At 70.7% G+C, this 54092-nt stretch carries 58 protein-coding genes and 1 tRNA gene (1 of these 59 running past the window's edge); 24 read left to right on the forward strand and 35 right to left on the reverse strand.

Annotation, left to right across the window (positions count from 1 at the left end; translation table 11 throughout):
* The coding region (locus J5V16_RS14810) for a non-reducing end alpha-L-arabinofuranosidase family hydrolase (RefSeq protein WP_208497147.1) at nt 1-1015 on the forward strand (1015 nt) is incomplete at its 5' end.
* A 196-nt stretch (nt 1016-1211) separates the two neighbouring features.
* Here J5V16_RS14810 and J5V16_RS14815 read toward each other — a convergent pair.
* From J5V16_RS14815 to J5V16_RS14825, 3 genes are all read right to left on the reverse strand, one after another.
* Nucleotides 1212-1287, reverse strand: a tRNA-Ala gene (locus tag J5V16_RS14815).
* Nucleotides 1288-1458: 171 nt separating this feature from the next.
* Entirely contained in the window at nt 1459-2826 is a 1368-nt protein-coding gene (locus J5V16_RS14820; protein WP_208497149.1) for an amidase, read from the reverse strand.
* A gap of 52 nt (nt 2827-2878) precedes the next feature.
* On the reverse strand, nt 2879-4024 hold the full coding sequence (locus tag J5V16_RS14825) for a cystathionine gamma-synthase (protein WP_208497151.1): 1146 nt from the start codon (nt 4022-4024) through the stop codon (nt 2879-2881).
* 93 nt (nt 4025-4117) lie between these two features.
* On the opposite strand from J5V16_RS14825, the gene J5V16_RS14830 reads away from it, so the two are divergent.
* On the forward strand, nt 4118-4381 hold the full coding sequence (locus J5V16_RS14830) for a hypothetical protein (RefSeq protein ID WP_208497153.1): 264 nt from the start codon (nt 4118-4120) through the stop codon (nt 4379-4381).
* An 82-nt stretch (nt 4382-4463) separates the two neighbouring features.
* On the opposite strand, the gene J5V16_RS14835 is transcribed toward J5V16_RS14830, so the two are convergent.
* On the reverse strand, nt 4464-4850 hold the full coding sequence (locus J5V16_RS14835) for a VOC family protein (RefSeq protein WP_208497155.1): 387 nt from the start codon (nt 4848-4850) through the stop codon (nt 4464-4466).
* Nucleotides 4851-4915: 65 nt separating this feature from the next.
* Here J5V16_RS14835 and msrA point away from each other — a divergent pair, with 65 nt between their 5' ends.
* The 4 genes from msrA to J5V16_RS14855 all read left to right on the forward strand — a co-directional run bounded on the left by msrA (nt 4916) and on the right by J5V16_RS14855 (nt 10787).
* The gene (msrA, locus tag J5V16_RS14840; protein WP_208497158.1) at nt 4916-5515 is read left to right on the forward strand and encodes a peptide-methionine (S)-S-oxide reductase MsrA; all 600 of its coding nucleotides are present in this window, start codon (nt 4916-4918) and stop codon (nt 5513-5515) included.
* A gap of 193 nt (nt 5516-5708) precedes the next feature.
* The gene (locus J5V16_RS14845; RefSeq protein WP_208497160.1) at nt 5709-5945 is read left to right on the forward strand and encodes a hypothetical protein; all 237 of its coding nucleotides are present in this window, start codon (nt 5709-5711) and stop codon (nt 5943-5945) included.
* 28 nt (nt 5946-5973) lie between these two features.
* On the forward strand, nt 5974-9123 hold the full coding sequence (locus tag J5V16_RS14850; RefSeq protein WP_208497162.1) for a helix-turn-helix transcriptional regulator: 3150 nt from the start codon (nt 5974-5976) through the stop codon (nt 9121-9123).
* Between the two features lie 122 nt (nt 9124-9245).
* Nucleotides 9246-10787 (forward strand): multicopper oxidase family protein, encoded by a 1542-nt coding sequence (locus tag J5V16_RS14855; RefSeq protein WP_208497164.1) that lies wholly within the window; start codon nt 9246-9248, stop codon nt 10785-10787.
* Between the two features lie 99 nt (nt 10788-10886).
* On the opposite strand, the gene J5V16_RS14860 is transcribed toward J5V16_RS14855, so the two are convergent.
* The 4 genes from J5V16_RS14860 to larB form a co-directional block, all read right to left on the reverse strand.
* Nucleotides 10887-11261: a PH domain-containing protein gene (locus J5V16_RS14860; protein ID WP_208497166.1), complete on the reverse strand. Its 375-nt coding sequence runs from the start codon at nt 11259-11261 to the stop codon at nt 10887-10889.
* A gap of 122 nt (nt 11262-11383) precedes the next feature.
* Nucleotides 11384-11758, reverse strand: coding sequence for a PH domain-containing protein (locus J5V16_RS14865; RefSeq protein WP_208497168.1), 375 nt, complete (start codon nt 11756-11758; stop codon nt 11384-11386).
* A 40-nt stretch (nt 11759-11798) separates the two neighbouring features.
* Nucleotides 11799-13187 carry a nickel pincer cofactor biosynthesis protein LarC gene (larC, locus tag J5V16_RS14870; protein WP_307792975.1) on the reverse strand — a complete coding sequence of 463 codons (1389 nt, stop codon included), beginning with the start codon at nt 13185-13187 and terminating at the stop codon, nt 11799-11801.
* Nucleotides 13184-13873: a nickel pincer cofactor biosynthesis protein LarB gene (gene larB / locus J5V16_RS14875; RefSeq protein ID WP_307792976.1), complete on the reverse strand. Its 690-nt coding sequence runs from the start codon at nt 13871-13873 to the stop codon at nt 13184-13186. The genes larC and larB overlap by 4 nt, the downstream gene beginning before the upstream one ends.
* A gap of 146 nt (nt 13874-14019) precedes the next feature.
* On the opposite strand from larB, the gene J5V16_RS14880 reads away from it, so the two are divergent.
* The 3 genes from J5V16_RS14880 (at nt 14020) to J5V16_RS14890 (ending at nt 16884) form a co-directional block, all read left to right on the forward strand.
* Nucleotides 14020-14751, forward strand: coding sequence for a glycerophosphodiester phosphodiesterase (locus J5V16_RS14880; RefSeq protein WP_208497172.1), 732 nt, complete (start codon nt 14020-14022; stop codon nt 14749-14751).
* A 116-nt stretch (nt 14752-14867) separates the two neighbouring features.
* The gene (locus tag J5V16_RS14885; protein WP_208497174.1) at nt 14868-15269 is read left to right on the forward strand and encodes an ATP-binding protein; all 402 of its coding nucleotides are present in this window, start codon (nt 14868-14870) and stop codon (nt 15267-15269) included.
* A gap of 265 nt (nt 15270-15534) precedes the next feature.
* Nucleotides 15535-16884 carry a glycosyltransferase 87 family protein gene (locus J5V16_RS14890; protein ID WP_208497176.1) on the forward strand — a complete coding sequence of 450 codons (1350 nt, stop codon included), beginning with the start codon at nt 15535-15537 and terminating at the stop codon, nt 16882-16884.
* Nucleotides 16885-16921: 37 nt separating this feature from the next.
* Here the strand turns inward: J5V16_RS14890 and dnaB are convergent, their stop codons facing one another.
* Nucleotides 16922-18379 carry a replicative DNA helicase gene (gene dnaB / locus J5V16_RS14895; protein WP_208497414.1) on the reverse strand — a complete coding sequence of 486 codons (1458 nt, stop codon included), beginning with the start codon at nt 18377-18379 and terminating at the stop codon, nt 16922-16924.
* A gap of 322 nt (nt 18380-18701) precedes the next feature.
* Here dnaB and J5V16_RS14900 point away from each other — a divergent pair, with 322 nt between their 5' ends.
* The gene (locus J5V16_RS14900) at nt 18702-19091 is read left to right on the forward strand and encodes a hypothetical protein (protein ID WP_208497178.1); all 390 of its coding nucleotides are present in this window, start codon (nt 18702-18704) and stop codon (nt 19089-19091) included.
* A gap of 191 nt (nt 19092-19282) precedes the next feature.
* Here the strand turns inward: J5V16_RS14900 and rplI are convergent, their stop codons facing one another.
* The 4 genes from rplI to rpsF are packed head-to-tail and all read right to left on the reverse strand — an operon-like array spanning nt 19283 to nt 20894.
* Entirely contained in the window at nt 19283-19744 is a 462-nt protein-coding gene (rplI, locus tag J5V16_RS14905; protein WP_208497180.1) for a 50S ribosomal protein L9, read from the reverse strand.
* 14 nt (nt 19745-19758) lie between these two features.
* A complete protein-coding gene (gene rpsR, locus J5V16_RS14910) occupies nt 19759-20004 on the reverse strand; it encodes a 30S ribosomal protein S18 (RefSeq protein ID WP_030160643.1) in 246 nt (81 codons plus the stop codon).
* Between the two features lie 59 nt (nt 20005-20063).
* On the reverse strand, nt 20064-20564 hold the full coding sequence (locus tag J5V16_RS14915) for a single-stranded DNA-binding protein (protein WP_208497182.1): 501 nt from the start codon (nt 20562-20564) through the stop codon (nt 20064-20066).
* A gap of 39 nt (nt 20565-20603) precedes the next feature.
* A complete protein-coding gene (gene rpsF / locus J5V16_RS14920) occupies nt 20604-20894 on the reverse strand; it encodes a 30S ribosomal protein S6 (protein ID WP_208497184.1) in 291 nt (96 codons plus the stop codon).
* A gap of 281 nt (nt 20895-21175) precedes the next feature.
* Between rpsF and J5V16_RS14925 the strand changes: the two genes are divergently transcribed.
* Nucleotides 21176-22822 carry a fumarate hydratase gene (locus J5V16_RS14925; RefSeq protein ID WP_208497186.1) on the forward strand — a complete coding sequence of 549 codons (1647 nt, stop codon included), beginning with the start codon at nt 21176-21178 and terminating at the stop codon, nt 22820-22822.
* 118 nt (nt 22823-22940) lie between these two features.
* Nucleotides 22941-23924: a hypothetical protein gene (locus J5V16_RS14930; protein ID WP_208497188.1), complete on the forward strand. Its 984-nt coding sequence runs from the start codon at nt 22941-22943 to the stop codon at nt 23922-23924.
* A gap of 276 nt (nt 23925-24200) precedes the next feature.
* On the opposite strand, the gene J5V16_RS14935 is transcribed toward J5V16_RS14930, so the two are convergent.
* Nucleotides 24201-25565 carry a cystathionine beta-synthase gene (locus J5V16_RS14935; RefSeq protein ID WP_208497190.1) on the reverse strand — a complete coding sequence of 455 codons (1365 nt, stop codon included), beginning with the start codon at nt 25563-25565 and terminating at the stop codon, nt 24201-24203.
* A gap of 163 nt (nt 25566-25728) precedes the next feature.
* On the opposite strand from J5V16_RS14935, the gene gndA reads away from it, so the two are divergent.
* Nucleotides 25729-27159, forward strand: coding sequence for an NADP-dependent phosphogluconate dehydrogenase (gene gndA / locus J5V16_RS14940; protein WP_208497192.1), 1431 nt, complete (start codon nt 25729-25731; stop codon nt 27157-27159).
* A 59-nt stretch (nt 27160-27218) separates the two neighbouring features.
* Here gndA and J5V16_RS14945 read toward each other — a convergent pair whose 3' ends face one another.
* The 6 genes from J5V16_RS14945 to J5V16_RS14970 all read right to left on the reverse strand — a co-directional run bounded on the left by J5V16_RS14945 (nt 27219) and on the right by J5V16_RS14970 (nt 31095).
* Complete coding sequence (locus J5V16_RS14945; RefSeq protein WP_208497194.1) at nt 27219-27725, reverse strand: NUDIX domain-containing protein; 507 nt, start codon at nt 27723-27725, stop codon at nt 27219-27221.
* A gap of 4 nt (nt 27726-27729) precedes the next feature.
* Nucleotides 27730-28260, reverse strand: a complete 531-nt coding sequence (locus tag J5V16_RS14950; protein WP_307792978.1) for an NUDIX hydrolase — start codon at nt 28258-28260, stop codon at nt 27730-27732.
* Nucleotides 28257-28829, reverse strand: coding sequence for an NUDIX hydrolase (locus tag J5V16_RS14955; RefSeq protein WP_208497196.1), 573 nt, complete (start codon nt 28827-28829; stop codon nt 28257-28259). Before J5V16_RS14955 ends, J5V16_RS14950 begins: the two co-directional genes overlap by 4 nt.
* A gap of 47 nt (nt 28830-28876) precedes the next feature.
* Complete coding sequence (locus J5V16_RS14960; protein WP_208497198.1) at nt 28877-29431, reverse strand: helix-turn-helix transcriptional regulator; 555 nt, start codon at nt 29429-29431, stop codon at nt 28877-28879.
* A gap of 253 nt (nt 29432-29684) precedes the next feature.
* The gene (locus J5V16_RS14965) at nt 29685-30101 is read right to left on the reverse strand and encodes a DUF6220 domain-containing protein (protein WP_208497200.1); all 417 of its coding nucleotides are present in this window, start codon (nt 30099-30101) and stop codon (nt 29685-29687) included.
* Nucleotides 30094-31095: a carboxymuconolactone decarboxylase family protein gene (locus J5V16_RS14970; RefSeq protein ID WP_208497202.1), complete on the reverse strand. Its 1002-nt coding sequence runs from the start codon at nt 31093-31095 to the stop codon at nt 30094-30096. The genes J5V16_RS14965 and J5V16_RS14970 overlap by 8 nt, the downstream gene beginning before the upstream one ends.
* Before the next feature lie 217 nt (nt 31096-31312).
* Between J5V16_RS14970 and J5V16_RS14975 the strand changes: the two genes are divergently transcribed.
* Both J5V16_RS14975 and J5V16_RS14980 read left to right on the forward strand, forming a co-directional pair.
* A complete protein-coding gene (locus tag J5V16_RS14975; RefSeq protein WP_208497204.1) occupies nt 31313-32482 on the forward strand; it encodes a sensor histidine kinase in 1170 nt (389 codons plus the stop codon).
* A complete protein-coding gene (locus tag J5V16_RS14980; protein ID WP_208497206.1) occupies nt 32479-33141 on the forward strand; it encodes a response regulator in 663 nt (220 codons plus the stop codon). The genes J5V16_RS14975 and J5V16_RS14980 overlap by 4 nt, the downstream gene beginning before the upstream one ends.
* Here J5V16_RS14980 and J5V16_RS14985 read toward each other — a convergent pair whose 3' ends face one another.
* The 5 genes from J5V16_RS14985 to J5V16_RS15005 all read right to left on the reverse strand — a co-directional run bounded on the left by J5V16_RS14985 (nt 33142) and on the right by J5V16_RS15005 (nt 36570).
* Nucleotides 33142-34005, reverse strand: a complete 864-nt coding sequence (locus J5V16_RS14985; RefSeq protein WP_208497208.1) for a YihY/virulence factor BrkB family protein — start codon at nt 34003-34005, stop codon at nt 33142-33144.
* 55 nt (nt 34006-34060) lie between these two features.
* Nucleotides 34061-34492 (reverse strand): DUF7144 family membrane protein, encoded by a 432-nt coding sequence (locus J5V16_RS14990; RefSeq protein WP_208497210.1) that lies wholly within the window; start codon nt 34490-34492, stop codon nt 34061-34063.
* Between the two features lie 99 nt (nt 34493-34591).
* Nucleotides 34592-35182, reverse strand: a complete 591-nt coding sequence (locus J5V16_RS14995) for an anthranilate synthase component II (protein ID WP_208497212.1) — start codon at nt 35180-35182, stop codon at nt 34592-34594.
* A 42-nt stretch (nt 35183-35224) separates the two neighbouring features.
* The gene (locus J5V16_RS15000) at nt 35225-35512 is read right to left on the reverse strand and encodes a hypothetical protein (protein ID WP_208497214.1); all 288 of its coding nucleotides are present in this window, start codon (nt 35510-35512) and stop codon (nt 35225-35227) included.
* Nucleotides 35513-35514: 2 nt separating this feature from the next.
* Nucleotides 35515-36570 (reverse strand): class E sortase, encoded by a 1056-nt coding sequence (locus J5V16_RS15005; RefSeq protein ID WP_208497216.1) that lies wholly within the window; start codon nt 36568-36570, stop codon nt 35515-35517.
* Between the two features lie 229 nt (nt 36571-36799).
* Between J5V16_RS15005 and J5V16_RS15010 the strand changes: the two genes are divergently transcribed.
* On the forward strand, nt 36800-37063 hold the full coding sequence (locus tag J5V16_RS15010; protein ID WP_208497218.1) for a cell division protein CrgA: 264 nt from the start codon (nt 36800-36802) through the stop codon (nt 37061-37063).
* Nucleotides 37064-37195: 132 nt separating this feature from the next.
* On the opposite strand, the gene J5V16_RS15015 is transcribed toward J5V16_RS15010, so the two are convergent.
* Together J5V16_RS15015 and J5V16_RS15020 are read right to left on the reverse strand one after the other, a co-directional pair.
* A complete protein-coding gene (locus J5V16_RS15015) occupies nt 37196-38353 on the reverse strand; it encodes a thiolase family protein (RefSeq protein ID WP_208497220.1) in 1158 nt (385 codons plus the stop codon).
* Nucleotides 38346-38864 carry a YbhB/YbcL family Raf kinase inhibitor-like protein gene (locus tag J5V16_RS15020; protein ID WP_208497222.1) on the reverse strand — a complete coding sequence of 173 codons (519 nt, stop codon included), beginning with the start codon at nt 38862-38864 and terminating at the stop codon, nt 38346-38348. The genes J5V16_RS15015 and J5V16_RS15020 overlap by 8 nt, the downstream gene beginning before the upstream one ends.
* Before the next feature lie 302 nt (nt 38865-39166).
* Between J5V16_RS15020 and J5V16_RS15025 the strand changes: the two genes are divergently transcribed.
* Complete coding sequence (locus tag J5V16_RS15025; protein ID WP_208497224.1) at nt 39167-40342, forward strand: aminotransferase-like domain-containing protein; 1176 nt, start codon at nt 39167-39169, stop codon at nt 40340-40342.
* A 411-nt stretch (nt 40343-40753) separates the two neighbouring features.
* Here the strand turns inward: J5V16_RS15025 and J5V16_RS15030 are convergent, their stop codons facing one another.
* Nucleotides 40754-41125, reverse strand: coding sequence for a hypothetical protein (locus tag J5V16_RS15030; RefSeq protein WP_208497226.1), 372 nt, complete (start codon nt 41123-41125; stop codon nt 40754-40756).
* Between the two features lie 116 nt (nt 41126-41241).
* On the opposite strand from J5V16_RS15030, the gene J5V16_RS15035 reads away from it, so the two are divergent.
* Both J5V16_RS15035 and J5V16_RS15040 read left to right on the forward strand, forming a co-directional pair.
* Nucleotides 41242-41754, forward strand: coding sequence for a peptidylprolyl isomerase (locus J5V16_RS15035; RefSeq protein WP_208497228.1), 513 nt, complete (start codon nt 41242-41244; stop codon nt 41752-41754).
* Nucleotides 41755-41764: 10 nt separating this feature from the next.
* The gene (locus tag J5V16_RS15040; RefSeq protein ID WP_208497230.1) at nt 41765-42733 is read left to right on the forward strand and encodes a rhomboid family intramembrane serine protease; all 969 of its coding nucleotides are present in this window, start codon (nt 41765-41767) and stop codon (nt 42731-42733) included.
* 459 nt (nt 42734-43192) lie between these two features.
* Here the strand turns inward: J5V16_RS15040 and mobA are convergent, their stop codons facing one another.
* From mobA to J5V16_RS15055, 3 genes are all read right to left on the reverse strand, one after another.
* Entirely contained in the window at nt 43193-43807 is a 615-nt protein-coding gene (gene mobA / locus J5V16_RS15045; RefSeq protein WP_208497232.1) for a molybdenum cofactor guanylyltransferase, read from the reverse strand.
* Nucleotides 43808-43948: 141 nt separating this feature from the next.
* Nucleotides 43949-44929, reverse strand: coding sequence for a DUF4192 domain-containing protein (locus tag J5V16_RS15050; protein ID WP_208497234.1), 981 nt, complete (start codon nt 44927-44929; stop codon nt 43949-43951).
* A gap of 174 nt (nt 44930-45103) precedes the next feature.
* Nucleotides 45104-45508: a hypothetical protein gene (locus tag J5V16_RS15055; protein ID WP_208497236.1), complete on the reverse strand. Its 405-nt coding sequence runs from the start codon at nt 45506-45508 to the stop codon at nt 45104-45106.
* 133 nt (nt 45509-45641) lie between these two features.
* On the opposite strand from J5V16_RS15055, the gene J5V16_RS15060 reads away from it, so the two are divergent.
* The 4 genes from J5V16_RS15060 to J5V16_RS15075 all read left to right on the forward strand — a co-directional run bounded on the left by J5V16_RS15060 (nt 45642) and on the right by J5V16_RS15075 (nt 51175).
* Nucleotides 45642-46454, forward strand: a complete 813-nt coding sequence (locus tag J5V16_RS15060) for a helix-turn-helix domain-containing protein (RefSeq protein WP_208497238.1) — start codon at nt 45642-45644, stop codon at nt 46452-46454.
* 141 nt (nt 46455-46595) lie between these two features.
* Nucleotides 46596-50138, forward strand: coding sequence for a DNA polymerase III subunit alpha (gene dnaE / locus J5V16_RS15065; RefSeq protein WP_208497240.1), 3543 nt, complete (start codon nt 46596-46598; stop codon nt 50136-50138).
* A gap of 78 nt (nt 50139-50216) precedes the next feature.
* On the forward strand, nt 50217-50597 hold the full coding sequence (locus tag J5V16_RS15070; protein ID WP_208497242.1) for a hypothetical protein: 381 nt from the start codon (nt 50217-50219) through the stop codon (nt 50595-50597).
* A gap of 107 nt (nt 50598-50704) precedes the next feature.
* Complete coding sequence (locus J5V16_RS15075) at nt 50705-51175, forward strand: carboxymuconolactone decarboxylase family protein (protein WP_208497244.1); 471 nt, start codon at nt 50705-50707, stop codon at nt 51173-51175.
* A 153-nt stretch (nt 51176-51328) separates the two neighbouring features.
* On the opposite strand, the gene J5V16_RS15080 is transcribed toward J5V16_RS15075, so the two are convergent.
* From J5V16_RS15080 to J5V16_RS15090, 3 genes are all read right to left on the reverse strand, one after another.
* The gene (locus J5V16_RS15080; RefSeq protein WP_208497246.1) at nt 51329-51676 is read right to left on the reverse strand and encodes a DoxX family protein; all 348 of its coding nucleotides are present in this window, start codon (nt 51674-51676) and stop codon (nt 51329-51331) included.
* Between the two features lie 94 nt (nt 51677-51770).
* Nucleotides 51771-52433 carry a carboxylesterase family protein gene (locus J5V16_RS15085; RefSeq protein ID WP_208497248.1) on the reverse strand — a complete coding sequence of 221 codons (663 nt, stop codon included), beginning with the start codon at nt 52431-52433 and terminating at the stop codon, nt 51771-51773.
* Between the two features lie 92 nt (nt 52434-52525).
* Nucleotides 52526-53191, reverse strand: a complete 666-nt coding sequence (locus tag J5V16_RS15090; RefSeq protein ID WP_208497250.1) for a DUF998 domain-containing protein — start codon at nt 53189-53191, stop codon at nt 52526-52528.
* A 187-nt stretch (nt 53192-53378) separates the two neighbouring features.
* Between J5V16_RS15090 and J5V16_RS15095 the strand changes: the two genes are divergently transcribed.
* Nucleotides 53379-53939 carry an HD domain-containing protein gene (locus J5V16_RS15095; protein ID WP_208497252.1) on the forward strand — a complete coding sequence of 187 codons (561 nt, stop codon included), beginning with the start codon at nt 53379-53381 and terminating at the stop codon, nt 53937-53939.
* Between the two features lie 133 nt (nt 53940-54072).
* Here the strand turns inward: J5V16_RS15095 and J5V16_RS15100 are convergent, their stop codons facing one another.
* Nucleotides 54073-54092 carry the end of a GNAT family N-acetyltransferase gene (locus J5V16_RS15100; protein WP_208497254.1) on the reverse strand. 529 nt of this gene lie beyond the right edge of the window, so 20 of the gene's 549 nt are visible here — the last part of the coding sequence; the start codon falls outside the window, past its right edge — the gene reads right to left on this strand; the stop codon is at nt 54073-54075.

Consider the following 54092-nt stretch of genomic DNA (forward strand, 5'->3'; position numbering starts at 1 on the left):
CCAGAACGCGGCGACCAACGACGGCGCGGCCGTTGTGCAGTTCAGCGATTGGGGCGGGGCCAACCAGCAGTGGCAGCTCGTCCGCGTCGACGGCGGCGGCGCCGCCTGCGGCCTTCCGTCGACGTACGAATGGACATCGACGGGTCCGCTCGCGGAACCGAGGAACGGCTCTGTCGCGCTCAAGGACTTCACCGCGGTCCGCCACAACGGCCAGTACCTCGTCTACGGGTCGACGCACGACACGGGAGACAGCTGGGGCTCGATGGCCTTCAGCCCGTTCACGAACTGGTCCGACATGGCCACCACGGGCCAGAACCAGATGCCGTTCAACGCCGTCGCGCCGACGCTCTTCTTCCACGCCCCGAAGAACACCTGGGTGCTCGCCTACCAGTGGGGCTGGCCGTACTCCTTCTCCTACCGCACGTCGAGCGACCCCGCCAACGTCAACGCCTGGGGCCCGCATCAGGAGCTCTTCACGGGAACCCTGCCCGCCGGGGCCCCCATCGACCAGACGCTCATCGCGGATGACAGGAACATGTACATGTTCTTCGCCGACGACCTCGGCAACATCTACCGGGCCAGCATGCCGCTCGGGAACTTCCCGGGCTCCTTCGGCTCGAACTACACGAAGATCATGAGCGACACGGCGAAGAACCTGTTCGAGGCGGTCGAGGTCTACAAGGTCCAGGGCCAGAACCTGTACCTCATGATCGTCGAGGCAAGGGGTGCCAACGAGGACCGCTTCTTCCGCTCGTTCACGGCCACCAGCCTGGACGGCACGTGGACACCGCAGGCCGACACCGAGGGCAACCCGTTCGCGGGCAAGGTCAATAGCGGGGCCACGTGGACCGACGACATCAGCCACGGCGACCTGGTGCGCACCAACCCCGACCAGACCAAGACCATCGACCCCTGCAACCTGCAGTTCCTCTACCAGGGACGCGACCCGAACTCTGACGGCATGGACTACGGCCTCCTGCCCTACCGGCCGGGTGTGCTGACACTGCAGCGCTAGCGGCACGACGCAGGTCCGTCTCGGGTGCTCCCGAGGCAGCGGGCGGGCTCGGTGCGAGACCGAGCCCGCCAGGATCAGACTGCCGTCGGGCCTCGGCGACCACGAGGGGCGTTCAGGGACCGGGAACGGCGAAACGGCACCTGCCCGGAGGCTGATGCCGTTCTTCCTATGGGTCAGGGTTCAAGTAAGAACCCAGTGGTGGAGCTTAGGGGATTCGAACCCCTGACCTTTTCCATGCCATGGAAACGCGCTACCAACTGCGCCAAAGCCCCTTGATTGGCGTTCCAGAGGTCTTGGACCTTGGAACCGGCACTAGTTTACACAGTGTTCGGGGGCCGCCCCAGGGAGGGGCTGGAGACGGCGGTCACGTTGGTGAGCTGGGGGTTTGCTTCGGGGAAAGAGGGAGGCCCCCGCGCATCATGCGCGGGGGCCTCCCCGGTTGCTCAGTCCCAGCTGAGGCCGGGGGCATAGCGGCGGGGGCGGAGTTTGGCGATGAGTTGGGCCGCGACGTCGAAGAGGCGGCCGGTGGAGCCGGGCGGGCCGACGAGTTGGACGGTGGCGGGGGCGCCGTCGCTGCGCATGCCGACCGGAACGATCAGGGCCGGGAGGCCGGCGAGGCCGAACGGGGCCGTGAAGGCGGCGGTGCTGGCGAGGTGTGTGACGTTGGCGCGCAGGGTCTCCGCGGACCACTCCTTGGCGGCGGGAGGCGCCGCGGGGAGGCCGGGGGTGATGAGGAGGTCGTAGTCCTCGAGGTCGAACCAGTCCTCGAGGTGGCGGCGGACGCGGTTGCCGTCGCCGAGGACACCGCCGAAGAGGCCGCGCAGGTAGGTCTTCTCACCCACGGAGACGAGCCGCTTGGTGCGCCGCTGGAGCCCGTCGGGGCCGCATTTGAGGCTGCGGAGGTACGCCGCGCAGGTCCAGGCCCCGGAGGAGGCCGGGGTGAGGCGGGCGCCGAAGCGGGGCTTGGCGCGGAAGGTCTCGTGGCCGAGGTCGGTGAGGGAGCGCACGGCTTTGAGGAGCCACTTCGTGGCGTCGTCGTCGACGCGGGCGGGCAGCGGCGCGACGTTGGTCGCGGCGATGCGGAGCCGTCCGGGGTCGCCGGTGGAGCGCGGGTGGCGGTGCGTGAGGGCCGCGTACGCGAGGGCGGCGTCCTCGACGGTGGTGGCCATGACGCCGGTGTGGGCGCCGAGCCAGTGCTCGGGGTCGGTGTTGATGTCGGCGGGGACGTGCTCGGGGCTGTAGGCGACGATGCCGCACGCGGCGGCCGCGGTGCGCACGCCGCCGGCCGAGCCCGGCCCGTCGAGGCCGATGCCGATCGGCGCGGCGCCGGTGGCGACGGCGAGCGCGGTGCCGCCGCTGGGGCCGCCGACGCCGCGGTCGGGCCGCCACGGGTTGGCCGGGATGTTCCCGTCGTCGTCGGTGGCGGGCCAGAGCCCGAGCTCGGAGGAGCGGCCGAAGGCCACGATCACGGCACCGGCCCCGCGGATGCGCTGCACCGCTTGATGGTCGGTGTCGGCGATCGGGAGGACGGCGGCGTTGGAGCCGAGCCGGGGCGCGTGCCCGGTGACGGCGAGCTGCTCGCAGACCGCCACGGGGACGCCCGCGGCGGGCAGGGAGTCGCGGTTGTCGATCTCGTCGACGGCCGCGGCCTCGGCGAGGGACTCGATCTTGCGGACGCTGGTGAGGGCGCCTTCGGCCTCGCGGTGGTCCTCGATGCGGCGGAGGTGGTGGTCGACGACGATCGCGGCGTCGGCGTCGCCGCGCCGGACCGCCTTGGCTATCTGCTGCGCGGTGGTTCCCGACCAGCTCACTGCACGTTCCTCTTTCTCGCGGGGGATTTTCAGGGGTGCGGGTGCGGTCCTGCTATCCCAGGGCCTGGCGCAGGTCGGCCAGGAGGTCGTCGGCGTCCTCGATGCCGACGGACAGGCGCACGAGGTCCGCGGGGACCTCGAGGGCGCTGCCGGCGGCGGAGGCGTGGGTCATGCGTCCGGGGTGCTCGATGAGGGATTCGACGCCGCCGAGCGATTCGCCCAGCGTGAACACCTCGGTGCGGGAGCACAGGTCGACCGCGGCCTGCTCGCCGTCCTTGTGGCGGAAGGAGATCATGCCGCCGTAGCGCTTCATCTGCTTGCCCGCCACGTCGTGTCCGGGGTGGGTCGAGAGGCCCGGGTAGCGGACCTCGGCGACCTTCGCGTGCCCGGCGAGGAATTCGGCGAGCGTCTCGGCGTTGTCGCAGTGGCGGTCCATGCGCACCCCGAGGGTCTTGATGCCGCGCAGGGTGAGGAAGGCGTCGAAGGGTCCGGCGACGCCGCCCATCGAGTTGTGGTGGAAGGCGATCGCGTCCGCGATCTCGGCGTCCTGCACGACGATCGCGCCGCCGACGACGTCGGAGTGGCCGCCGATGTACTTGGTCGTGGAGTGCACGACGAGGTCGGCGCCGAGCGCGAGCGGCTGCTGCAGGTACGGGCTGGCGAAGGTGTTGTCGACGACGACGAGCGCGCCCGCGCGGTGCGCGAGGTCGGCCAGCCGCTCGATGTCGGCGATGTTGAGCAGCGGGTTGGTGGGCGTCTCGATCCACACCATCTTGGTGCGCTCGTTCATGGCCGCGGCGACCGCGTCGACGTCGGTGATGGGGGCGGCGGTGTACGCGACGCCCCAGCGCTTGGCGACCTTGTCGAAGAGGCGGTACGTGCCGCCGTAGGCGTCGTTCGGGATGACGACGTGGTCTCCGGGGGCCAGGAGGGCGCGGAGGATGGTGTCCTCGGCGGCGAGGCCGGACGCGAACGCGAAGCCGCGGCTGCCGCCTTCGATCGAGGCGAGGCAGGTCTCGAGGGCGGTGCGGGTCGGGTTGCCCGACCGGGAGTACTCGTAGCCGCCGCGCAGGCCGCCGACGCCGTCCTGCTTGTACGTGGAGGTCGCGTAGATGGGCGGGACGACCGCGCCGGTGAGCGGGTCGGGCTCCTGCCCGGCGTGGATGGCGCGTGTGGAGAACCCCATAGCCTCATGCATGGTCCCTACGCTAACCGACGCGAGTACCACTGCCTATGGATAGGCACGCTATCGTGCAGACAACACTTTCCCACTTCAGTTAAGGGGCGCCTCATGGGCTTCGACGAAGTACACAAGATGGACATCACCGGTGACGGCGTCGACGAGACGGTCGGCGTGCGCCGCAACGAAGACGGCTCGGTCGAGTACCACGTGGACATCGACGGCGACGGCACCGCGGACATGAAGGCCGTGGACGTCGACGGCGACGGCGTCATCGACCACGTGCTGCTCGACCACGACGGCGACGGCAAGTACGACGCGGCCGTGGTGGACGCGGACGGCGACGGCGAGCTCGACGCCGTGGCCGAGAAGTAGGAAACCCCGCTCTCCTCGGCAGGACTGCCCGTCAGACTTCGCGCCGCGGACGCCCTTTCGGCAAGGGCGTCCGCGGCGTCGCTCATTCCTCGCCGCGCTCGGCTTTGGAGCGCTCGACGCAGAACTCGTTGCCTTCGGGGTCGAGCATGGTGACCCAGCCGGTGCCGTCGGGCCGGCGGTGGTCCTCGTAGACGGTGGCGCCGAGGGCGAGCAGGCGCTCGACCTCCTCGTCGCGGGTGGTGTCGGGGGTGATGTCCAGGTGGAGGCGGTTCTTCACCGTCTTGCCCTCGGGGACGTTGATGAAGAGGAGCCCGGGGTGGCCGCCGCCGGGGCCGATGAAGTTCTCCTCGTCCTCGGGCGCGTTGGGGTATTTCGGATGCTCGGTGTAGCCGGTCACCTGCGCCCAGAACTGCGAGAGGGCGTACCCGTCGCGGGCGTCGAACGTGACCTGGTTGATTGATGAGACCATGCGCATACGCTAACGTCCCGCTGCGACGGCTGGCGATCGTTATTTCCCCGTGACAGACTTGCCGGATGAGCACGCACCCGATCCTGCGGCACCCCATCGAAGGATCGCCCGGCCCGGACGCCGAGACGGCCTATTTCGGCATGGGCTGCTTCTGGGGTGCCGAACGCCTGTTCTGGCGCGTCCCCGGGGTGTGGACGACCTCCGTCGGCTACATGGGCGGCAACACCCAGAAGCCCTCCTACGAGGAGGTCTGCACGGGCCTGACCGGCCACGCCGAGGTCGTCAAGGTCGTGTGGGAACCCGGCGCGGTCGCCTACGAGCAGCTCCTCAAGGTGTTCTGGGAGAACCACGACCCGACGCAGGGCATGCGGCAGGGCAACGACGTGGGCACCCAGTACCGGTCGGTCCTGTTCACCACCACGCCCGAGCAGCGCGACGCCGCCGAGGCCAGCAAAGAGGTGTTCGAGCCGATCGTGCGCGCGGCCGGGCTCGGCCCGATCACGACCGCGATCGTCCCGGCCGGGCAGTACTGGCTTGCCGAGGAGTACCACCAGCAGTACCTGCACCACGTTCCGAACGGCTACTGCAACCACGGCCCCACCGGCCTTTCGTGCCCCGTGGGCGTCGTCAAGGCCCAGGTCGAGGTCGAACCGCCGCGCGGGTAAGGCGCCCAGGGTATTCGCGGCGGGCCGGGTAAGGCCCCTCAGTCGAAAGTAAGGGACTGAGGGGGTGCCGGGCCGGAAACTAAGGCGGGTAAGGGGCCGCACGACGCGGACGCCTGATGCCCCCTGACCGCCCTCAGCCGGAGGATTGGTGTCAGGCCGGAAAAGCCGGCCGCCGACACCAAAGGAAGTTCAGATGAACGACTTCGACCTCCACTACCTCCACTACGCCCGCTCGGAAGAGCTGATCCAGCAGGCGGAGCACGAGCGCCAGGCGCGCGAGCTCGTCAAGGCCGCGAAGGCGACCCGCCGCGGCGGGACCCGCGTCCGGCACGACGGCCTCGCCGCCCGCGTCGCCAAGGCCCTCGGCCGCGGCGACCAGCGCGGCAGCACCGCTGAACGGGGCTCCGCGCACTTCCCCGCCGCGAAATGACAGGCGCGGAACGTCATAGGAGCGTGTCATGATTGCTGACATGCCGCGCCTGGGTTCCGACCTCCCCCTGTTCGCCCGCGACGCCGAACTCGCCTCGCTCCGCGAATCGCTCCACGCCGCCCGCGCCGGCCGCCCCGCCACCGTCCTCGTCTCCGGGGACGCGGGGGTCGGTAAGACCCGGCTCCTCCACGAATTCAACGACAACGCCGGTGACGGTGTCCGCACCGTCACCGGCCACTGCCTCGACACCGCCGACTCCGCCCTCCCCTACCTCCCCTTCGCCGAAATCGTCGGCACCCTCGCCCGCGACAACCCCGAACTCGTCGCGAACCACCCCGGCCTCGGCCCGCTCCTCCCCGGCCACCCCGTCCCCGCCGAAGGGGACCTCGGCCGCCTCGGCCTCTTCGAAGCCCTTCACGCCGCCCTCGCCGACCTCTCCGCGACCAAGCCGCTCGTCCTCACCCTCGAAGACCTCCACTGGGCCGACCGCTCCAGCCGCGACCTCCTCGCCTTCCTCACCTCCCGCCTCACCGGCCAGCGCGTCCTCATCGTCGGCACCTACCGGGCCGACGCCGTCCACCGCGGCCACCCCCTCCGCCCCCTCCTGGCCGAACTCGTGCGACTCCCCGCCGTGCAGCGCCTCCACCTCGACCCGTTCGACGCCCAGCACGCCGCCGACTTCGTGCGCGAGCTCAACACCGGGCTCGACGAGGAGACCGTCTCCAAGATCGCCGCCGCCTCCGAGGGCAACGCGTTCCTCGCCGAAGAGCTCGCGGCCGCCGAGACCCACACGGTCACCTTCGAACTCGCCGAAGTCCTCCTCGCCCGCCTCGAACGCCTCCCCGAGGCCGCCAAGCAGGTCGTCCAGCTCGCCTCCGTCATGGGCCGCCGCTTCACCTACCGCCGCCTCAACGCCGCCGCCTGGTCGATGCTCGACGAGCACGGCCTCGGCCACGAGCGCGAACTCGACCAGGCCCTGCGCGCCGCGATCTCGCACGGCATCATCGTGCAGAAGAGCGCGGACACGTACGCGTTCCGCCACGCCCTCCTCGGCGAGGCCGTCTACTCCGACCTCCTTCCGGGCGAACGCATCCGCTACCACCAGAAGATCGCCGAATCGCTCGCCGACGACCACGGGAAGGGCGCCGAGGCCGAACTCGCCCACCACGCCTTCGAATCCGGCGACCTCGCCTGCGCCCTCTCGGCGTCCGTGCGCGCCGCCGACGAGGCCGTCGAACTCGCCGCCCCCGCCGAAGCCCTCCTCCACCTCGAACGGGCCCTGGCGCTGTTCGGGAAGGTCCCCGCCGAGCGGCGGCCCGAGGGCATCACCGAGCTGCGCCTCACCATCCGCGCCGCCGGGAACGCCGAAGCCTCCGGCGAGATCAAACGCGCCCAGTCGTATTCGGCCGCCGCCGTGCGCATCGCCGACGCCTCCGGCGACCGCATCATGGGCGCCTCCACCCGCCGCAAGTACGCCCGCCACCTCCTCACGATCGAAGGCGACGAGCAGGAGGCGCACCGCATCGCCTGGGAGGCATGGCAACTGGTGAAGGACGACGAGCCGCGCGCCGTCAAGGCCTTCACCCAGGCCACCCTCGCCCGCACCCTCTCGAGCATGCGCCGCCACGACGACGCCCTCGACTGGGCGGCAAAGGCCATCGCCACGGCCGAGGCGGTCGAGCACGACCCCGACGACGCCCACTTCGCCGCCAAGGCCGACGCGATGCTCACCGAGAGCCTCGTCCTCTACCGCAACGGCGAACGCTCCCTGGAGGGCACGATCGCCCGCCAGAACGAGGCCCTCGCGCTGGTGCGCGGCAGGGGCTGGCACGAGATCGAGCTCCGCGGCCACTTCAACCAGGGCCTCGTGCTCGTGGAGGTCGCCCGGATCGCCGAGGCCGCCGCCCACTTCGACGAAGGCATGGCGCTCGCCCGCCGCACCGGCCACAAATGGAGCGGCTTCGGGCTCGAGACCGCTGTCCGCCAGGTCATCTGCAACTACATGCTCGGCCGCTGGGACGATGTGGACGCGAACGGCGAGATGGCCTCCAGCGTCCTGCCCGGCGTCGTCCTCACCCGCCTCGCCGCCGCGGTGCTCCTCGTCGACGTCGCGCGCGGCCGGTTCGAGACCGCCGACCGGCGGCTCGACTACCTCGCCAACCGCTGGCAGCTCGACGGCCAGGTCCTCGCCCTCGCCTCCATGTGCGGCGCCGAGCTCGACCGCTGGCGCGGCCGCCCCGAAGAGGCCCTGCGCCGCGTCGAGCGCGCGACCGAGCGGATGACCCGCATGCGCGGCTACTACCTCGCCGGCGTCTCCGTCTGCGCCGTCGGCGTCGGCGCGGCCGCCGACCTCGCCCAGCGCCTGCGCCGCGACGGCGACGCGACCGGCGCGAAAGTCGCCGTCACGGCCGGCGAGCGCCTCGCCGAGCGGGCCCGGTTCTTCCTCGAGCACGGCCGCCCGCTCTCAGGGACCCTCGGTCCCGAGGGCCGCGCCTGGGCCGCCCAGCTCGACGCCGAGGAGTCCCGCCTCTACGGCGACGGCGACCCGGCCCTATGGCGCGCCGCCGCCGAAGCGTTCGACTACCGCGACCCCGAGTCCGACGAAGCCAAAGCGGCGCAGGCGAAACGCCAGCACATCGCACCCGTCGCGGTCCTCGGGGAGCAGGAGCGGCTCGAACTCGCACTGCAGGACCCGATCGCGTCCGAGACGCTGGCGCTCATCGACGCCGCCCGCAGCGGCGACCTCGACCCGGCCGCCTGCGAACCCAACTGGGCCGAGCCCTACCGGCAGGCGTATGCCCGCTGGCGGCTGGCCGAGGCGCTCCTCGCCTCCCCGGGCGCCGAGGCCCGCGCCGAAGCGGCCGCGGTGCTCACCGAAGCCAAGAAGACCGCGATCCGGCTCGACGCCGGCCCGCTCTGCGACGAGCTGTGCGCGCTGGCCGAGCGGGCGCGGCTGACTTCGGCGGTGCCGACCTCGACGCCGCTGACCCCGCGGGAGCTGGCGGTGGTGCGGCAGGTGGCGCGCGGGCTGACGAACAAGCAGATCGGCGCGGAGCTGTACATCTCGGAGAAGACCGTGAGCGTGCACCTCTCGCGGGCGATGGCGAAGCTCGAGGTCGCAGGCCGCGCCGCGGCGGTGAACGCCGCCCACCTGCGCGGCTACCTCACCGAGGACTGACAGCCGGGTCAGGCACCGCTACTGGAGGTTGACGCCGCCTCCCGTTGTAGTCCCCGGGTGGTACGCGGATTGTCTTCTCCGGCCCGATGTAACCGGCGGGCCGCCGCACGAATATTGCAACCATGAAGCGGCGTAAAGCACTCAAGTGGACCCTCGTCGGCGTCGGCGGCGGCGTCGGGGCGATCGCCCTCGGCGGGGCCGGGACGGTCGGCTACCTCTGGAGCCGGTCCAAGCTCGAGACCGCCGGCGAGGTCGACTTCGACACCCCGCTGGCCATCCCCCCGCTCGCCGAGTCGACCGAGGACGCCTCCGGCGCCCGGGTCTTCAACCTCGACATCCAGTCCGGCACGGTCGCCTTCAAGGACGGCCGCGAGACCGAGACCTGGGGCATCAACGGCGCCTTCCTCGGCCCGACCATCCGCGCCAAGCGCGGCGAGGAGGTCGCCTTCGCGGTGCACAACGGCCTCGACGAGGGCACCTCGATCCACTGGCACGGCATGCACCTGCCCTCGGTCATGGACGGCGGCCCCCACCAGGAGGTCGAACCGGGCGGCATCTGGGCTCCCCAGTGGACGATGAACCAGCCGGCCGCGACCCTCTGGTACCACCCGCACCCGCACGGCCGCACCGGGAACCACGTCTACCGGGGCCTGGCCGGGATGTTCATCGTCGACGACGACGAGTCCGAGGGGCTCAACCTGCCCGCCGAGTACGGCGTGGACGACGTCCCGATGATCGTGCAGGACCGCAAGTTCAACGGCGACAACCAGTTCGACGACAAAGCCCCGTTCATGAGCATGCAGGGCGTGCTCGGCGACGAGATCATGGTCAACGGCACCCTCGGCCCCTACTTCGACGTCACGACCCGCCTGGTGCGCCTGCGCCTGCTCAACGGCTCCGTCTCGCGCCTCTACAACTTCGGTTTCAGCGACGACCGGCCGTTCCAGCTCATCGCCACCGACGGCGGGCTGCTGCCCGAGGCCTGGGAGACCGACCGGCTCCAGCTCTCACCGGGCGAGCGCGCCGAGATCGTGGTCGCCTTCGAGCCCGGCGAGTCCGTCGTGCTCCGCTCCCACCCGGCCGACGAGGGCTACGAAGGCCCGCTCGGGCGCCTCAACGGGGGCGAAGACCTGCTCGACATCTGCGAGTTCCGCGCCGCGGGCTCCCTCGCCGACACCACCGAGGTCCCGTCGGTCATGGGCACCGCTCCGGACCTCGCCGACGCCGAGATCGCCGCCGAGCGCTCGTTCTCGCTCTCGGGCTTCAACCAGATCAACGGGGAGTCCATGGACCCCATGCGCATCGACTTCGGCGTCCGCGAGGGCACCGTCGAGGTGTGGGAGGTCCAGAACGCGGACGGCTTCATGCACAACTTCCACGTCCACGACGTCCAGTACCAGGTCCTCTCGGTCGACGGCGAGGAGCCGCCGCCGCGCCTGCGCGGCTGGAAGGACACCGTCCAGCTGGTCCCGCAGGTCGAGTACCGGCTGGCGATGCGCTTCGCCGACTACACCGACCCGAACCTGCCGTACATGTACCACTGCCACATCCTCGCCCACGAGGACTCGGGGATGATGGGCCAGTTCGTGGTCCTCGGCGAGGGCGAGGAGATCGGCACCGTCCCGGTCAGCGCCTCCGCCACGGGCCACGGCGGGCACGGCTAGGCCGCTCCGGACCGCGAGGGTCCGGGGACCGACGCGGCGCAGAGCCGTCCCGCCCGTAGGCACCACGAACGGGACGGCCCTGCGCCGCAACGCTTTCCGCTAGAGAACGTAGGTGCCGATGAGGTTCGCGAGCGTGCGGATGTCCACCCTGCCCTTGAATTCGAAGCGCACCTTGCCGAGACCGCTGAACCACAGGTCGAGTTCGGCGTCGAGGTCGAAGTTGCCGGCCGTCTCGACCGAGAACGCCTGGATCTTGCTGTACGGCAGGGAGGTGTAGTCGCGCTTCTTGCCGGTGATGCCCTGCGCGTTGACGGCGATGGCGCGCTTGTTCGTGAAGACCACGAAGTCCCGCACCGACTTGAACGCCGAGACCAGTTGCTCGCCCTGCACCAGCAGCGGCTGCAGGTCCGCGGCAATGGTGCCGGGATCGATCTGCTGGAGTTTGAAGAGGGAGCCGTTCGAGAAGTCGATCATCGGCTCATCGTACTGACCCCAGTGGACCGGCGGGGCCCGTGGAAGCGGACGGCGCGGGCCGGGAGCCCTGGTCAGGGTCCCGTCCCGCTACGCGATGAGATTGCGGGGGAAGCAGTTACGGATCAGAGGGTGCAGTTCGCGATGTGCTTGGCGATCGCGGGGAGGTCGACGTTCTCCGTGAACTCGAAGCGGACCTTGCCGAGCCCGGAGAACCACATGTCGAGCTCGCCGTCGTTGTCCATGAGGCCGTCGGTCTCGACCGAGTAGGCCTGGATCTTGTTGTAGGGCAGGGAGGCGTAGTCCTTCTTGCGACCGGTGATGCCCTGGACGTTGACGGCGATGACCCGCTTGTTCGTGAAGACCACGTAGTCGCGCACGCCTTCGAAGGCCAGCGCGACCGCTTCGCCGTCGGCCAGCAGCGGCTGGACCTCATCGGTGAAGGCGGGGTCGTCGGTGAGCTTGAGCTTGAAGATGGAGCCGTTCTCGAAATCGATCATGCGGGCAGGATATCGGTAGCGCACTGCGGCCGTGTCGCGCCTAATACTCCTCGGCCGCAAGCGCAGTGGCTTGTGCGATCACCACTTTGAGCGGACGGCCGAGCGCGGCCGCGGCGGTGGCGGCGTCCTCGTACTCGACCGAGGCGTTGACGACCTCGCCGTGCTCGAGCGCGATCTTCACCCCGATCTCATGACCGTCCACATTGACATGCTTGTACTGCCGCTCGAGCGCGTACTTCTCGATCTCATAGGAGCGCATGCCGATCGTGGTCGTGTGACGGACCAGCGCCGACCGTACCGCTGCGATCATTTCGGGGCGGCACAGCACATGGACCGTGTGCGCTGGGCGGCCCTTCTTCATGAAGATCGGCGTCAACCAGGCGTCCGACGCCCCGGCCGCGAGCAGCGCCGCCAGCGCGGCGGGCCACACCCGCGGATCGAGATCATCCACATTGGTCTCGATGACGACGGGCTTCGCGCTTGGAGCCGGTGACCCCTGGTGCGCCTGCGCCGCAGGCGGAGCGTGCTCGGACGCTGGAGCGACGTGCTCGTGCGCGCTGTGGTCGTGTCCATGACCGTGGTCGTGGCCGTGCGCACCATGCGAGTGCCCGTGAGGGCCGTGTCCCGAAGCGTCGCCGTGGTCATGTCCGCCGCGATGCACATGGGCCGAACCGGTCCTTCGCGCGGGCGTCACCTCGTGTCCGACGATGAGCCGCAGCAGGTTCGCCCGCTCCTGCGGGTCGCGTCCGCCCGCGCCGACGCCGATCCGGTCGACCACCAGCTCCGGCAAAGACCCGTACCCCGCAGCCGCCGCGGCCACGATGGCCGCGCCCGTAGGCGTGCACGCCTCGTACGGCACCGCCCCGACCACGGGCGCACCCGCGTCGGCCAGGACCCGCAGCACCGCCGGGGCCGGGAGCGGGATCGACCCGTGCGAGCCGCGCGTCGTGCCGCCGCCCACGGTCACCGTCGAAGCGGTGAGCCGCTCGATCCCCAAGGCCGCCAAGCCCGCCGCCGCGCCCACGATGTCCGCGATCGAGTCGAGCGCGCCCACCTCGTGGAAGTGCACGTCCTCCTCGGCGATCCCGTGCGCGGCCGCCTCCGCCGCCGCCAGGCGCGCGAACGCGCCCAGCGCCAGATCCCGCACGGCCGCATCGAGATCCGCACCTTCGAGCATCGCCCGGATCGACCGCCAGCGCCGGTCCGTCGCCACCTCGGGGGCCTCGACATCGACCTTCACGGCGACCAGGCCGTGCCGCGTCACCTTTTTGGCGCGCAAGCGGATCGGCTCGGTCCCGAGCGCATCGACGGCCGCCTGCATCATCGCGAGGTCCACCCCGGCGTCGACCAGCGCGCCCAGGAACATGTCCCCGCTCGCGCCCGCCGAGCAGTCCAGCCACGCGATCGAACGCGCCGCACCGCCCTTCACGACCGGTCCGCCTTCACGCCCAGGATCCGAGACGCGGCCACGGCCGCCCCGAACCCGTTGTCGATGTTCACCACGGTCACCCCCGGCGAGCAGGAGTTCAGCATCGTCAGCAGCGGCGCGAGCCCCCCGAACGCCGCCCCGTACCCGACCGAGGTCGGCACCGCGACCACCGGCGCGGCCACCAGGCCCGCCACCACCGAAGGCAGCGCCCCGTCCATGCCCGCCACCACGATCACGCAGGCCGCCTCGCGCAGCTCCCCGATCTTGTCGAGCAGCCGGTGCAGCCCCGCCACGCCCACGTCGGCGATCAGACGCGTGTCGATCCCGTTGGCCCGGGCCACGATCTCGGCCTCTCGCGCCACCGGCAGGTCCGAGGTCCCCGCGCAGACGACCGCGAGCAGCCCGGACTCGGCCTCGGGGAACGCGCCGACCGCGCACACCCCGGCCTCGACCAGCACTTCGTCGCCGAACGCCCCCCGCACGGCAGCCACGCACGCGTCGTCGCAGCGGGTCGCCACCGCCACCCGGCCCGGGTGCGCCTCGCGCAGCGCCGCGAGCGCCCCCACGACCTGCTCGGGCGTCTTCCCTGCCGCGTACACGGCCTCGGCCGTCCCGGTCCGCGCCGGGCGGCCGGTGTCGATCTTGGCCCAGCCCAGGTCGCGGTAGCCGCCTTCCTCAATTTCCACGCCTCGATACTCCCATCCGGGCCGCCGCACCGGCCACCCGAATCGATCCCGTCCCACCGCCGGCGGACCGGGACGTTCACCGCCGCCACCCCGAACCGACACCGCGAAGGAGGCCCCGCGTCGGCCCCACCGACTATCGTCAAGAGGTGTCCCAGCCGCTGATCGCCGCCCACCGAGGCGCGAACGAATTCCTCCCGGAGCACTCGATCGCCGCGTTCCGGCAGGCGATCGTCGAAGGCGCCGACGGCTTCGAGTTCGACCTCCGCCTGACCGCCGACGGGCACCTCGTCCTCCACCACGACCGCACCGTCAAACGCACCGCCGGCGCCAAAGGCGCAGTGGCCGATCTCACCCTCGCCCAGTTGCGGGACCTCAACTTCGCGCACCAGTTCCCCGACTGCTCCGGCAACCCCGAGGCCGAGCGCATCCCCACCCTCGAAGACCTCTTCGCGCTCGTCGTCGACTCCGGCAAAGACCTCAAACTCTTCATCGAGGCCAAACACCCCTCGAAGTTCGGTCCCCGGCTAGAACTGCGCCTCTGGGAGACCCTGCGGCGCTGGCCGGGGCTCGACGCCACGGTCATGTCCTTCTCGCGCGCCGCCCTCAAGACCTGGCGCGGCCTCGACCAGGACACCCCGCTCGTGTGGATCTTCGAATACCCGTTCCGGCGCCCGCCCGAGGGCGTCCAGGTCCTCAGCTCCCGGGTCGACTACCTCGACTCCGCTCCCGAGTTCGTCGAGCGCAGCCACGCCGCCGGCTACCAGGTGTACACCTGGACCGTGAACGACGCCGACACCGCCCACCGCATGGCCGGACTCGAGGTCGACGTCATGTTCACCGACCGCCCCGCCGCGATCCGGCAGACCCTGGCCGGCTGAGCCCGTATTACCTCAAGACGGACTCAGGGTCCGCCGGTAATACTGGTGTCATCCCTTTGTAAAAGGTAGGTTGCTGTATAGCCTCCCCACGGCACGGAGGAAGGAAGGGGACCGCGATGCCCGCTGCGATACCGGCACCAGAGCGGCTGCGCGTCCCCCACCAGTCCGGGGCCGCCAGCCAGGTCCGCCGGTGGCTGCGCGAGTCCCTCCCGGACCTCCCCGACGAGGTCCGGGAGGACCTCCTCGTCTGCGCGACCGAACTCGTCTCGAACGCCGTGCGGCACGCCCGGCCCCTCACCGGCGGCGACGTGGTCGTCAGCTACGAGCTCGGTCCGGCCGACGTCGAGGTCCGCGTGATCGACGGCGGCTCCCGCACCCACCCGCACGTGTGCGCGGTCAACCTCGACTCGGCGCACGGGCGCGGCATGTTCATCGTGTCCAAACTGTCCACCGACTGGGGCGCCCGCTCCCTCGGCGACGGCACCCAGGAAGTCTGGGCCCGCATCCGGGTCCGCTGAGGGCGAACGGGCCGCCCGGCGGCCCTGAACGGGGACCCCTAGCGGCCCTTGACCGCAATGCACATTGACGGCTCGAGGCTTCGCCGAAGCAGCATCCGGGTCCTGGCGCGCCGGGCCTGCCCCCGGTCTCCGATACCGTGCCCCGCAGGTCGTGTCACACCCGCAAGGCACCCTTGCTATCGGGGGCGTCGCGGCGCGACACTCCCGGCCGCAGGGGCGCGGCGGCCGTCCTGGCCCGCTCGCTTTGTCCCCGTACGCTGTGCGGGTGTCCAACCGTCCGCTCATCATCGACCTCGCCTTCTACGGCGTGGCCGCGCTCTTCGCGGGCGCCACCGCGCTGTGGACCACCCTCGACTCGCACGCCCAGTGGGGCGCCGTCGCCTTCGGCGGCTACCTCCCGGCCGCGATCTGCGCCGCGATCCTCCTCGCCCAGCCCGGCCCCGTCTGGCGCCGCCGCGCCTTCATCGCCGCCGGCGCCGCCCTCGCTGTGACCGCGGTCCCCATGGTGCTCATGGCGATCGAACGCGCCGCCGGCAGCAGCGGCCGCGCCCAGGAAGAGGTCCTCGTCGTCGAGGCCTCCGGCGCGCGCCTCCTCGACACCGGCAGCCCCTACCTGCACGCCGACGCGATCGCCGCGCTCCCCGAACCGCTCCTCGGCTACAACCCGTACCAGCCCGGCATGGCCGTCTTCGGCGTCCCCGCCGCGGTCTTCGGCGAGCACTGGTGGACCGACGCCCGCATCTACTTCCTCCTCGCCGCCGCAGCCTGCGCGGTCGCCGCCGTCCGGCTCCTGCGCGGCGGCCCCGGCAGCGCCCTCAACCCGACCGGCGCCGGCAAGGGCCCGCTGCTGCGCGCCGTCCAGGCCATGTTCGTGTTCCCGGTGTGCGCCTTGACGTTCGCGACCGGCGGCGACGACATGCCCGTGGTCGCCCTCATGGCTCTCGCGCTCGCCTTCGCCCACCGCGAACGCTCCTTCGCCGCGGGCCTCGCGATCGGCGCGGCCGCCGCCCTCAAGCTCTTCGCATGGCCCGCCGCCGTCGTGATCGCGTTCCTGCTGTGGCGCAACGGCGATCTTCAGCCTCAGCGAAGCCTGCGAGCCGTCGATGTGCGCAGCTACCTCGCCGGCTTCGCCCTTCCCGTCGCCGCGACGATGCTCCCGGTCCTGGCCGTGGACGCCCGCGGGTTCTTCGACAATGTGATCGCGTTCGGCCTCGGCCACGGCGTGGTCACCTCGCCCGCGCAGTCCCCGCTGCCCGGATTCCTTATCGCCCAGCATGTTCCGGGCGGCGACCTCATCGCCCCGGCGCTGCTCGGCCTCGCCGCGCTCGTGATCGCCGGGCTGCTGTGGACGCGCCCGCCCGCGACGGCCGCTTCGGCGGCCCTGTGGTGCGCGGCCGGGCTCTCGGCGGCGTTCCTGCTCATGCCGTCCACGCGATTCGGTTACCTCCTGTACCCCGTGGTCCTGCTCGGCTGGTGGCTGCCGCTGCGCGACGCGGTGGCGGGCACCGTCACCGGCACGCTCTTCCAAGGCCTCGCCCAGGACGACGAGGCGGTGGACGACCTTGAGAAGGAGACCGGCCTCGGCCCGTCCCTGGCCGTCGAATGGTGGCGCTGAAGCCGCGTGCGAGCGGTACTCCTCCGGCGACTGCCGCTTAGACGGCCATGTCGACGAAGCGCGAGAGGTGCAGCTGGGCCGCGACGGTGATGGTGTCCGTCGCGCCGTTGCGGTGCTTGGCGACGATGAAGTCGGCCTCGCCCGCGCGCGGCGACTCCTTGTCGTAGTAGTCCTCGCGGTGCAGCAGGATGACCACGTCGGCGTCCTGCTCGAGCGAACCGGACTCGCGGAGGTCGGAGAGCTGCGGGCGCTTGTCGGTGCGCTGCTCGGGACCGCGGTTGAGCTGCGCGACCGCGATCACCGGGCACTGCACCTCCTTGGCCAGGAGCTTCAGACCACGGGAGATCTCCGAGACCTCCTGCTGCCGCGACTCGGTCTTCTTCGGCGAGGTCATGAGCTGCAGGTAGTCGACCACGATGAGCTTGAGGTCGTGGCGCTGCTTGAGCCGCCGGGCCTTGGCCCGGATCTCCATCATGGTCATCGACGCGGTGTCGTCGACGAACAGCGGCGCCTCGGAGATGTCGCCCATGCGCTTGGCCAGGCGCGTCCAGTCGTCGTCCGAGAGGTCGCCCGAGCGCAGGACGTGCATCGGCACCCGCGTCTCGGCGCTCAAGAGCCGCATCACGATCTCGAGCTTGCTCATTTCGAGGCTGAACAGGGCCGCGGCGTGCCGGTGGTGGAGCGAGGCGTGCCGCATGAAGTCCATGGCCGCCGTGGACTTGCCCGCGCCGGGACGCCCGGCGACGATGATGAGCTGCCCGGCCTGCAGGCCCGAGAGGAGCCGGTCGAGGTCGGCGAAGCCCGTGGGGATGCCGGTCATGAGGCCCTGGCTCGCGCCGATCGCCTCGATCTCGTCCATCGCGGGCTGGAGGAGGTCGGAGAGGACCGCGAAGTCCTCGCTCTGGCGGTTGTCGGTGACCTCGTAGACGGCCTGCTGGGCGAGGTCGACGAGGTCGTCGATGTCGCGCCCGCCCTGGCCGCCGCCGTAGCCGTACTGGACGACCTTCGTGCCGGCCTCGATGAGGCGCCGCAGGATCGCCTTCTCCTTGACGATCTTCGCGTAGTACCCGGCGTTCGCGGCCGTGGGCACGGCGTTGAGGAGGTCGTGGAGGTACGGGCCGCCGCCGATCTTGGCGAGGTCGCCGGAGTCGGCGAGCGCCGCTGCGATGGTGACGGCGTCGGCGGGCTCGCCGTTGCCGAACTTCTCGATGATCGCGTCGAAGACCATGCCGTGCTTGGGCTGGTAGAAGTCGCCCGGGCCGAGCACTTCGATGACGTCGGCGATCGCGTCCTTGCTCATGAGCATGCCGCCGAGGACGGACATCTCGGCCTGGTGGTCCTGGGGCGGGGTGCGCTCGTAGGTGCGGGCGCCGCCGCCCCCGCCTCCGCCGTCCGCGAAGGGGTCCTCAGGCGGGGTGTCGAAATAGGAGTTGCTGCGGGAACCGTTGGCGCCGTTCACCCTCGAGTAGACGCCTTCCGCCGACACGTCGGTCATGCCGTCCACCCCCTCGGTCACCGTGCGTTCATGGAGAATGTACCGCCTGGATACGACAGATCGGCGGCGTCAACGACGCTATGTCGCGCCGCGCACGGTTGCAAACGGGCCTGTGGACAACCCTGTGGACAAGGCTGTGGATAACCTGTGGATAACCGGGTCCGGCCTGTGGACAACCTGTGGACAGTTACGTGAATGCGGCTCCAATTGCAGCGTTCACCTGTGGCGACGTTGTCCACGGCCTGTGGATGGAGATTCGTTCGTGCCAACTTGCGGCTAAGGTGAGGGGCGACCCCGGCACGGACCAGAGGAGCGAGGCCCCATGAACGCCCCCCGGCAACCCGAGCGCAGGCCCCGGCTCGACCCCGACGGCGACGACCGCCCGGGGGAGCGGGCGTTCACGCCGACGCTGCTCGTGACGCTCGCGTGGTACGCCGTGCCGATGTTCGTCTATCTGGCGTGGGTGGTCTCGCAGCCGGCGGTGGACGCGACGTGCGCGGAGCGCGGCTGCACGGTGGCCGGGCGGCTCTCGGCGGCGATCGCGGGCGGCTGGGCGTGGACGCTCTCGGCGCTCACGGCGAGCCTCCTCGTGGCGGTCCTGCTCCGGCTGCCGCGCGCCGGCTGGCGCGCCGGCGTCGCCGGCTCGGCGGCGGCGATCCTCGGCGCCGGACTCGTGACGGTGGTGCTGCGGACGGCCGGGTGGGTGATCTGACGGCTTATAGGTGGTGACCTGCGAATTCGGTCCGCCGCCGCGCGTCGGCCGGCGGGCGTGCGGGTGGCCCGGGGTACCCGCCCAGTCCCACCTTCACCACCACCAGCGAAAAAGGACACGTCCCATAGGGGTACGACAAAGGCCCGCGTTCGAACCGAACGCGGGCCTTTCTCGGGTTCGCTGGTGCGACCCTACTTCTTGCGGCGCTTGGCCGGGGTCACCTGAAGCTTGAACTTCGCGGTCACCTCCGGGTGCAGCTTGACCGCGACGTCGTAGGTGCCGACCGACTTGATCGCGGCGGGCAGCTCGACGCGGCGGCGGTCGATCTTCGGACCCCCGGCCTCGTCGACGGCCTTGACCACGTCGACCGCGGTGATGGAGCCGAAGAGGCGGTCCCCGTCACCCGTGCGGGCGACGATGTGGGCGTCCGTCTTCTTCAGCTGCTCGGCCACGGTGCGGGCCTGGTCGAGGTCGTGGATCTGGCGGGCCGCACGGGCGCGCTGGATCGCGTCGACTTCCTTCTGACCGCCCTTGGTCCAGGCGATCGCCAGGCCCTGCGGCAGGAGGTAGTTGCGGCCGTAGCCGTTCTTCACCTCGACCACATCGCCGGCCGAGCCGAGGTTGGGCACCTCATGAGTCAGGATGATCTTCATGTTGCGCTCCTTCCTTAGCGGGTCTGGCTGGTGTACGGGAGCAGGGCCATTTCGCGGGCGTTCTTGACGGCCGCGGCGATCTGGCGCTGCTGCTGGGTGGTCACGCCGGTCACTCGGCGGGCACGGATCTTGCCGCGGTCGGAGATGAACTTCCGCAGCAGCGCCGTGTCCTTGTAGTCGACGTACTCGATACCCTCTTTTTCAAGCGGGTTCGGCTTCTTCTTCGGCTTCCGCAGGGGAGCCGATTTCGGGTTGGCCATGTGTTGTCTTGCCTCTTACTCGAGATCGTTCCGGGCCGCCGCGGAGCGGCGGGCGCCGGTTAGAACGGCGGGTCCTCGTCGAAGCCTCCACCGCCGGCGGAAGCGCCAGCGGGGGCGGCCGAGGCCCAAGGGTCGTCAGGTGCAGAACCGGAGTTGCCGCCGCCCCCGAAGGAGCGACCGCCGCCGCCGGAACCGCCGCCGGACTTGTTCAGCTTCGCGGTGGAAAAACGCAGCGCGGGACCGACTTCCTCGACGTCCAGCTCGTACACAGTGCGCTTCTCGCCCTCGCGGGTCTCGTAGCTGCGCTGCTTGAGCCTGCCCTGCACGATCACGCGGGTACCGCGCGACAGGGACTCGGCGACGTTCTCGGCGTACTGGCGCCACACACTGCAGGTGAGGAACAGGGCCTCACCGTCTTTCCACGCGTTCGACTCGCGGTCGAACGTGCGCGGGGTCGATGCGATACGGAACTTCGCGACGGCGGCACCGGACGGCGTGTAACGCAGTTCGGGGTCGTCGACGAGGTTGCCGATAACCGTGATGACTGTCTCTCCTGCCATGACCTCTTCTCCCTAAGGTCTCGCAGTTGCAAGGTCGGGTTACCGAAGCTCCGGTCGCAGCACCTTGGTCCGCAGCACCGACTCGTTGAGCCGCAGCTGACGGTCCATCTCAGCGACGGGACCGGGCTCGGACTGCAGGTCGATGACGGCGTAGACGCCCTCGTTGCTCTTGTTGATCTCGTAGGCGAGACGGCGCCGGCCCCAGACGTCGATCTTGTCGACGGTCCCTCCGGCGTCCTTGACGCCCTTCAGGAACTTGTCCAGCGTCGGGCTGACCTGGGCCTCCTCGATGTTCGGTTCGAGGATCACCATGAGTTCATAGTGCCGCAAGATCGCTCCACCCCCTTTGGTCTCAACGGCTGCGGTCTCTCCGCAGCAGGAGGATTCACTTGCGCGTGCCGCGCCGCCCCGAGGTCGGGCCGGTGCGGACAACCGGGCAATCGTACCTGCTTGCAGGCGGTGCGCCAGCGTCGCGCCGCCTGGGTGTGACGCTACCGGCCGGGTACGACATTCGGAGCGCGACATCCGAGTCCGCGGTGTTCGAACGACAGGCGCGGACTGAGCTTCGCCTCACACACGGACCGCGCACCGTGCGCGCTAAGTTGGAACGCGTGACATCGGAGTTCCGCTACACCGACCTGCTTCCCGTCGGCCCCGACACCACCGAGTACCGCCTGCTCACCAAGGACGGGGTGAACACGGTCGAAGCCGCCGGGCGGCGGTTCCTCACCGTGGAGCCCGAGGTCCTGACGCAGCTGGCGACCGAGGCCGTCAAGGACATCTCCCACTACCTGCGCCCCGCGCACCTCTCCCAGCTCCGCTCGATCCTCGACGACCCCGAGGCCAGTGGCAACGACCGGTTCGTGGCGATGGACCTGCTCAAGAACGCGAACATCGCCTCCGGCGAGATCCTGCCGATGTGCCAGGACACGGGCACCGCGATCGTCATGGGCAAGCGCGGCCGGCACGTCCTCACCGACGGCCGCGACACCGAGCACCTCTCGCGCGGCGTCTGGCAGGCCTACCGCGACCTCAACCTGCGGTACAGCCAGATGGCCCCGCTGACGATGTGGGACGAGAAGAACACCGGCTCGAACCTGCCCGCGCAGATCGAGCTGTACGCCGAGGGCGACGACGCGTACAAGTTCCTGTTCATGGCCAAGGGCGGCGGCTCCGCGAACAAGTCCTTCCTCTACCAGGAGACGAAGGCCATCCTCAACCCCGACGCGATGCTGCGCTTCCTCGAGGAGAAGCTGCGCGGGCTCGGCACCTCCGCGTGCCCGCCGTACCACCTGGCGATCGTCATCGGCGGCACCAGCGCCGAGTACGCGCTCAAGACCGCGAAGTACGCCTCCGCGAAGTACCTCGACACGATGCCCGCCGAGGGCTCGCCGCTCGGGCACGGCTTCCGCGACGTCGAACTCGAGCAGCAGGTCCTGGAGCTGACGCGCCAGTTCGGGATCGGCGCGCAATTCGGCGGCAAGTACTTCTGCCACGACGTGCGCGTGATCCGCCTGCCGCGCCACGGCGCCTCGCTTCCCGTGGCGATCGCGGTGTCCTGCTCGGCGGACCGCCAGGCCACGGCCAAGATCACCGCCGAGGGCGTGTTCCTCGAGCAGCTCGAGACCGACCCGAGCCGGTACGTGCCGGACGTCGAAGAGGACGACCTCGACGAGGACGTGGTGCGCGTCGACCTCAACCGGCCGATGGCGGAGATCCGCGAGGAGCTCTCGAAGTACCCGGTGAAGACCCGCGTCTCCCTCACGGGCACGCTCGTGGTCGCCCGCGACATCGCGCACGCGAAGATCAAGGAGCGCCTGGACGCGGGCGAGCCCATGCCGCAGTACCTTCGCGACCACGCGGTCTACTACGCGGGCCCGGCGAAGACCCCCGAGGGGTACGCGTCCGGTTCGTTCGGCCCGACCACGGCCGGGCGCATGGACACGTACGTCGAGCAGTTCCAGGCCGCGGGCGGCTCGTTCGTCATGCTCGCCAAGGGCAACCGCTCCGACCAGGTGACGAACGCGTGCAAGGCGCACGGCGGCTTCTACCTCGGCTCGATCGGCGGCCCGGCCGCGAAGCTCGCCCAGGACAACATCAAGTCGATGGAGGTCCTGGAGTACCCGGAGCTGGGCATGGAGGCGGTCTGGAAGATCGAGGTCGAGGACTTCCCGGCGTTCATCGTGGTGGACGACAAGGGCAACGACTTCTACGCCGAGACCCGCAAGCCCGTGCTCACGGTGGGCCGCAAACCCTGAATGACGCTCGCTTAGGAACCGGCCGTGCCGCCCAGCGGTGGCACGGACCGTCTAGACTCACAGGTACAGCGCGGCGGCTCCCCTGTCGCCGTCAGTCCCTTGAGGAGCAGTGAGGCCGATGGGCCCTCTACCCCCTGTGGACCCGCTGATCCTCAGAACGCACGCCGGCAACCTGGAGCTGCTCGGCTACCGCATCGAATCGGTGGGGTACTTGAGCGCCGAGGCGGGCTTGCGGACCGGCGTATTCGGCGACCTGTGCGCCTCGATGGCCTCGCTCATCGAAGACCGGCACCGGGACCAGGATCAGTTGACCAGGCGATTCCCCCGGAAAATCGATGTCGCGACGCGCAAGCTCCACCGTATGGCGGACGGCAAGCGGAACGGCAACCGGGATCGCCGCGCCGACTACTGGGCGCCCGCCGGCCGCGGCGAGCGCCGCAAGGCCACTGAGGACCGCGCCCGGTCGCGACCCGGCCAGGCCGTCGACGGCGAGGCACTGGTCGCGAAGTTCCGGGAGCGGACTTGGATCGACGACCGGCTCGCACGCCGCGGCACCGCCCCGAGTCCGGCCGCCCCCATGCCGCACCGAAGCGACGCGAACCCGGCGGCGCCGCTGGCCGGCCCGCTCCGGTCCCTCATCGACCGGATGGAGGTCGACCGCGAGGCCGCTGCCGCCGCAGCACGGCGCTGGGCGCTGATCGCGGCCGAACTGCGGGAGATCGCCGCCGACCTCGAATGGAGCCTCGAAGCCGACCTCAAGGGGTGGAGCGGACCCGACCATCTCGCCTACCAGGAGCTGATGGCGCACAACGTCACCGGGATCGCGGCGGTCGCCGCGACCGCCGCGATGCTGGGCCACGCGGTCGAGGGCGTCGCGGGCGCGGTGCGAGCGACGCGCGAAGCGGTCTCCGGTCTCGCCGACCGGTTGGCGGCAGTCGGCCTCGAAGCCGTCCCATGGTCCGTGCAGCGGGTCCTCGGCCTGTATCGGGCAGCATTCGGGATCTGGGCGCTCGTCCTCGGGTATCTCCAGGCGTTGGCGCGGAGCATGGCGAGTCTGCGGGCCATGCTGGGCGTTCGGCAACCGGGGGCGCGTGTCGCCTAGGGGCCGAGAGGTCCACGGCACGCCGCGCCTCCTGCCGGGCGTCTCCGATGACCGATCCGCGGCTGCGAGCCCTCGCCGAGCGCGCCGAGACGCCTCAGCGAGAAATCCGACTCGACCGGTTTGCGAGAGTCCTCGGCAAGGCCGGCCATCGAGCAAGCCGGATATGTTCCTATTTGGAGGTGCGCGGCCACGCGGCCCCTCGGCGGCGCTCGCGGGCGGGCCGGCCGGCGAGGCGGCGTTCGCGTCGGCCGCGGGCCAGTTCGGAAACCCGCGAAATCAGTGCTCGACGTAGCTCAACAGGTCCTGCCGGGTGAGCACGCCGACCGGCTTGCCCTCCGCGAACACCATGAGCGCGTCCCGGTCGTGCAGGGCCGCGACGGCCCGCTCGACCTGCTCGCCCGAGCCGATCGTCGGCAGCGGCTCACCGATGTGCCGCTCGAGCGGGTCGTGCAGCGTCGCCCGCCCCGAGAAGAGGGCGTCCATCAGGTCCCGCTCGGCCACCGCCCCGGCCACCTCGCCGCTCGTCACCGGCGGCTCCGCCTTGAGCACCGGCATCTGGCTGACCCCGTACTGGCGCATGATGTCGATCGCCTCGCGCACCGTGTCCTGCGGGTGCACGTGGACGAGCTCGGGGATCTCCCCGCCCTTGCTCGCCAGCACCTCGCCCACGGTCGTCTCGCCCGAGCCGCCCATGAACCCGTACTCGGTCATCCACGCGTCGTTGAAGATCTTCGAGAGGTAGCCGCGCCCGCCGTCGGGCAGGATCACCACGACCACGTCGCCGGCGGCGGCCTCGCGGGCCACCTCGAGCGCCCCGACCACGGCCATCCCCGCCGAGCCGCCCACGAGCAGCCCCTCCTCGCGCGCGAGCCGCCGCGTCATCGCGAACGACTCCGCGTCGGTGACCTCCACGATCCGGTCGGCCAGCTCAGGGTCGTAGTTCGCCGGCCAGAAGTCCTCGCCCACGCCCTCGACGAGGTACGGCCGCCCGGTGCCGCCCGAGTACACCGACCCCTCCGGGTCAGCGCCCACGACCTGCACCTTCCCGCCCGACACCTCCTTGAGATACTTGCCGATCCCGGTGATGGTGCCGCCGGTGCCGACGCCCGCGACGAGGTGCGTGATCCTCCCGTCCGTCTGCTTCCACAGCTCGGGCCCGGTCTGGTGGTAGTGCGAGGCCGGGTTCGCCGGATTCGAGTACTGGTCGGGCTTCCACGCGCCCTCGATCTCGTGGATGAGCCGGTCCGAGACCTTGTAGTAGGAGCGCGGGTCCTCCGGGTCGACCGCGGTCGGGCACACGACGACCTCCGCGCCGTACGCCTTGAGGACGTTTCGCTTGTCCTCCGAGACCTTGTCCGGGCACACGAACACGCAGTGGTAGCCGCGCTGCTGGGCCACCATCGCCAGGCCCACGCCCGTGTTCCCGCTCGTGGGCTCCACGATCGTGCCGCCCGGCTTGAGCGCCCCCGAGGCCTCGGCCTCGTCGATCATGCGCTGGGCGATGCGATCCTTGATGGAGCCGCCCGGGTTGAGGTATTCGACCTTCGCGAGGACCGTGGCCTTGATGCCCTCGGTGACCGAGTTCAGCCGCACCAGCGGGGTGTTGCCGATGAGGTCGAGGACCGATTCGTAGTACTGCATGCTCACAGCCTAGGCCCGTGCCCCGTGCGACCTGGACAGTCCGCACCAGTGTCCGTGTGCGCGTCCCGCCTCGTGGATACGATCGGCGGTGGGACCGCCCCCGCCGCACAGCTCGGCGACAATCGGGGCGCACACCTCTTACGCAACGTAGGGAGACACAGGCATGAGCACCGCTGACATCGGCGTGGTCGGGCTGGCCGTCATGGGCTCCAACCTCGCCCGGAACTTCGCCCGGCACGGCTTCACCGTCGCCGTCTACAACCGCACGCACGCCAAGACCACCGAGCTGATCGAGGCCCACGGCGATGAAGGCGACTTCGTCCCCTCCGAAGCGCTCGAAGACTTCGTGGCCTCCCTCAAGCGCCCCCGCAAGGCCATGATCATGGTCCAGGCCGGGAACGCCACCGACGCCGTCATCGACCAGCTCGCCGCGCTCATGGAGCCCGGCGACATGATCATCGACGGCGGCAACGCCCACTTCGAGAACACCCGCCGCCGCGAGGCCGCCCTCCGCGACAAGGGCCTCCACTTCGTCGGCACCGGCGTCTCCGGCGGCGAAGAGGGCGCGCTCCTCGGCCCGGCGATCATGCCGGGCGGCTCCGCCGAGTCTTACGAGTCCCTCGGCCCGATCCTCGAGGCCATCAGCGCCAAGGCCCCCGACGGCACCCCGTGTTGCACGCGCCTCGGCCCCGACGGCGCCGGGCACTTCGTCAAGATGGTGCACAACGGCATCGAGTACTCCGACATGCAGCTCATCGGCGAGGCCTACGACCTGCTCCGCCGCGGCGTCGGCATCGAGCCGGCCGACCTCGCCAAGATCTTCTCCGAGTGGAACGCCGGCGAACTCGACTCCTACCTGATCGAGGTCACCGCCGAGGTCCTCGGCCACACCGACGCCGCCACCGGCAAGCCCCTGGTCGACGTCATCGTCGACCAGGCCGGCCAGAAGGGCACCGGCCGCTGGACCGTGCAGAACGCCCTCGACCTGGGCGTCCCGGTCACCGGCATCGCCGAGGCCACCTTCGCGCGCGCCCTCTCCAGCGGCACGAAGCAGCGAGAAGGCGCGGTCGACCTGCTCACCGGCCCGACGGGCAAAGTGGACTTCCCGGCCGACTTCGTCGAGGACGTCCGCCAGGCCCTCTACGCCTCCAAGATCGTCGCGTACGCGCAGGGCTTCGACCAGATCGCGGCCGCGAGCGCCGAATACGACTGGGGCATCGACCTCGGCTCGTGCTCGGCCCTGTGGCGCGCGGGCTGCATCATCCGGGCCCGCTTCCTCGACCGCATCACCGAGGCGTGGCGCTCGAACCCCGAGCTGCCGACCCTGCTGGCCGCGCCGGAGTTCACGAAGATCGTGACGGACGCGCAGGAGGCGTGGCGCCGTGTCGTCTCGACCGCCGCGCTCGCGGGCATCCCGACCCCGGGCTTCTCCTCGGCGCTGGCGTACTACGACGGGCTGCGTTCGCGCCGCCTGCCGGCCGCCCTGATCCAGGGGCAGCGCGACTTCTTCGGCGCGCACACCTACAAGCGGGTCGACCGCGAGGGCACGTTCCACACCGACTGGTCGGGCGACCGCTCGGAGATCGAGCTCTAAGCACGCTGTGACGGCGCCGCCCCCGCTCGACCGAGCGGGGGCGGCGCCGTTTCGCTTCGCTACTGGTCCCAGACGGGCCCGTAGGAGCCGCCGAGCTCGACCGGTGCGGCGGGGACGTCGCCGTCGCGCAGGCGCTTGACGAGCGCGACCAGGAGGTGGGGGTCGATCATGCCGTCGGTGGAGCCGCACGCGTCGATCGGCAGCCAGTCGAAGCCGAGGCCGAGCTCGTAGCCGGCGCCGGCGGTCATGCGGGGCGCGAACCGCTCGACGCGGTGGAAGAAGTACCAGTTCTGCTGGACGTGCAGCCGTCCGCCGGGGAAGCACACGTAGACGCCGCGGGCGACCGGGCCGATCAGGGCCGCGGGGTCGATGCGCAGGCCGGTCTCCTCGTGGACTTCGCGGATCGCGGCCGCGGCGGGGTCTTCGCCGGCCTCGACGCCGCCACCGGGCGTGTACCAGCGGACGACGCCGTCGCGGCAGCGGTCGCCGCCCATGTGGAGCACGGTGTCGTCGGGGGCGAGGAGGATGACGCGGGCGGAGGTGCGGTAGTCGCCTTCGGGGATCACCGGGTCAGCTTACGGAGGTGTCCACCGCGGGGTTCCCGGCCGGTTCGAGGCGGAGCACCTCAGCGGGGACGTCGCCGCCGATGAGCCGTTTCAGCAGGCCCACGAGGGGGTCGCCGGGGGTGTCGAAGCCGCCGTCGTCGCTGAGCTCGTCGACCTGGAACCACCGGAACTCGAGGTCCTGCTCGTAGGCGTCGCCGCCGGAGACGTGGGGCGTGAACCGCTGGACGCGCGTGAAGAACAGGTAGTTGTCCTGGGTGAAGACCACACCGGCCTTGGGGCGGCTGAAGGCGCGGCGCGCGACCGGGCCGACCAGGTCGCCGTCGGCGATGCGCAGGCCGGTCTCCTCGAACAGCTCGCGCACGGCCGCGTCGGCGGGGGTCTCGCCGGGGTCGATGCCGCCGCCGGGGAGGAACCAGCGGGCGGGCCGCTCAGGGGTCGCGGACCGGCCGATGAACAGGACCGCGTCCTGTTCGTCGATCACGATGCACCGCGCGCCGTAGCGGTCGATCTGGGTGGGTTCGTTCGTCGCGCTCACCGGTCAAGTATGGGGGCACGCTCTGTAGCCGTCCACCCGCTATCGGCGTCCCATGTCCACGCGCCCCACGGGACCTGAACGGGCGCAACCGGAACCGCGCCGTCCAAGAGTCCCTTAAGCAGGGCCGCGACGCGGGCGGGGAAGATCAGGCCGTCCGCTTCGGCGACCTCGGCGGGCGTGAGCCACCGGGCGGCGGTGAACTCCTCCAGCTCGACCGCCTCGAGCCGGTCCCGCACCGGGTCGAAGTGCGCCACCCGCAGGAAGAAGAACGAGTCGCGGGAGTGCACCACCAGGCCGGGGCTGTCGGACCAGTCGCCCTCGGTCTCGGCCACGACCGGCCCGAGCGCGCCCGGGTCGATCCTGAGGCCCGTCTCCTCGAACACCTCGCGCGCCGCGCCCTCGGCGAGGGTCTCGCCCGCGTCGAGCCCGCCGCCGGGCGTCACGAAGTACTCCACGCCCGGGCCCATGTAGTCGCGGCTGTAGAACAGCAGCAGCCGGTCCTCCTCGTCCACGAGGAGCACCCGCGCGCACCGCCGCCTGATCGTCACGGGGTCGGCGGCGTCGGTCATCCGCCAAGTATGCCGCCCGCCGCTCGCGGCGGCGGGCGGCATCGGCGCTAGGCGACGGCGCGGTCGAGCTCCCGCTGCTCGTCTTCCGAGAGCTGGCGCTGGAGCCGCTTGGCGAGCAGGGTCGAATCGGTGATCTCGCAGATCCGGGCGATCTCCACGTCGGCGGGCGACAGCGCGGCCAGGCCGTTCGCCACCAGCCACTTGGACACCTCGGCCCCCGAGTAGAGACTCACCCGCGGCCGCGGCACGCGCGGCTCGGGGAACTCGCCCGGACCGCGCCGACCCGTGACCCAGTGGTCCACCGCGGCGGGGGTCCGACCGGTGCGCTCGGCGATCTCCTTGAGCGAGACATAGTCCTCGGTGACACCGAGCGGCTCGACTCCGGCCTTGCGGCCTTCCCGGATCGCCGACACGACCGCCTGCAGCGCCGATGGTGCTTCCCGGTGGAAGGTCGCCCAGCCCTCGCCACCGGTCTCCGGATCGAGGTCGATCGTGGAGTCGGACCATCCGGCCTCGTACAGCGCGTCGATGACGTGCTCGCCCGCAGGTGCGGTGAAGTACAGCTCGAATGAAAAAACGGTCCCAGTCTTATGCTCGCCCATCCGTTCGCTTCGCCGGGGCAGTACGCCCGCCCCCAGCAGTGGCCACTTGAAACGACGATCTTCCAGCCGTTCGCCTCCATGTACTCGAGTGCCGCGCGGAGGTGCTCGTTGGGATGACTCGGCATGTATGACACGCCGAGTGTCGAGAAAACCTCAGCCGTTGGTGGCATTGTCGGCCCCCTGCGCGGCCCCGGGGACGCGAAAAGGCCCGCGGCGGGGTGTCGCCGCGGGCCGGGTTCCCCGGTTTCAGGGTTCAGGCGGCCGCGGTCGCGGCCGGTTCCACAGGCTTGCGGTCGGCGAGGAGCTGCTTAGCGAGCCGCCCCGAAGTCTCCGCCAAGCCCATGATCATGAGCGCGTTGATCGCGTGGAAGCCGAAGATGATCTGCCCCGGCGTCGTCCCCGCGACGCTCACCAGCGCGATCAGCGACTGCAGCACGACCAGCCCGAGCACGCCCGCGGCCATGCCCACGAGCTTCCCGCCCGCCCGCGACAGTGCCGCGAACAGGATGCCCAGCAGCGCGACCACCGCGATAAGCCGACCGTTCATGATGTGCAGCTCGAACGACTCGTCGGGCGAGCCGGAGCCGATCGCGCCGTACCCCGCCAGGAAGAACTGGAGGCCGATCAGGACGTGCAGCAGCCCGATCCACACCCGGTAGAACTTAAGCATTGACACTCCTCGTCTCGATCTCGTCCTGGAGGGCGTCGACGCCCGTCATCGTTCCGTAGGCGAGCAGATGGACCACGCAGTGGTCCGAGTGCTTCTCACCCCGCCACGCGTCCACATGCGCCTCGTTCACGGCGGCCGGCGCGAGCGCCGCCGCCACCGCGAGACGCGCCCCGAGCGCCGGCCCGGGCTCGAGCCCGTCGCCGTCCACGAGCTCCGGCAGGCCGTCCCCGACCGCGCCCTCGCTCACGCCGACCGTGCGCGCGACCGCTTCGGCCGCGTCGCCGCCGAGCAGGCCCGGACCGGAAGAGGCGTACCCCCGCAGATGCGCGTACGCGACCCCGACCGGCGAGCCGGCCGCCCAAGCGGGCTCCCTCATCCGCAGGCCCCGCGCCCACCCGGGCCGCTCCTCGAGCAGCGCCAGACTCGTCCCCGGCTCCAGATCGGCCAAGACGGCCGCGCGCAGCGCCCGCGACGCCACCGACCGGCCCAGGCGCGTCGCCGTCACCGGATGCGGCGACTCGTTGTGCGCCAGCACCTGCACCAGCCGCGTGATGAACTCGAACACCAGCGCCGTCCCGATGAACCGCGGCGCGGCCTCGGCCGCGAACGGCCCCTCCGGGCCCGGCTCCAGCGCCCACGCCGCGAGCGGCGCCCACTCCCGCGGCGGATTCGACGCACGCAGCCCCTCGGCCAGCGCCGACTCGCCCAGCGCGTGCAGCAGCACCGTGTGCGCGTCCGTGCAGAACCGGCAGCCGTTGCGCACCGCGATCGACGTCGCCACCACCTCCTTCGCCAGCCGCTCCTCAGGGCCGCCGACCATCAGCGACTCCCGCAGCAGCGCCCACATGGACGCCAGCAGCTCCGGTGCGGGCGAGAGCATCTGGAACGGCGCGCCCACCGCCCCCAACTCCCGCTTCGCCTGCGCGTACACCTCGGCCACCAGGCCGTCCGCCTGTCTGGCCTCGACCGGCGCCACATATCTGATCTCGGGCATGGGGGTCCTCCTCGGTTCGCCTCGCGCCCACCGGGTTCCGGCGGCGCGCCATGCCTCCAGACTCCCCGCCGCGGCCCCGCCGCGCGTCGTCCCCGCGCCGACATTCAGGGCCGCGACGAGCGGCGCATCCGCGCCCCCGGCGTACACCCTGCGCCGTACGAACCGGCTGCACTGCGGGCCGACGCCGAGGTGACGGCCCCGCCCTAGGATTGGGGCCATGCCAGTCCCCGCCGGAAACCGCCTCTCGGGAACGCGCCTCGACCTGGTCGTGGCCGCGGTCCTCCTCGCCGACACGCTCACCTCGGGCGTCGCGAAAGCCGTCGGCGACGGCCTGGCCTGGTACGGCTGGCCCCTCCTCGCCGTCGGCCCCCTCGTGTTCCCGCTGTGGCGGCGCTACCCCCGCGCGGTCATGCTCGTCACCGTCGCCGCGCTCGTCGCCTCCGGCCACCTCGGCGTCGGTCCCCTCGCCGCCGTCCCGGCGCTGGTCGCGATCGCCGTCGCCATGTACCGCGGCCACCGGCGGCTCACCGTCAGCCTCGTCCTGCTCGTCTCCGCGGTCACCATGCTCGGGAACTGGAGCTCCGCCGGGTTCCACTTCACCGGGGACGTCCTAGAGCAATCCATGCTCGTCATCGGCTGGCTCCACGTCGCCCTCATCTCCGGCGAGTCCCGCCGCCAGCGCGACGCGTACATGGCCGAAGCCGAGCACACCCGCGAGGAGGCGGTCAAGCGCAAGGCCGCCGACGAACGCGTCCGCATCGCCCGCGAACTGCACGACTCCCTCACCCACTCCATCTCCGTCATCCGCGTCCAGGCCGGCGTCGCCCTCCACCTCGCCCGCAAACGCGGCGAGGAGCCCCCGCCCGCACTCGTCGCCGTCGAAGAGGCCGCGAAGGACGCCACCCGCGAACTGCGCGAGACCCTCACGATGCTCCGCGACGACGAAGGCCACCGCCTCTCCCGCGTCAAGCCCCTCGCCGACCGCTACCGGGGCCTCGGCTTCACCATCGACGTCGAATGCGAAGTGGACGAGACCGCCGTCCTCGACGAGGAGATCGACCACGCCGCCTACCGGATCGTCCAGGAGGCCCTGACGAACGCCGTCCGCCACTCCGCGGGCGACCGCGTCAGGGTGCGCGTGCACCGCGGCGAAGACGCCCTCGTCGTCGAAGTCGCCGACAACGGCCGCACCCGCACCGTCGCGCCCGGCCGCGGCCTCACCGGCATGCGCGAACGCGTCGACGCCCTCGGCGGCACCCTCGACATCGGCCCCGGCGACTACGGCTTCACCGTCACCGCGACGCTCCCGTTCCCCGAACCCGCCGTACCGAGCGGCGCCGTCCCCGCCCAGGCCGCCCCCGCCCCCGACACCAGGAGCACGCGATGATCCGGGTCCTCCTCGCCGACGACCAGCCCCTCATGCGCGGCGGCTTCCGCGCCCTCATCGACGCCGAAGACGACATGACCGTCGTCGCCGAAGCCGCCGACGGCCCCACCGCCGCCCGCCTCGCCGGCGAATACCGGCCCGACGTCGCCCTCCTCGACGTCGAGATGCCCGGCGGCGACGGCATCAGCGCCGTCCGCGCCATCGCCGCCGACGAAAGACTCGCCGACCTCCGCGTCGTCATGCTCACCAACTACTCCTTCGACGCCTACGTCTTCGACGCCCTCCGCGCCGGCGCCGCCGGCTACCTCGTGAAAGACACCGAACCCGAAGAACTCCTCCGCTGCGTCCGCGCCGCCGCCGCCGGCGAGACCCTCCTCTCCCCGCAGATCGCCGCGAAACTCGTCGCCGAATACGTCGCCCACCCGCCCTCGCGCCTCGCCGGCCAGGTCGACGGCCTCACCACCCGCGAGACCGAGATCGTCGCCCTCGTCGCCCGCGGCCTCACCAACAGCGAGATCGCTGAACGCCTCTTCATCAGCCCCGCCACCGCCAAGACCCACGTCCACCGCGCCATGATGAAACTCGCCGTACGCGACCGCGCCGGCCTCGTCGTCTTCGCCTACGAATCGGGCCTCGTCCAGCCCAAAGGGGCCGCCTAGCTACTCGGCGGCGCTCGGCTCCCCCGCCTCGCCCGCCGCCGTCCCCGCCGTGTCCGACTCCGGGTCCTCCACCGCGTTGAACTCCGCACCGAACAGCAAGGCCGCGTTCGTGATCCACAGCCACACCAGGAACACGATCACCCCGCCCAGCGCCCCGTACGTCTTGTCGTAGCTCCCGAAGTTCGCCGCGTACAGCCCGAACAGCACGGACGCCGCGATCCACAGCACCACCGCGAGCGCCGCGCCCGGCGCGCGCTGGCGGAACCGGGAGCGCTTGGCGGGGGCGAGCCAGTACAGCAGGGTCACGATCACGATGACCAGGATGATCACGATCGGCCATTTCACCCAGCTCCACACGGCGACCGCGCCGCCGCCCGCGTTGACGGCCTCGCCGATCGCGCGCGCGACCGACCCACCGGTGGCGGCGACGAGCCCGCACACGGCGGTCAGCGCGCCGACGACGAGGGTGAGCACGACCCGGACGATGAGGACGGTCCACCATTTGCGGGTCTCGCCGGTCCCGTTGACCGCGTTGAGGGCACGCGAGAACGCGGCGACGTAGTTCGAGGCGGCCCACAGGGCCGCGAGGAGGCCGAATATCGCGAGGACGCCCGCGGCGGCGGGGTTCATCTGGAGGCGCGCGACGGCGTCTTCGATGATGTCGAGGCTCGCGCCGGGCGCGAGGGAGGCGATGCCGTCGAGGAGCGCGGCGGTCGCGTCCTCGTCGAGCAGGCCGATGACGCTGGCGCCCACGAGGATCGCGGGGAACAGCGACATGACGGAGTAGTAGGTGAGGGCTGCGGCGGTGTCGCCGCGGCTGCCGCCTCCGTACCGTTTGGCGGCGTTCCAGAGTCGGGCGAACATGACTTCACCGTGCCAGGCTCCGCGCCGGGGCGGGCCGGTTCGGGAGAAACCGGCACTAGGAGCCGAACCGGTCGGACTCGCGGGAGCGGGTGCGGGTGGCGAGCGCCCACACCGCGAACACGTCCATCGCGATCACCACGGAGGTCCACAGTGGGTACTGCGGTGCGAGGAGGACCTGGTTGACCGCGCAGGCCCCGGCGATCACGAGGGCGGGCACCGGGTGCGCGCCCCAGTGCGCGAGGCGGCGCGCCATGCCGAGCTGGCCGAGCCCGATCACGAAGGCCGCGAAGCCGATCGCGAGGTTGACCCAGCCCCAGCCGGTGTTGTCGCCCCGGTACCAGTAGCCGCCGCCGGTGAAGACGAACGCGTCGCCGCCCGCGATCGCGAACCCGATGCCGATCTGCCACGCGCCCATGGCCAGGAGAAGGACGCCCGCGAGCGCGGAGCCGCCCGCGCTGCGGCGTGGCGGCCAGTCCTCTCGAGTCATGCGGTCCCCCGGGGCGCCGGTCGGCGCCGGAAGCGCCGCTTGCGCACACAGCTTAGGCGACGGGGCGCGCCGGGCGCGGCTTCCACGCTCACGGCGGCGCTAGTCGGCTGTGCGGTCGTCCAAGCGGCGCAGCCAGTTCCCGAGGAGGGCGCTGCCGTCCTCGGTGAGGATCGACTCGGGGTGGAACTGGACGCCCTCGACGTCGAGGGTGCGGTGCCGCAGGCCCATGACGGTGCCGTCGTCGCTGGTCGCGGTCACGACGAGGGGGTCGCGGACGGTCGCGGGCTCGACGGCGAGGGAGTGGTAGCGGGTGGCGGTGAACGGGTTCGCGAGCCCGGCGAAGACGCCTTCGCCGTCGTGGCGGATCGGCGAGGTCTCGCCGTGCCGCAGCTCGGCCGCGCGCGTCACCTCTGCGCCCCAGTGCTCGGCGATCACCTGGTGCCCCAGGCACACGCCGAGGACGGGCACGTCGCCGGCGAACCGGTCGAGCAGGTCGTGGCCGAGCCGGGCCTCGTCGGGCCGCCCGGGCCCGGGGGAGAGGAGCACGCCGATCGGGCGCAGCTCGACGGCTTCGTCCACATCGGTCCGGTCGGAGCGGCGCACCTCCACGCGGGCGCCGAGCGCCCGCAGGTAGGAGACGATGGTGTGGACGAACGAGTCGCGGAAGTCGACGACCAGCACGCTACCCATCGGTATGTTCCATCATCGCCCCCACCAGTGCGTTCGTAGTGTCTACTCCCCGTCCGGGGACTCCGCGGTCTGCCAGTCCTCGGGGTCGAAGCCGGTGCCCTGGCAGTTCACGCCGGGCACGCACGTCTCGTCCTCTTCGGGAGCGCCGCTCTCGCCGCCGCCCTCTTCGTTGACGACGCCCGAGTCCACGTTGCTCCACGGCATCATCGGCCGCACCGTCGGGAACACCACGTACCACAGCAGCGCGACGACGCCCAGCGTCAATGCGACCGAGCCGATCAGTTTACCCGCCAGGCCGCCGGGGAGCTTGCGCCAGATCCACGAGTACACGTCTAGGCCTCCGCGTCGATCGCCGCGTCGGGCAGGTCGCCCGCGGGGTCGCGCTCGATCGTGTCCACCAGCTGGCTGTAGACGACGTAGCGCTCGTAATTGTCCCACCTGGGGTGGCAGGTGAACAGGGTCAGCCAGTAGTCCTCGTCGCCGGGCTCGACGCCGGGCTCGCCGGGGACGGGGGCGGTGATGTCGATCTGGGTCTCGTTGACGACCTCGTGCTCCTGCACCTCGTAGATGTAGAAGTTCTCCTTGGTCTCGATGACGACCTTGTCGCCGGGCTCGAGGGAGCGGATCTCGGAGAAGATCGCGGGCACGTTGTGGCCGGCGAGGGTGAAGTTGCCCTGCTCGCCGGGGTAGGCGCCGTCGAGGTAGCGGCCGGGCGCGTATTCGATGTCGGCCGGCTCGGTGCCCTCGACGAGGGTCCACGACTCGGCCCGGATGTCGGGCGCCCACATGCGCGCGAACGCGTCGCCGAGTTCGGGGACGGGCGCGCCGTCGACGCCCTCCTCTTCTACCGTGCCGTCCCAGATCGTGTCGAGGTCGCCCGAGAGGGTCTCCTGCTCGTTGTTGATCTGCTCGGAGACGCCGAAGACCTCGTACCCGGCGTAGAGGAGGACGATCGCGCCGAGGGTGATGAGGGTTTCGCCGAGGCCGCGCACGGTGGTGCGCAGGCCGCCGTCGCTGCGGTGGCGCTTGACCGACCGCTTCTTGCGGGCCTCCGAGTCGGCGCCGGGCGGCGCGGGCGTCTCTGCGGCGGGGATGACCGGGAGGATCGCGGTCCCGTCGGGTTCGGGCACGAGGGACTTCTTGGCGAGCCCGGGCGGGCGGAGCGCGGTGGTCCGGTCGGGGTCGGCGGCGGCCGGGGCGGGGGCGGCGTTCGGCACGGGGACGCTGGCGCGGCCCGGGGTGGGCGAGGGGGGTCGCCCCATCGGGCCCGGCGAGGGCCGCCGGGGCGGCAGAGGCTCGTTCGCGAAGGGGGACCAGTCCTGATCGCTCACCTGGAACTTCGCCTCCATAGTGCCGGTGTTCTCTTCGTAGGGGGATCTCGTAACCATAACGCGCGAGGCAATCCTAGGGTTGTTCCGCGAACCCGAATATCAACCGAACGGGCAGGGGTGCGCGGGCCCGGCGCGATCGCGTCGGGACCGGGCGCGACCGCGTCCACCAGGGACGCTTCGGCAGCTCACCCGCGCGGGTGTGAGCTACGCGATGCCGCGCGGACGGCGCGTCACCGGCGGACGGTACCCTGGACGCCGGACATGTCCCTCAGTTGGAGAGTCGTCGATGCCGAAGTCACGTGTGCGCAAGAAGAAGGTCTACTCAAGCTCCGGCGCGAGTACGAGTTCGACCTCGGGCGAGAGCTACGAGCCGAGCCCGATGTGGGTGCCGATCACCGCCGTCGCCCTCATCGTGATCGGCATCGGCTGGCTGACCCTGTTCTACCTCTCGGGCATGGAGTTCCCCGTGGCCGCCTGGGGTTACTGGAACCTCGCGGTCGGCTTCTCCTGCATGGTCGCGGCCCTCCTCGTCCTCTCGAAGTGGCGCTGACCCCGGCGCACGCGAAGACCCCTCGCGACTTGTTCTAAACCAAAGTGTCGGACCCCTGGCGTACTGTTGTGCCAGGGGTCCCTTAAGGGTGGATATATCAGGATATTTCCTGATCCATCCGGATTCGAGGTCTCACAGGAGCTCGAAGACCGTCGCGTTGGCCATGCCGCCGCCCTCGCACATCACCTGCAGCCCGCGCCGGGAATCGGTGTCGCGCATGTAATGCAGCATCGTCGCGGCCAGCCGCGCCCCCGAGGCCCCGAGCGGGTGCCCGAGCGCGATCGCGCCGCCGCGCGGGTTCAGCCGCTCCTCGTCCGCGCCGGTCTCGGCCAGCCACGCGAGCGGGATCGCCGCGAACGCCTCGTTCACCTCGAACACGTCGATCTCGTCCAGGTCCAGCCCCGCCCGCGCGAGGATCCGCGCCGTCGCCGGGATCGGGCCGTCCAGCATGAGCACCGGATCCGAGCCGACCGTGCACGCCGCCGCGATGCGTGCCAGCGGCCGCACACCGAGCCGCCGCGCGTGCTCGTCCGTCGTGATGACCAGCGCCGCCGCCCCGTCCGAGATCTGCGACGACGACCCCGCCGTCACCGAGCCCTCCGCCGTGAACGCCGGCTTCAGCCCGGCCAACTTCGCCATGCTCGTGTCCCGCCGGATGCCCTCGTCCGCCGAAACGCCCGCGACGGCCGCAATCTCGGCGGCGAACGCGCCGCCGTCGCTCGCGGCCGCGGCCTTCTCGTGGCTGGCGAGGGCGAACCCGTCCATCGCCTCCCGCGAGATCCCGTACCGCTCGGCCACCAGCTCGGCGGCCAGGCCCTGGTTGAACAGCACCGGCGCCGTCGCGTCCACATGCGCCGCATAGCGTTCGCGCACGACCGGCCCGTACGGCTCCCCCGCCCCGGCGCCCACGCTCGAGCCCATCGGGACGCGGCTCATCGACTCGACGCCGCCCGCCACGACCACGTCGGCGTGCCCGGCCAGTACCGCGGCGGCCGCGAACGACACCGCCTGCTGGCTCGAACCGCATTGGCGGTCCACGGTGGTCCCGGGGATGCGGTCGGGCCAGCCCGCCGCGAGCACCGCGTTGCGGGCGACGTTCCAGGACTGCTCGCCGACCTGCGAGACGCAGCCGAGCACCACGTCGTCGACGGCGTCCGGTCCCAGACCGGAGCGTTCCAGCGCCGCGTTCATCGCGTGCGCGGCGAGGTCCACGGCGTGGACGCCCGCGAGCACGCCGCCGCGCCGGCCCAGCGGCGTGCGGGCGGCGGCGAGGATGACGGCCTCAGGCATTGCGGTACACCGGCGCGATCACGGCCCGCGCGATCGCGTTGAACGTGAGGTGGAAGGCCCCGACCGCCATCGAGACGCTCGGATCGACCACGACGGGCGCCCGCAGGGCGTGCACGGCGAACAGGTAGCGGTGCTCGGGGTCGCCGGGCGGCGGCGCGGCGCCCGCGTATCCGACGGTCCCGGAGTCGTTGCGCAGCTGCACCGTCCCGGCGGGTGGCGCGGCCGCGGCGCCGGTGGGCAGCTCGGTCACGGACGCGTCGAGGCCGAGGAGCATCCAGTGCCACCAGCCCGAACCGGTCGGCGCGTCGGGGTCGAAGCAGGTCACGGCGAACCCGGCTGTCGCTTCGGGGTAGCCCGACCAGGCCAGGTGCGGGGAGACGTCCTGGCCCGCGACCTGCGCGACGTCGAGCGTCGACTTGTCGGCGACGTCGTCCGAGACCACCGTGAACGACGGGAGCTGGGGCAGGAAATCGTAGGGCCACGGGGCCCTGGTGCGGTCGAGCGACGTCATCGTTCTCCTCAACTTCTCGGCCCGCGTCGCCGGCCGCCGCCCGGTTCGGACGAACGGCCGTCTTCGGCTGCGGGGCCGCGTATGCAACGGAACCGTCAAGTGCCTCGCGGGGCGCCGGAACCCCGCAACTGCACCGTATCGCGGTCCGGCCGCCCGCGCGACCGGGCTGCGCGACCCGCCGCCGGCTGACCCCGTTTCAACGATTCGCGCCGCCCGCTCCCCGGCCCGCGCGTCCGCATCGTGGACACGTCTGCGAAGGGCACTGCCGCCGCGTGCGCCGGTGTGCCCGAACCTGTCCCGCGATGCCGCCCGGTGAGGCGCGCCGAGGCCCGCGCATATGCCGCTCGACGTCCGCCCTGCGGGCCATTTACGCTGGTGTCATGCCGAACACCGACGTCATCTCTTTCTCCCGGGGCGCCCCGTCGCTCGACATCGTCGACACCGAGGGGCTCAAGGCCGCCGCCGTGGCCGCGCTCGAAGCCGATCCGGCCGGGGTCACCGGCTACGGCACGTCAGTGGGGTACGGCCCGCTGCGCGAGCGGATCGCCGCCAAGCACGGCGTCAAGGCCGAGAACGTGCTGGTCACGAACGGTTCCATGCAGGCCGACGCGTTCCTGTTCGACGAGCTCGTCAAGCCCGACTCGCCGGTGATCGTCGAGCGCCCGACCTACGACCGCACCCTCCTGGGCCTGCGCAACCGCCGCGGCGAACTGCACCCGGTGCGCCTCCAGGCCGACGGCCTCGACGTCGACGAGCTCGAGGGGATCCTCAAGGGCGGCGTCCGCCCGACCCTCGCGCACATCATCCCGAACTTCCAGAACCCGGCGGGCGTGACGCTCTCGGGCGAGAAGCGCACGCGGCTGCTGCAGCTCGCGAACGAGTACGAGTTCACGATCTTCGAGGACGACCCGTACTACGACATCCGCTTCCGCGGCGAGCAGTTCCCGACCATGCTCGAGCAGGACGAGACGGGCCGCGTCGTCTACGCGTGCTCGTTCTCCAAGACCGTCTGCCCGGGTCTGCGCACCGGCTACCTGGTCGGCCCGGCCGACATCATCGCGAAGATCGCGGCCGCCGCCACCAACACCTACATCGCGCCGAACATGTTCGCGCAGGCCACGATCCACCAGTTCGCGGCCTCGGGGGCGCTCGACCGCTCCATCGCGACGGTGAAGGCCGCCCTCGAGGAGCGCGTCGACCAGCTCTCCGCTTCACTGCGGGCGCACCTGCCGAACGCCGAGTTCATCGTCCCCGACGGCGGCTACTTCCTGTGGGTCGACCTCGGCGAGGGCGTCGACTGCGCGAAGGTCGCGGCCGCCGCGAACGACGAGGGCGTCCAGGTCGTCAAGGGCACCGACTTCGTGCTCGAAGGCGGCGAGAGCTGCCTGCGCCTGGCCTACTCGGCGGTCAAGGCCGACCGCATCGACGAAGGCGTGCGCCGCCTCGCGAAGGCCGTCGAGGCCTCGAAGGGCCGCTAGCCGCACCCTCCGTGGTCGACTCAGAGCATTACGTCGACAATGGATGGCGGTTATGCGCCATGGCGTATAACCGCCACCGCGGTGCCCTTCCCAGAACGGAAACGGGGAGCGAAGATCGGTGCGTGACCGCGGTTCGCCGCGGTGCGGACGTTATCCCGCCCCCATTGACGCCGGATCGGTGGACTCGCCCACTCCCCCCGAGGCGAGACACCGGTCCGGCGTTGTCTTCACACGCCTGCGGGGACCCGCGTCGCCGCGGATCCCCGGTGCTCGTGCCACCGCGGGTCCTGCCCCGCGATCGCACTTAGGCCCCGGCCGGCGCTGTCGCCGGCCGGTCGCCCCCGATATCCATTTCTCCGCGGCTCAGCCGTTGCGGCCTCGCCCCGATGCCGCGCTCTTCGAGCGCGGCCTTCAGCGGGTGACGCTGTCGACGAGCTCTTCGGTGAGCGCCCGGTCGTTGTTGTTGCGGAGCTCCGTGTCGTCCAGGAGCTCGTCCGCGAGCAGCGCCTCCCCGATCGTCTCGGTCCGCTGCCGGTACCACAGGTACGCGGCGGCGCCCCCGAGCGCGAGTCCCGCGCCGATCGCCCCCAAGACCCACGGCCACTTCCGGGCCGGCGGCTTGCGGAGCCCGACCTTCGTCAGGACGACGTTGACCTTCGGAGCGGCCGCCTCCTTCGTCCCCCTGGCCGCAGCGACGCCCGCGTGCTTGAGCGAGGTCACACCCTGCGTGAAATGGTCCACGGCCTCCTTGCGCGGAGTCGTGGCGTGTCGGCTGAAGCCCATAGTGAATGCCTCCTCTAGGTGCCTGTTGGTCTCATCGTGCCCCGACCTGTGACACCCGTCGAGGGAAACGGGGGAGAAAGTTGGACGAACCTCGGCGGTCTGGCACCATAGACGCCATGACGAAGGCGACGCTGAAGACCAACAACGGCGACATCACGATCGAACTGCTCGACAACCACGCGCCCAAGACCGTGGCGAACTTCGTGGGTCTGGCCGAGGGCACCAAGGAGTACAAGGACCCGAGCACCGGGCAGCCCGGCTCCGGCCCGTATTACGACGGTGTCATCTTCCACCGCATCATCGACGGCTTCATGATCCAGGGCGGCGACCCGACCGGCACCGGCCGCGGCGGACCCGGCTACCAGTTCGCCGACGAGTTCCACCCCGACCTGCACTTCGGCGAGCCCTACCTGCTCGCCATGGCGAACGCGGGACCGGGCACCAACGGCTCGCAGTTCTTCATCACGCTGGGCCCGACCCCGCACCTGAACTTCCGCCACACCATCTTCGGCAAGGTCGTCGACGAGGCCTCCAAGGCCGTCGTGGACCGCATCGGCAAGGTCGCGACCGGCCCGATGGACCGCCCGGTCGAGGACGTGGTCATCAACTCCGTCGTCATCGAGAAGTAACGACTGCTCGATGAGCGACGAGCAGTCGGCCCCCACCTGCTATCGCCACCGGAACCGCCAGACGTACCTGCGGTGCGTCCGCTGCGACAAGCCGATCTGCGCCGACTGCCGCATCGACGCTCCCGTCGGGTTCCAATGCCCTGACTGCGTGGCCGCCGGCCGCCGGACGATGCGCAAGACGCGCTCCTCGTTCGGCGGCGGCGCCCGCGCAGGCGCCGCAGGCACCGTGACCAAGGTCCTCATCGGCCTCAACGTCGCCGTGTTCCTGCTCGCGGTCATCTCGGCCGGCAGCCTCGCGGCAGCTACGACCTCCGGCTCGACCCCGCTGCACTGGCTCGGCGCCCAGATCGGCTACCTGCCCGGCTACCAGAGCGGGGCGCTGCTGCCGGGGAACATCGGGTTCGTCACCGACACCGCCGCCACGGTCGACATCTTCGGCCGCGCCGTGTCGATGCCGTTCGTCGCCGACGGCGGCTACTACCGCATGGTCACCGCCATGTTCATGCACTTCGGCGTCTTCCACCTGCTGTTCAACATGGTGGTGCTGTGGATGCTCGGTCGGGTCCTCGAACGCGACCTCGGACCCGCGCGGTTCCTCGCGGCCTACATGCTCTCGGGCCTGGCCGGCTCGGTCGCGGTCTACCTGTTCGCGTTCGACACCTCGACCGCCGGCGCCTCCGGCGCCGTGTACGGCCTCTTCGGCCTGCTGATCATGGTCAACCGCAAGCTCCGCCGCGACAACCAGGGCATCTACGTGCTCCTGGGCCTCAACCTGGTCCTGACGCTCGTTATGGGCTTCAGCTTCGCGGGCCACGTCGGCGGGCTGGTCGGGGGCTTCGTCTGCGGCGCGATCCTGACCTTCACGCCGCGCGAGCGGCGTTACCTGCACTGGGTCGGTTTCGCGGTACTCCTGGCGGCACTGGCCGCGGCCACGTTCTTCCAGACCGGCGTGCTCGACAACCAGTACGACATCGTCTGAGCCCCTGAGCCACGGGCCGCCGCTTCGCGGCGGTCCGGCACGGCTTAACTCATGTTCCACCCTGTTGCATTGCGCCGGGCGGGGGCGCTCGGCCTCCATTGCCTGCCAGCCATCGTGCTGGGCACGGCTTAGTTCAGCCCTTGCGTTTTTCGGCCGCAGCGTGTCCGAGCTTGAACGTGGTGCGTCCGTGCGTTCCCGATCGGTCGCTTCGGCTGCCTGCACCTGCTTTCCGTTCCCTGGGTCTCTCCCCCCGCCCCCACCCCTCCCGCCCTGTTGTTGGTTGCGTGCTCGGTGGTTTGGGCCGTCGCTGGTGGGCGACTGGCCGGCGGTCGTCGTTGACCGCCCGGGTGGCTCCCTGGCCGACCGACTGCGCCAAGGGCGCGTTCGGGTCGGGCGGGTGCCGCCGGTGATGGTGATGATGGGTGGTGTGTCGGGTGCTCGGTCAGTGCACTGTCGGCGCTATTTGAGGTCGGCGGCCCAGGTTCGGGCTTGGTCGAGGTCTTCCGGTGTGTCGCAGTCGAACCATGGGGGCGGACTCGCGTGCTCCCAGGTGACGGTATTGACTTCGATGCCGTCGAACAAGAGCCTCGCCGGGGAACCCGGCTCGACCTCGGCCGCGTTGGCGCGGACCAGGTCGGTGGGCCACAGGCCGCAGAGCCACTGCCGCCGCCCCGCGTTGTCGCAGAACAGCGCCCCGCTCTGAGGGCCGGCTCCGCTCGCGTGCTGGAGCAGCATCTCCAGCGCCTCAGCGCTCAGGAACGGCAGGTCGCCGCCGAGGATCGCCACCCGGTCGCAGTCGTCCGGCACTACTGCCAGACCGGCCTGCACCGCCCGGGCCGGGCCCGTGCCCGGTGGATCCTCCAGGACCTGGAGCACCCCCTGCGGGAGGGGAGCGGCGTCGGAGGGCCGCGTGCCCACCACGACGCGGGAGACCGCGCCTTCGGCGGCCGCGAGCATCCGTTCCAGGATCGTCGAGCCGCCGACGACCAGTTCGCTCTTCGCGCACCCGGCGAACCGCCGGGCCTTGCCGCCGATGAGGATGATCGCGGCGAAGCCGCCCTGGTGCTCAACCATGCCCTCAGCGTAGCGATCACTCCGCGTCCGCGTGGTGCCGCGGCGCGGTCGCCCGGGTCGGGTTTCCTCCGGATGCCGTTGGACATCGCGTTCTCCTTTCTCGCTGCTGGTTTCGTTCTCCCTCTTGGGGTTTTCGGTTTATCAGTCGCTGACCTCGGCTTCCTCTCGGCCGCCGCAGCCGACGCGCGACAGTGCGCCCGGTGGAATGCCGGCTTGCAGCGCGGCCATGAGCATCTGCGCGAGCCGGTAGTGCGGACTCGCCTTCAACGCGAGTTCGAAGGCCTCCAAGGCGAGCACGCCGTTCCCGAAGCGGTAGGCGGCGAAGCCCGCCACCGTCGCGGCCGGGGCGAGGAGGTCGTCCTCCAGGTGCCTGGCGACCCAGATCCACAGGTCGATCCGGTTGGCCTCGTACCGGCCCGAGTTGATGCGCCGCAGCGCGTAGTCGCGGATGTCCAGGTCGCCGAGGGCCAGCCCCACGTCGGCGATGGCTTCCAGATCGGGGAGGGTCTTCTGGTCCATCCAGTGGTCGATCGCCTGGAGGTCGAGGTCGCGCTGTGCGCCCCAGTCGATTTCGGCGTCCGAAGTGAGCGCCGCCAAGACCGCCCGGGACACCGCCGCGCGCCGGCCCGGTGGGGCCGGGGCGAGTTGGGCCGCGATCGCGCTCCGGTCGGCTTCGGCGTAGCCGCCCGCGACCGCCACCTCGCAAGAGGCCGGGGAGGTCTCGGGGATCGGCAGGCCTTCCGCCGGACAGCAGGGCTTGCTGCAGGTGAGGCTGAACCACCGGCCCTCCGCGACGCGCAGCAGGTCGAGCGGTTCGATCCCGGCGGCGTGGTACCTGACCGACACCCGCTCGGAGACCGCCTGCGCGAGTTCCGCCTCGCCGTAGACGACGACCACGCAGCCGTCGCATTCGTTGAGGCTCAACTGCTGCGTGAGGTCCACCAGGTGCTCGAGGTGGTCGGCCGAGCCGGGCAGGTCGACCCGGAAGGTGCACTGCAGTTCGCCGTTGATCAGGCCCACCACGACGAGGCTGTGGTCGGGGTGGAACCCCAGGAGCAGCGGGATCGTCGTCAGTAGATCCGTGGGGCCGTTGAGCCGGATTCTCGCTTGTGTCGTGTGCATGTATCAACTGTCCGTGACGTGCCTACTCCTGGCAAGAATTAATTTTTGACCTGTGGATAACCGAATCAGAGGAAAGTCACGCTGTGGATTATTTGTCGTGGCTTATCTGGTGTGGTACATGCTGAGAGCCCGGGTCAGTGGCAACGCTGACCCAGGCTTTCGGCTCGGAATGCCTCAGGCTTCCAGGCGTTTCAGCCCCGCCTCCTCCGCGATGGCGAACACGGCCACCAGCGCCGCCCCGCCGAGCATCAGGGCGTACCCCGCCAAGGTCAGCTCGACCAGGCCGGTGAACGGCAGCGCCGCCATGGCCGCCGCGGCAAGGACGTTGTTCGCCACGACGCCGATCACCTGGCCGCGCACCAGGTCGGGGTACCCGGCGACCAGGCCCAGCGCCACCGCGCAGCCCAGCAGGTAGACGCCGAAGGGCACGGCCCAGGCCGGATCCAGTCCGAGGAAGCGGTCGGCGAGCGGCGCGCCCGCCGCGAGGAGGAGGCCGAAGCCGGCGCAGGCGAAGGCGTCGAGGCGGAGGATGCCGCGGAGCCGGGTCTGGGCGCTGGCGGTGGCGGTCGTGGCGGTCATGGGGGGTTCCTCCCGATCGTTCGTGCGGGGCTCGGCCGCCCCGCTTGCCGCCAATCCTGGACCGGGCGGGTCGTGTCGGCAATGACCTCCGAGGTCATGGTTTCCGGCCGCGCCCGTGGCTATCGTTGCGCCCGTGACCACCTCTTCCACTGCGGAACTCACCGCGTTCGGCGCGCTGCTGCGGCAGTGGCGCGGCCGCCGCCGCGTCAGCCAGTTCGACCTGTCCGTCCATACGGGAGTGTCGGCGCGGCACCTCTCGCGCATCGAGACCGGCCGGGCCGAGCCCAGCCGCCAGATGGTGCTGCGCCTGGCCGAGGCGCTCGACGTGCCGATGCGGGACCACAACGCGCTGCTGGTCGCCGCCGGGTACGCCCCGGCCTGGGCCGAGACCGACTACTGGGACGAGCGGCTGGCCGCGGCCCGGCAGGCGGTCGAGATGATCCTCGAGCACCACGATCCGCTCCCGGCGGTCGTCGTCGACCGGTACGGGAACCTCCTCGACTTCAACGGCGGCGCGGGCGTCCTGATGGAGGAGGTCGACCCCGACCTGCTGAGCGGCCGCGTGAACCTCGCAAGGGTGGCGCTCCATCCGCGCGGGCTCGCGCCGCGGCTGCGGAACTTCGCCGAGGTCAGGCAGTACTTCCTCGACCGCTTGCGCGCGCAGGAGACGATCGACGGCGATCCTGCGGTCGCCGATCTCATCGAGGAGGTCCGCCACCGCGAGCCGGTGGCCGAGGACGACGACGGCTGGGACGGGGCGGCCCCGAGCCCGTTCGCGCTGCCGCTGCGGGTGCGGTCGGCGAGGGGCGAGCTGTCGATGTTCACGACGATCGCGACCTTCGGCGCGCCCCGCGACATCACCGTCTCCGAGCTCGCCGTGGAGCTGTTCTTCCCCCTCGACGAGGCCACCGCGGAGGCCTTCCAGAGGGCTGCCCTCGAGGGGTGAGGCGGGGGGCATGGCGGGTGCGGAGTCGGCGCGGCCGCGCGGCGCGGGGCGATAGGGTGGAGGGTCTGAACCGGGTCGCCCGCGGGGGCGCGAGCCGAAGTTCGTCAAGGCTGAAACCACAGGTCAGAGCGGGAGCGAAGCGTGTCGAACCAGTACGTCCACCTGCATGTGCACACCGAGTACTCGATGCTCGACGGGGCTGCGAAACTCAAACCCCTGTTCGCAGAGGCGGAGCGGCTGGGCCAGCCGGCGATCGCGATGACCGACCACGGAAACATGTACGGCGGGTACGCCTTCTATCAGCAGGCGAAGAAGACCGGCGTGAAGCCGATCCTCGGCATCGAGGCGTACCTCGCCCCGCACGACCGCTTCCACAAGAAGCCCGTCTGGTGGGGCGAGCCCTCCCAGCGCGGCGACGACCTCTCGGGTGCCGGCTCGTACACGCACATGACGATGGTCGCCAAGAACTCCGCGGGCGTGCGCAACCTCTTCCGCATGTCGAGCCTCGCGTCCTTCGAGGGCTACTACTACAAGCCGCGCATGGACCGCGAGATGATCGCGCAGCACAGCGAAGGCATCGTCGCCACGACCGGCTGCCCCTCCGGCGAGGTGCAGACCCGCATGCGCCTTGGCCAGATGGACGAGGCCTACCAGGCCGCCTCCGACTACCGCGACATCTTCGGGGCCGAGAACTACTTCCTCGAGATCATGGACCACGGCAACGAGATCGAGCAGCGCGTCAAGAACGAGCTGTACGAGCTGGGCAAGAAGATGGGCATCCCGCCCCTGGTCACCAATGACTCCCACTTCGTGACCGAGGCCCAGAAGGACACGCACGCCGCGCTCCTGTGCGTCCAGTCGGGCACCACACTGGACGACCCGAAGCGGTTCAAGTTCGACGGCCAGGGCTACTTCCTGCGTTCGGCCGAGCAGATGTACGGGGTCCGCCCGGACGAGATGTGGCAGGAGGGCTGCGCGAACACGCTGCTCGTCGCCGAGATGGTGGAGTCGTACGACGAGATCTTCGCCGTTCAGGACCGCATGCCCGTCATCGATGTCCCCGAGGGCCACGACCAGGGCTCCTGGCTGCGCCACCTCGTACTCGACGGTCTCAAGGACCGCTTCCCGGGCCAGGAGGTCCCCGCCGACTACCTCGCGCGGGCCGACCTCGAGCTCAACGTCATCATCAACGCCGGGTACCCCTCGTACTTCCTCGTCGTCGCCGACCTCATCTCCCACGCCCGCTCGATCGGCATCTACGTCGGCCCCGGCCGCGGCTCGGCCGCCGGTTCGCTCGTCGCGTACGCCATGAAGATCACGAACATCGACCCGATCGAGCACGGCCTCCTGTTCGAGCGGTTCCTCAACCCCGAGCGCGTCTCGATGCCCGACATCGACATCGACTTCGACGACCGCCGCCGCGGCGAGATGATCACCTACGCCACCGAGAAGTACGGCAAGGAGTTCGTCGCCCAGGTCATCACCTTCGGCACGATCAAGACCAAGGCCGCGATCAAGGACGCCGCCCGCGTCCACCACGGCCAGCCCGGCTTCTCGATCGCCGAGCGCATCACCAAGGCGCTCCCGCCGCCGGTCGCCGCGACCGACATCCCGCTCTCGGGCATCCTCGACCCCGACCACCCGCGGTACAAGGAGGCCGGCGAGGTCCGGGCCCTCATCGAGAACGACAACGAAGTCCGCCAGATCTTCGACACCGCGCTCGGCCTCGAGGGCCTGATCCGCAACGCCGGCGTGCACGCCTGCGCGGTCATCCTCTCCTCGCAGCCGCTCATCGACTGCATCCCCATGTGGGCGCGGCCCGACGGATCGATCATCACCGGCTGGGACTACCCGTCCTGCGAGGACATCGGCCTGCTGAAGATGGACTTCCTGGGCCTGCGGAACCTCACCGTCATCGGCGACGCCATCGAGGCGATCAAGCTCAACCGGGGCGTCGAGATCGACCTCGACACGCTCCCCACCGACGACCCGAAGGCGTACGAGCTGCTCGCGCGCGGCGACAGCCTCGGCGTGTTCCAGCTCGACGGCGGCGCCATGCGCGAGCTTCTCAAGCGCATGCAGCCCACCGAGTTCAACGACATCATCGCCGTCAACGCCCTCTACCGGCCCGGCCCGATGGCCGCGAACTCGCACAACAACTACGCCGACCGCAAGAACAAGCGCCAAGAGGTCATCCCGCTCCACCCCGAGCTCGGCGAGGCCCTCGAAGACATCCTCTCGGAGACGTACGGCCTCATCGTCTACCAGGAGCAGATCATGCGCATCGCCCAGAAGCTCGCGGGCTTCACCATGGGCCAGGCCGACATGCTCCGCAAAGCCATGGGCAAGAAGAAGATCGACGTCCTGGAGAAGATGTACGCCGACTACGAAGCCGGCATGCTCGGCAACGGCTACTCCAAGGACTCGATCAAGACCCTGTGGGACATCATGCTGCCCTTCGCCGGGTACGCGTTCAACAAGTCGCACGCCGCCGGGTACGCCCTCGTCGGGTACTGGACCGCCTACCTCAAGGCCAACTACCCCGCCGAGTACATGTCCGCGCTGCTCACCTCCGTGGGCGACTCCAAGGACAAGGCCGCGATCTACCTCTCCGAGTGCCGCCGCATGGGCATCACCGTCATGCCCCCGGACGTCAACGAGTCGCGCCACATGTTCCACCCGGTCGGCAAGGACATCCGCTACGGCATGGGCGCGGTCCGCAACGTCGGCGCGAACGTCGTCACCGGCATCATCGAAGCCCGCGAAGAGAAGGGCGCCTACGCCGACTTCAAGGACTTCCTGCAGAAGGTCCCCGCCCCGGTCTGCAACAAGCGCACCGTCGAATCGCTCATCAAAGCCGGCGCGTTCGACTCGCTCGGGCACGCCCGCCGCGGCCTCGCCGAGGTCCACGAGAAGGCCATCGACGCGATGGTCTCCATCAAGAAGGAGGAGGCCCGCGGCCAGTTCGACCTGTTCGGCGGCATGATGGAGGACACGACCGAGACCCTCGGCGTCGACCTCACCATCTCCGACGACGAATGGGACCGCCGCGACAAGCTCGCCTTCGAACGCGAGATGCTCGGCCTCTACGTCTCCGACCACCCGCTCAACGGCTTCGAGCGGCTCCTCTCCTCCAACGCCGACCGCCCCATCGCGGCCCTGCACGGCGAGGAGATCGCCGACGGCGCGAACGTCCGCGTCGCCGGCATCCTCCAGAACGTCGCCAAGCGCGTCACCAAGCAGGGCAAGCTGTGGGCGTCGGCGACCCTGGAGGACCTGGCCGGCTCGATCGAGGTCCGGTTCTTCCCCAACACCTATGAGCTGGTGTCGGACTCGCTCGCGGACGACCTCGTGTGCTGCGTCAAGGGCAAGCTCGACCGCCGCGACGGCACCGCCCAGCTCATCGCCCAGGACCTCGCCGTCCTCGACACCTCGACCGGGCCGGAGGCGAACTCCGCGCCGATCACGCTGGCGCTCAGGGCGGCCGCGGTCAACCAGGACCTCATCGAGAAGCTCTCCGACACGTTCAAGACCCACCGCGGCGAAGCCCAAGTGCGCGTCCAGCTCGCCAACGGCCCCAAGACGACCCTGCTCGCCCTCGGCGACCAGTGGCGGGTCCGGCCCTCGGTCGAACTCTCCGCCGACCTCAAAGCGATCCTCGGCGTCGGCGCCCTCGTCGGCTAGCTGCAGCGACATCGGGCCCGGTCGCTTCGGCGGCCGGGTCCTTCGCGTCCCCGCACCCGCACGGTCCAAGATGACGGCATGACACCCGTTCACGAACTGGGCGCGGCCTCGCCCACCCGGCGGCGCGCCGCCCTCCTGCGCTTCGCCACCGAAGTCGGCGCCTGGGCCGCCGTCGGCATGGCCTTCGCCCAGATCTCCCTGCCCCTCGCCATAGCGGTCGTCCTCGCCTCCGTCGCCGTCCCCGCGGTGTACGCGACCCCCGGCGACAAGCACCAGGCACTCATCCCCGTGCCCGGCTGGGTGACCCTCGCGATCCTCGCCGCCACCATGGCCGGCGGCGTCGCCGCCGCGTGGATCACCTGGCCCTGGTGGGGCGCGATCGCCTTGAGCGCCTTGACGATCGCGAGCCTCATCGTGGAGCTCCCTCGTTGGCGCTGGCTCCTCACGGTTCGCGGCTGAATCCCGTGTGACGCGCGACTCATCTCTTTCGAGGTCTCCCGCGGTCACACTTTCGGCTCCTCTCTCGTCAATGCGGTGTAACGGACCCACCCGAAAGGAACACCGCAATGAGCACCTACCCCCGCATCGAGAACCCCGTCCAGCACCTCCCCGTCGTCGGCGAGATCGCCGCGGCCGTCAACCGGGTGAACGAGGAAGGCGTGCTGCCGAAGGAACTCGTCAACATCGTCCTGCTGCGCGTCGGCCAGATCCTCGGCAGCTCGTACTTCACGGCCCGCCAACTCATGGACGCCGCGGACACGCCCGAGCGGATCGGCGCGGTCGCCACCTGGCGCACCTCGCCTTACTTCACCGGCGCCGAGCGCGCCGCCCTCGCCCTGGCCGAGGCCGTCCACACGCCGAACCCGACCGGGGAGCGCGTCACCGACGAACTCGTGGAGCAGGCCCGGGAGCACCTGAGCGACAAGGAGATCGTCGTCCTCATCGGCGTCCTCGGCCAGATCGGCTTCTTCACGCCGCTCGCGCTCATCGGCAACCCGAAGGTCGGCGTCTCCTTCGCCGAGCAGTGGCAGAAGTAGCGAGACAGGCGCCGGGGGCCGGCCCTCACGGGCCAGCCCCCGGCCGGACAACTGCAGAGAGGAGGTGAGCGGAGGCGGCGAAGAGGAACTGCTGCGAGCCCTGAGTGAGGCCGCAGCGGTGCTGAGCTCCCAGTGCGCCAAGGCATCCGCGCCCTACGCCAATGCCCCGAGGATGAGGGCCGCGGCGGTCGGGACCAGGTACAGGACCGGGTAGGCCACCGTGGCGTACGAGCGGGCTTTCAGGACGGTGACGACCGCGCCGCTGAAGTAGAGGATGATGCCGATCGCGGCCGCGACCCCGATCCACGGGATCACCAGGCCGACGAGGAGTCCGAGGGCTCCGGCGGCCTTGAGCAGCCCGAGCGGGACCCACCACGACTGCGGCACCCCGTAGTGCTGCAGGGGTTCGACCACGAAGGCGGCCTTGGTGAGCAGCGAGTAGGCCGAGAAGCCCACCCAGAGCGCGGCGGCGATGGTGACGATGATGTGGGCGAGGTTCATGGCGGTGCTCCGGTTCGATTCGCGGTGACGCTGACACCCGGTTGAACCCGGGGAGCGCGCGAACGTGACAGCGAAGGTCGCTCAGTGGCACGGATCACGCGTTCGGACGGTCTCGAGTGAGCAGTGCGCCGGTCGTCGCCTCGGCATTCGCGCCGATCCAGCGCAGCGCGGCCTGCTGGTCCTCGAGGCCGTAGTTGCCCGAGGTGATCTCGCCGCTCTCGTCGAGCGCAGGGTGGGCCATGCTGCCGAACAGGCCCTGCCGGTAGTTGACGGTGACGACCACCGTGTCGCCCTCGGTCACCAGGCGAGACGGGTCGTACTGCTCGCCCGAACCGTACGAGTTGCCGCCGCCGTGGAACCACACCATCACCGGCAGGTCCTCGCGGGCCTTCTCGGGTGCGTAGACGTTGAGGTAGAGGCAGTCCTCGTCGGTGCTCGGGATCCCGGGCATCTGGGCCTCGGGCTGCGCGCACACGTTCCCGAACTCGGTCGCCTCCCGCACCCCCTCCCACGAGTCGGCCGGTTCCGCTGAGGCCCAACGCAACTCGTCAACCGGCGGGGCCGCGTACGGGACGCCGAGCCAGGAGCGGACGCCGTTCTCGGCGGCGCCTTGGAGCGAACCGAGGTCGGTGTCGACCAGGATCGGGGCGGCCGGGACGGCGTTGGCGGCGGTGGTGCCGTACGCGATGGAGGCGGCGGTGACGCCGACGGCGGCGAGGCTCCCAGCGATGGTCTTGGCGGTCTTGGAGAAAGCCATGGGGGGCTCGCTTTCGGGTGGGGCGGAACCCTCGACTGACGTACGACGAAGGGGCGGGCCGCGACGCGGCCCGCCCCTCAACGCTCGTGCGGCTAGCGGTTCGAGCGGAGCACCTGCAGCGAGACCGCGGCCGCCCACAGCCAGGTCAGCGCTCCTCCGGCGAGCATCCACCGGTAGTCGGCCGCCGGGAAGGCGGTAACGGTGAGCGCCACATACAGCACGGCCACGACATGGCAGGCCGCGCGCCACGGGCCGTTCCCTTCACGCCCGAACCGGCGCGCGAATACGAACGTGGCCACCAGCAGCGCGATCCCCGCGGCAGGGGCCGCGAACGCGTGCAGGATGCTGTGCCAGCTCTGCTCGGCCGGCGCGCCCTCCGGCGTCCCCGCCGGGTAGCCGAAGGCCGGGTCGGCGACGAAGACGCCGCCCCACACCAGCGCGATGCCATACAGCCCGAACAGCCTCGGACCCCACTTGGAGGCCGGGCCGGCGCCGAGCGCGCGGCGCAGCCCGACCGCGCCGACCAGGGCCAGGAGACCGGACACGATGAAGTTCGAGATCTGGATCCAGCCGAGCTCGCTCAGGCTCAGCATGCTCAGCGGGTGCACGACCGGGTCGAACCCGTCGCGGGTCGCGGCCTGCGCGATCGTGGTGGCGACGAACAGCGGCCCGGCGAGCACGCCGCACGCGAGCAGGCGGCGGGTGGCGGCGGACTGCGTTGCAGCAGAGACGGAAGGGGCCGTAGTGGCGGTGTTCATAACGAGGGCTCCTTGAGGTGTGGATGGGTTATGCCCGTATAGACGACGCCGCGGCGGAGGATTCATCGACAGCGACGAGCGTGACATCCTCGGACTCGAACCGGCCGCAGCAGCACCTGCGGGACCAGCCGCTACGCTCGGTGCGCGGCCCGGCGACCGGGCTGCGACGCGTGACGAGGGAGCGACCATGACCGACATGGACGGCATCGCCAAGTACCTGCTGGAGGCCGGGAACCTGAAGCGCATCAAGCGCACCGGATGGTGGTTCGCCCAGATCAAGGACCCCGAGAGCGTCGCCGAGCACTCCCACCGGACCGCGCTCGTCGGCATGATCCTGGCCGCGCTCGAAGGCGCCGACCCCAACCGGACCGCGCTTCTGGCCGTTCTCCACGACACCCCGGAGACCCGCATCGGCGACATCCCGCACATCGGCCGCCGCTACCTCTCCGCCGCCCCGCCCGAGGCCATCGTGGCCGACCAGGTCGCCGATACCCCCGCGCCCGTCGCCAACTTCATCACGATCGCCGTCGCCGAATTCGAGTCCAACGACAGCCCGGAAGCCCGCTGCGCCAAGGACGCCGACAAGCTCGAATGCCTGATCCAAGCCGTCGAATACCGCCACACCGGCGCCGAAGTCGAAGAGTGGATCAGCAGCAGCACGGCCGCCCTCAAGACCGAATCGGCCCGCGCGATTGCCGAAGCCATCCTGAACGCCGACCCCCTCGCCTGGCAGAAGCCGCAGCACTAGTTTCTTTACGCAGGACGGCGTGCTCGAAGGCATCCCGGCGCATTGCCCGGATTGATCCGCCTGTGAGTGAAGGCGCGGACGGTTTGCCGTCCGCGCCTTCGCTCTGCATTTATCGGTTAGCGGTCCGTCTCGCTCAATCGGATGGCGTGAGCG

This window comes from Glycomyces niveus (genome assembly GCF_017592475.1).
GTDB classification, from domain to species: Bacteria; Actinomycetota; Actinomycetes; order Mycobacteriales; family Micromonosporaceae; genus Glycomyces; species Glycomyces niveus.

Excerpts from the sequence above, each read along its gene's own strand:
- J5V16_RS14825 (WP_208497151.1), bottom strand. The coding sequence starts at position 4,024 with ATGCATGAGGCTATGGGGTTCTCCACACGCGCCATCCACGCCGGGCAG.
- J5V16_RS14830 (WP_208497153.1), top strand. The coding sequence starts at position 4,118 with ATGGGCTTCGACGAAGTACACAAGATGGACATCACCGGTGACGGCGTC.
- J5V16_RS14835 (WP_208497155.1), bottom strand. The coding sequence starts at position 4,850 with ATGGTCTCATCAATCAACCAGGTCACGTTCGACGCCCGCGACGGGTAC.
- msrA (WP_208497158.1), top strand. The coding sequence starts at position 4,916 with ATGAGCACGCACCCGATCCTGCGGCACCCCATCGAAGGATCGCCCGGC.
- J5V16_RS14845 (WP_208497160.1), top strand. The coding sequence starts at position 5,709 with ATGAACGACTTCGACCTCCACTACCTCCACTACGCCCGCTCGGAAGAG.
- J5V16_RS14850 (WP_208497162.1), top strand. The coding sequence starts at position 5,974 with ATGATTGCTGACATGCCGCGCCTGGGTTCCGACCTCCCCCTGTTCGCC.
- J5V16_RS14855 (WP_208497164.1), top strand. The coding sequence starts at position 9,246 with ATGAAGCGGCGTAAAGCACTCAAGTGGACCCTCGTCGGCGTCGGCGGC.
- J5V16_RS14860 (WP_208497166.1), bottom strand. The coding sequence starts at position 11,261 with ATGATCGACTTCTCGAACGGCTCCCTCTTCAAACTCCAGCAGATCGAT.
- J5V16_RS14865 (WP_208497168.1), bottom strand. The coding sequence starts at position 11,758 with ATGATCGATTTCGAGAACGGCTCCATCTTCAAGCTCAAGCTCACCGAC.
- J5V16_RS14885 (WP_208497174.1), top strand. The coding sequence starts at position 14,868 with ATGCCCGCTGCGATACCGGCACCAGAGCGGCTGCGCGTCCCCCACCAG.
- dnaB (WP_208497414.1), bottom strand. The coding sequence starts at position 18,379 with ATGACCGACGTGTCGGCGGAAGGCGTCTACTCGAGGGTGAACGGCGCC.
- J5V16_RS14900 (WP_208497178.1), top strand. The coding sequence starts at position 18,702 with ATGAACGCCCCCCGGCAACCCGAGCGCAGGCCCCGGCTCGACCCCGAC.
- rplI (WP_208497180.1), bottom strand. The coding sequence starts at position 19,744 with ATGAAGATCATCCTGACTCATGAGGTGCCCAACCTCGGCTCGGCCGGC.
- rpsR (WP_030160643.1), bottom strand. The coding sequence starts at position 20,004 with ATGGCCAACCCGAAATCGGCTCCCCTGCGGAAGCCGAAGAAGAAGCCG.
- J5V16_RS14915 (WP_208497182.1), bottom strand. The coding sequence starts at position 20,564 with ATGGCAGGAGAGACAGTCATCACGGTTATCGGCAACCTCGTCGACGAC.
- J5V16_RS14930 (WP_208497188.1), top strand. The coding sequence starts at position 22,941 with ATGGGCCCTCTACCCCCTGTGGACCCGCTGATCCTCAGAACGCACGCC.
- J5V16_RS14935 (WP_208497190.1), bottom strand. The coding sequence starts at position 25,565 with ATGCAGTACTACGAATCGGTCCTCGACCTCATCGGCAACACCCCGCTG.
- gndA (WP_208497192.1), top strand. The coding sequence starts at position 25,729 with ATGAGCACCGCTGACATCGGCGTGGTCGGGCTGGCCGTCATGGGCTCC.
- J5V16_RS14955 (WP_208497196.1), bottom strand. The coding sequence starts at position 28,829 with ATGACCGACGCCGCCGACCCCGTGACGATCAGGCGGCGGTGCGCGCGG.
- J5V16_RS14960 (WP_208497198.1), bottom strand. The coding sequence starts at position 29,431 with ATGGGCGAGCATAAGACTGGGACCGTTTTTTCATTCGAGCTGTACTTC.
- J5V16_RS14965 (WP_208497200.1), bottom strand. The coding sequence starts at position 30,101 with ATGCTTAAGTTCTACCGGGTGTGGATCGGGCTGCTGCACGTCCTGATC.
- J5V16_RS14970 (WP_208497202.1), bottom strand. The coding sequence starts at position 31,095 with ATGCCCGAGATCAGATATGTGGCGCCGGTCGAGGCCAGACAGGCGGAC.
- J5V16_RS14975 (WP_208497204.1), top strand. The coding sequence starts at position 31,313 with ATGCCAGTCCCCGCCGGAAACCGCCTCTCGGGAACGCGCCTCGACCTG.
- J5V16_RS14980 (WP_208497206.1), top strand. The coding sequence starts at position 32,479 with ATGATCCGGGTCCTCCTCGCCGACGACCAGCCCCTCATGCGCGGCGGC.
- J5V16_RS14985 (WP_208497208.1), bottom strand. The coding sequence starts at position 34,005 with ATGTTCGCCCGACTCTGGAACGCCGCCAAACGGTACGGAGGCGGCAGC.
- J5V16_RS14990 (WP_208497210.1), bottom strand. The coding sequence starts at position 34,492 with ATGACTCGAGAGGACTGGCCGCCACGCCGCAGCGCGGGCGGCTCCGCG.
- J5V16_RS14995 (WP_208497212.1), bottom strand. The coding sequence starts at position 35,182 with ATGGGTAGCGTGCTGGTCGTCGACTTCCGCGACTCGTTCGTCCACACC.
- J5V16_RS15005 (WP_208497216.1), bottom strand. The coding sequence starts at position 36,570 with ATGGTTACGAGATCCCCCTACGAAGAGAACACCGGCACTATGGAGGCG.
- J5V16_RS15010 (WP_208497218.1), top strand. The coding sequence starts at position 36,800 with ATGCCGAAGTCACGTGTGCGCAAGAAGAAGGTCTACTCAAGCTCCGGC.
- J5V16_RS15015 (WP_208497220.1), bottom strand. The coding sequence starts at position 38,353 with ATGCCTGAGGCCGTCATCCTCGCCGCCGCCCGCACGCCGCTGGGCCGG.
- J5V16_RS15020 (WP_208497222.1), bottom strand. The coding sequence starts at position 38,864 with ATGACGTCGCTCGACCGCACCAGGGCCCCGTGGCCCTACGATTTCCTG.
- J5V16_RS15025 (WP_208497224.1), top strand. The coding sequence starts at position 39,167 with ATGCCGCCCGGTGAGGCGCGCCGAGGCCCGCGCATATGCCGCTCGACG.
- J5V16_RS15030 (WP_208497226.1), bottom strand. The coding sequence starts at position 41,125 with ATGGGCTTCAGCCGACACGCCACGACTCCGCGCAAGGAGGCCGTGGAC.
- J5V16_RS15035 (WP_208497228.1), top strand. The coding sequence starts at position 41,242 with ATGACGAAGGCGACGCTGAAGACCAACAACGGCGACATCACGATCGAA.
- J5V16_RS15040 (WP_208497230.1), top strand. The coding sequence starts at position 41,765 with ATGAGCGACGAGCAGTCGGCCCCCACCTGCTATCGCCACCGGAACCGC.
- mobA (WP_208497232.1), bottom strand. The coding sequence starts at position 43,807 with ATGGTTGAGCACCAGGGCGGCTTCGCCGCGATCATCCTCATCGGCGGC.
- J5V16_RS15050 (WP_208497234.1), bottom strand. The coding sequence starts at position 44,929 with ATGCACACGACACAAGCGAGAATCCGGCTCAACGGCCCCACGGATCTA.
- J5V16_RS15055 (WP_208497236.1), bottom strand. The coding sequence starts at position 45,508 with ATGACCGCCACGACCGCCACCGCCAGCGCCCAGACCCGGCTCCGCGGC.
- J5V16_RS15070 (WP_208497242.1), top strand. The coding sequence starts at position 50,217 with ATGACACCCGTTCACGAACTGGGCGCGGCCTCGCCCACCCGGCGGCGC.
- J5V16_RS15075 (WP_208497244.1), top strand. The coding sequence starts at position 50,705 with ATGAGCACCTACCCCCGCATCGAGAACCCCGTCCAGCACCTCCCCGTC.
- J5V16_RS15080 (WP_208497246.1), bottom strand. The coding sequence starts at position 51,676 with ATGAACCTCGCCCACATCATCGTCACCATCGCCGCCGCGCTCTGGGTG.
- J5V16_RS15085 (WP_208497248.1), bottom strand. The coding sequence starts at position 52,433 with ATGGCTTTCTCCAAGACCGCCAAGACCATCGCTGGGAGCCTCGCCGCC.
- J5V16_RS15090 (WP_208497250.1), bottom strand. The coding sequence starts at position 53,191 with ATGAACACCGCCACTACGGCCCCTTCCGTCTCTGCTGCAACGCAGTCC.
- J5V16_RS15095 (WP_208497252.1), top strand. The coding sequence starts at position 53,379 with ATGACCGACATGGACGGCATCGCCAAGTACCTGCTGGAGGCCGGGAAC.